34 protein-coding genes, 8 tRNA genes and 1 other RNA gene (1 of these 43 only partly in view) are annotated in these 57,671 nt (G+C 26.0%); 28 read left to right on the top strand and 15 right to left on the bottom strand.

All coding sequences use genetic code 11. The features are described from left to right. The 4 genes from H7S46_RS01095 to H7S46_RS01080 form a co-directional block, all read left to right on the top strand. Positions 1-237: the 3' portion of an RluA family pseudouridine synthase gene (locus H7S46_RS01095; RefSeq protein ID WP_183042994.1), read on the top strand. 714 nt of this gene lie to the left of the window's left edge; 237 of the gene's 951 nt are visible here — the last part of the coding sequence; its start codon lies off the left edge, out of view; it ends in the stop codon at positions 235-237. A 10-nt stretch (positions 238-247) separates the two neighbouring features. After that, positions 248-412 carry a 50S ribosomal protein L32 gene (gene rpmF / locus H7S46_RS01090; RefSeq protein WP_183042993.1) on the top strand — a complete coding sequence of 55 codons (165 nt, stop codon included), beginning with the start codon at positions 248-250 and terminating at the stop codon, positions 410-412. Between the two features lie 14 nt (positions 413-426). Further along, complete coding sequence (gene acpP, locus H7S46_RS01085) at positions 427-666, top strand: acyl carrier protein (protein WP_183042992.1); 240 nt, start codon at positions 427-429, stop codon at positions 664-666. Positions 667-2,602: 1,936 nt separating this feature from the next. Then, positions 2,603-4,330 (top strand): 2-isopropylmalate synthase, encoded by a 1,728-nt coding sequence (locus H7S46_RS01080; protein ID WP_416354235.1) that lies wholly within the window; start codon positions 2,603-2,605, stop codon positions 4,328-4,330. 6,045 nt (positions 4,331-10,375) lie between these two features. Here the strand turns inward: H7S46_RS01080 and H7S46_RS01075 are convergent. After that, a complete protein-coding gene (locus H7S46_RS01075) occupies positions 10,376-10,585 on the bottom strand; it encodes a cold-shock protein (RefSeq protein WP_183042991.1) in 210 nt (69 codons plus the stop codon). Positions 10,586-10,856: 271 nt separating this feature from the next. On the opposite strand from H7S46_RS01075, the gene aroC reads away from it, so the two are divergent. From aroC to rpsA, 8 genes are all read left to right on the top strand, one after another. Continuing rightward, positions 10,857-11,948 (top strand): chorismate synthase, encoded by a 1,092-nt coding sequence (gene aroC, locus H7S46_RS01070; protein WP_183042990.1) that lies wholly within the window; start codon positions 10,857-10,859, stop codon positions 11,946-11,948. Beyond that, a complete protein-coding gene (gene leuC / locus H7S46_RS01065; RefSeq protein ID WP_183042989.1) occupies positions 11,945-13,351 on the top strand; it encodes a 3-isopropylmalate dehydratase large subunit in 1,407 nt (468 codons plus the stop codon). Before aroC ends, leuC begins: the two co-directional genes overlap by 4 nt. Positions 13,352-16,170: 2,819 nt before the next feature. Then, a tRNA-Arg gene (locus H7S46_RS01060) sits at positions 16,171-16,245 on the top strand. A 19-nt stretch (positions 16,246-16,264) separates the two neighbouring features. Then, the gene (gene secA, locus H7S46_RS01055; RefSeq protein WP_183042988.1) at positions 16,265-18,685 is read left to right on the top strand and encodes a preprotein translocase subunit SecA; all 2,421 of its coding nucleotides are present in this window, start codon (positions 16,265-16,267) and stop codon (positions 18,683-18,685) included. Positions 18,686-18,934: 249 nt separating this feature from the next. Next, positions 18,935-21,463, top strand: a complete 2,529-nt coding sequence (gene gyrA / locus H7S46_RS01050; RefSeq protein WP_183042987.1) for a DNA gyrase subunit A — start codon at positions 18,935-18,937, stop codon at positions 21,461-21,463. A 2,970-nt stretch (positions 21,464-24,433) separates the two neighbouring features. Continuing rightward, positions 24,434-25,522, top strand: a complete 1,089-nt coding sequence (pheA, locus tag H7S46_RS01045; protein ID WP_183042986.1) for a prephenate dehydratase — start codon at positions 24,434-24,436, stop codon at positions 25,520-25,522. Between the two features lie 5 nt (positions 25,523-25,527). After that, on the top strand, positions 25,528-26,874 hold the full coding sequence (gene aroA, locus H7S46_RS01040; protein ID WP_183042985.1) for a 3-phosphoshikimate 1-carboxyvinyltransferase: 1,347 nt from the start codon (positions 25,528-25,530) through the stop codon (positions 26,872-26,874). A gap of 118 nt (positions 26,875-26,992) precedes the next feature. After that, positions 26,993-28,519 (top strand): 30S ribosomal protein S1, encoded by a 1,527-nt coding sequence (rpsA, locus tag H7S46_RS01035; RefSeq protein ID WP_183042984.1) that lies wholly within the window; start codon positions 26,993-26,995, stop codon positions 28,517-28,519. Positions 28,520-31,130: 2,611 nt separating this feature from the next. On the opposite strand, the gene groL is transcribed toward rpsA, so the two are convergent. The 5 genes from groL to H7S46_RS01010 form a co-directional block, all read right to left on the bottom strand. Next, on the bottom strand, positions 31,131-32,774 hold the full coding sequence (groL, locus tag H7S46_RS01030) for a chaperonin GroEL (protein ID WP_183042983.1): 1,644 nt from the start codon (positions 32,772-32,774) through the stop codon (positions 31,131-31,133). A gap of 44 nt (positions 32,775-32,818) precedes the next feature. Continuing rightward, positions 32,819-33,109: a co-chaperone GroES gene (locus H7S46_RS01025; RefSeq protein WP_183042982.1), complete on the bottom strand. Its 291-nt coding sequence runs from the start codon at positions 33,107-33,109 to the stop codon at positions 32,819-32,821. Between the two features lie 88 nt (positions 33,110-33,197). Further along, a complete protein-coding gene (locus tag H7S46_RS01020) occupies positions 33,198-34,415 on the bottom strand; it encodes an argininosuccinate synthase (protein WP_183042981.1) in 1,218 nt (405 codons plus the stop codon). 13 nt (positions 34,416-34,428) lie between these two features. Continuing rightward, a complete protein-coding gene (gene grxD, locus H7S46_RS01015; RefSeq protein ID WP_183042980.1) occupies positions 34,429-34,743 on the bottom strand; it encodes a Grx4 family monothiol glutaredoxin in 315 nt (104 codons plus the stop codon). A gap of 20 nt (positions 34,744-34,763) precedes the next feature. Then, positions 34,764-34,836: transfer RNA gene (locus tag H7S46_RS01010), tRNA-Ala, on the bottom strand. Positions 34,837-34,889: 53 nt separating this feature from the next. Here H7S46_RS01010 and H7S46_RS01005 point away from each other — a divergent pair. The 11 genes from H7S46_RS01005 (at position 34,890) to H7S46_RS00955 (ending at position 42,047) form a co-directional block, all read left to right on the top strand. Next, positions 34,890-34,960, top strand: a tRNA-Cys gene (locus H7S46_RS01005). Between the two features lie 15 nt (positions 34,961-34,975). After that, positions 34,976-35,058, top strand: a tRNA-Leu gene (locus H7S46_RS01000). Between the two features lie 1,437 nt (positions 35,059-36,495). Beyond that, on the top strand, positions 36,496-37,266 hold the full coding sequence (locus tag H7S46_RS00995) for an Mrp/NBP35 family ATP-binding protein (RefSeq protein WP_183042979.1): 771 nt from the start codon (positions 36,496-36,498) through the stop codon (positions 37,264-37,266). Further along, a tRNA-Val gene (locus tag H7S46_RS00990) sits at positions 37,231-37,304 on the top strand. Before H7S46_RS00995 ends, H7S46_RS00990 begins: the two co-directional genes overlap by 36 nt. 23 nt (positions 37,305-37,327) lie before the next feature. Next, positions 37,328-37,957, top strand: a complete 630-nt coding sequence (upp, locus tag H7S46_RS00985; RefSeq protein ID WP_183043028.1) for a uracil phosphoribosyltransferase — start codon at positions 37,328-37,330, stop codon at positions 37,955-37,957. 59 nt (positions 37,958-38,016) lie between these two features. After that, positions 38,017-38,089, top strand: a tRNA-Lys gene (locus tag H7S46_RS00980). Between the two features lie 20 nt (positions 38,090-38,109). Further along, positions 38,110-39,555 carry an anthranilate synthase component I family protein gene (locus H7S46_RS00975; RefSeq protein ID WP_183042978.1) on the top strand — a complete coding sequence of 482 codons (1,446 nt, stop codon included), beginning with the start codon at positions 38,110-38,112 and terminating at the stop codon, positions 39,553-39,555. Then, entirely contained in the window at positions 39,552-40,130 is a 579-nt protein-coding gene (locus tag H7S46_RS00970; protein WP_183042977.1) for an anthranilate synthase component II, read from the top strand. The genes H7S46_RS00975 and H7S46_RS00970 overlap by 4 nt, the downstream gene beginning before the upstream one ends. A gap of 1 nt (position 40,131) precedes the next feature. Continuing rightward, on the top strand, positions 40,132-41,154 hold the full coding sequence (gene trpD, locus H7S46_RS00965; RefSeq protein ID WP_183042976.1) for an anthranilate phosphoribosyltransferase: 1,023 nt from the start codon (positions 40,132-40,134) through the stop codon (positions 41,152-41,154). Continuing rightward, entirely contained in the window at positions 41,154-41,969 is an 816-nt protein-coding gene (gene trpC, locus H7S46_RS00960; RefSeq protein ID WP_183042975.1) for an indole-3-glycerol phosphate synthase TrpC, read from the top strand. Before trpD ends, trpC begins: the two co-directional genes overlap by 1 nt. Before the next feature lie 5 nt (positions 41,970-41,974). Then, a tRNA-Asn gene (locus H7S46_RS00955) sits at positions 41,975-42,047 on the top strand. Between the two features lie 20 nt (positions 42,048-42,067). Here the strand turns inward: H7S46_RS00955 and H7S46_RS00950 are convergent. From H7S46_RS00950 to H7S46_RS00940, 3 genes are all read right to left on the bottom strand, one after another. Beyond that, positions 42,068-42,142: transfer RNA gene (locus H7S46_RS00950), tRNA-Met, on the bottom strand. A gap of 1,639 nt (positions 42,143-43,781) precedes the next feature. Beyond that, positions 43,782-44,348: a 50S ribosomal protein L25 gene (locus H7S46_RS00945; RefSeq protein ID WP_183042974.1), complete on the bottom strand. Its 567-nt coding sequence runs from the start codon at positions 44,346-44,348 to the stop codon at positions 43,782-43,784. 22 nt (positions 44,349-44,370) lie between these two features. After that, on the bottom strand, positions 44,371-45,318 hold the full coding sequence (locus tag H7S46_RS00940) for a ribose-phosphate pyrophosphokinase (protein WP_183042973.1): 948 nt from the start codon (positions 45,316-45,318) through the stop codon (positions 44,371-44,373). 97 nt (positions 45,319-45,415) lie between these two features. Between H7S46_RS00940 and prfA the strand changes: the two genes are divergently transcribed. Then, complete coding sequence (prfA, locus tag H7S46_RS00935; protein WP_183042972.1) at positions 45,416-46,507, top strand: peptide chain release factor 1; 1,092 nt, start codon at positions 45,416-45,418, stop codon at positions 46,505-46,507. Here the strand turns inward: prfA and H7S46_RS00930 are convergent. From H7S46_RS00930 to H7S46_RS00905, 6 genes are read right to left on the bottom strand one after another with little or no spacing between them, the layout of a single operon-like run. Next, positions 46,500-47,639, bottom strand: coding sequence for a lycopene cyclase family protein (locus tag H7S46_RS00930; RefSeq protein ID WP_183042971.1), 1,140 nt, complete (start codon positions 47,637-47,639; stop codon positions 46,500-46,502). The two genes, prfA and H7S46_RS00930, sit on opposite strands and share 8 nt — an antisense overlap. Further along, the gene (locus tag H7S46_RS00925; protein WP_183042970.1) at positions 47,621-48,502 is read right to left on the bottom strand and encodes a phytoene/squalene synthase family protein; all 882 of its coding nucleotides are present in this window, start codon (positions 48,500-48,502) and stop codon (positions 47,621-47,623) included. The genes H7S46_RS00930 and H7S46_RS00925 overlap by 19 nt, the downstream gene beginning before the upstream one ends. Next, positions 48,499-49,953, bottom strand: a complete 1,455-nt coding sequence (locus H7S46_RS00920) for a phytoene desaturase family protein (protein ID WP_183042969.1) — start codon at positions 49,951-49,953, stop codon at positions 48,499-48,501. Before H7S46_RS00920 ends, H7S46_RS00925 begins: the two co-directional genes overlap by 4 nt. Then, positions 49,950-51,377, bottom strand: a complete 1,428-nt coding sequence (gatB, locus tag H7S46_RS00915) for an Asp-tRNA(Asn)/Glu-tRNA(Gln) amidotransferase subunit GatB (RefSeq protein WP_183042968.1) — start codon at positions 51,375-51,377, stop codon at positions 49,950-49,952. The genes H7S46_RS00920 and gatB overlap by 4 nt, the downstream gene beginning before the upstream one ends. 19 nt (positions 51,378-51,396) lie before the next feature. Then, complete coding sequence (gatA, locus tag H7S46_RS00910) at positions 51,397-52,824, bottom strand: Asp-tRNA(Asn)/Glu-tRNA(Gln) amidotransferase subunit GatA (protein WP_183042967.1); 1,428 nt, start codon at positions 52,822-52,824, stop codon at positions 51,397-51,399. Positions 52,825-52,831: 7 nt separating this feature from the next. Beyond that, positions 52,832-53,119 carry a hypothetical protein gene (locus H7S46_RS00905; protein ID WP_183042966.1) on the bottom strand — a complete coding sequence of 96 codons (288 nt, stop codon included), beginning with the start codon at positions 53,117-53,119 and terminating at the stop codon, positions 52,832-52,834. A gap of 72 nt (positions 53,120-53,191) precedes the next feature. Between H7S46_RS00905 and hisG the strand changes: the two genes are divergently transcribed. The 4 genes from hisG to rnpB all read left to right on the top strand — a co-directional run bounded on the left by hisG (position 53,192) and on the right by rnpB (position 55,015). After that, positions 53,192-53,818 (top strand): ATP phosphoribosyltransferase, encoded by a 627-nt coding sequence (gene hisG, locus H7S46_RS00900; RefSeq protein ID WP_183042965.1) that lies wholly within the window; start codon positions 53,192-53,194, stop codon positions 53,816-53,818. Positions 53,819-53,830: 12 nt separating this feature from the next. Further along, positions 53,831-54,259: a 50S ribosomal protein L13 gene (rplM, locus tag H7S46_RS00895; protein ID WP_183042964.1), complete on the top strand. Its 429-nt coding sequence runs from the start codon at positions 53,831-53,833 to the stop codon at positions 54,257-54,259. A gap of 27 nt (positions 54,260-54,286) precedes the next feature. Then, complete coding sequence (rpsI, locus tag H7S46_RS00890) at positions 54,287-54,670, top strand: 30S ribosomal protein S9 (RefSeq protein ID WP_183042963.1); 384 nt, start codon at positions 54,287-54,289, stop codon at positions 54,668-54,670. Between the two features lie 19 nt (positions 54,671-54,689). After that, an RNA gene (rnpB, locus tag H7S46_RS00885) (RNase P RNA component class A) lies at positions 54,690-55,015 on the top strand. Positions 55,016-57,671 lie beyond the last annotated feature (2,656 nt).

The raw sequence follows: 57,671 nt of genomic DNA, 5'->3' as shown, positions 1-57,671 counted from the left end.
CATCAAATACGGATTCACACTGCATATTTAGGACATCCAATATTAGGAGATGAAAAATATGGAAGTAAAATTGGTAAAAAGTTTTATTATTTTTTTAAATTAAAAAGAATGTTTTTACATTCTTATTATATAAGATTTCCAGACGTTAATAGTGGACATTTTATTCAAATTAAAACAAAACTTAATAAAGAACTTAAATTAGTATTAATTAGAGCAAATAAATATATAATGTGTTAAGGAAAAAATAATGGCAGTTCAAAAAAACAAAAAAACTCGTTCTAAAAGAGGCATGCGGCGCTCACATTCTGCATTATTATTACCTACTTTAAATAAAGAAAAAACAACTGGCACTATCCATCGTAGGCATTATATATCCTCAGATGGGTTTTATAGAGGTAAAAAAATATTGTAAGGTAATTTAATTTTATGTATGATTTTAAAAAAAAAATTAAATCAATAGTATCAAGAAAATTAAATATCAATCCTCAAATTATTAAAACCAATTCTTTATTTATTGAAGAATTAGGTGCAGATTCACTTGATATAATAGAAATCATAATGACTTTAGAAGAAGAATTTAAAATTGAAATTAAGGAGGAACAATCAAAAAATATAAAAACGGTACAAGATATTATTAATTATATTAAACTTCTTTTCATTAAATAAACACATAACTTTTATTTTTATAAACAAGCTTCTTATCTAATATTCGAAATTAATAATGCTTTGTTAAAATATTGAAATGCTTTACTTTTCGTTACTTTAATATGATTTTTTATTTCTTTTAAATTTATTATTCTTACTTACATCTATAAAAAACAGATATAAAATAACACAACTTATATTATATTAAACCACAACTAAACACATAACATAATAACTAACACCAATAACAAAACTAAACTTATATTACACAAAGTTAAGTTAAGTTAATCCAATAACACCACAACTTAATGTAAAAAACTAAACATTACACAACACCACAAGTTAAGCTAAGTTAAAACAACTTACATTAATTTAACACACTTCACTTCACTTCAACTTAACTTAACCTTAACCTTAAACTTAAACTTGTTTTACATTAACCTAACTTAATGTAATGTGGTGTAATGTAATGTAATGTAATGTAATTTAATTTATATTATATTAATTTAATCAAAAAACAAACACCTCAATCCAAAAAATCAAAAACAAACCAAAACATAACAACTAAACTTATCAAAACAAAACTTACAAAAAAAAACATTATATTAACTTAACTTGAAATAACTTAACCTTACAAAAAAAAACATTACAAAGCATTAACTCAACTTAACTTACACTAATAACACCACATTACAACTTAATGTAAACTTACAAAGCATTAAAACAAAATACATTAACTTAAACCAAACCATTACACTAAACACAAACTAACTTAACAACATCTCAACAACACAAAGCAAACTTAAACTTATATTAATTTAATACAAACCACAAAAACTTAACACCTCAAAACAAAAACAATCCAAAAGACTTCAAAACATAACATAACATAACATAACATAACATAACAACACAACTTATATTAATACATTACAAAAACATTACACCAAAAACAAAATACACATAACAAACTTAACACACTTCACAACAACATTAAATCACACCATTACATAACACTAATTTAAACCATTACAACACACTTCAAAGCAACTTAAAGCAAAGCAAAGCAACTTAAAACAAAAACAATTTAAAACCCAAACTCATATTAACTTAATGTAATGTAATGTAATTTATATTAATTTAAACCATTACAACTCAAACCAAACCAACATTACACATTTCATCTCAAAGCAACTCAACTCATAACACCACACCACAACTAAACCTAAACCTCAAATCAAAAACAACACAACTTAAAATAAATTTTATTAACTTAAAGCAACTCAAAACTTAATACAACTTACACTAACTTAAATCCAAAACAGACCAACTCAAACATACCACACTAACTTAAATTAAAACAAATTAGTGTAAATTAACTTAACTTAACTTAACCTAAACTAAACTAAAACACTTCATATCAAAACAATTTAAATTAAAACACTTCAAATCATATCAAGTCAAAACAAAAAAAGTCAAAACATAACATAACATAAAACAAATTAAAACAACATAACATAAAACACTTCAAAAACAAAAAAAGTCAAAACAATTTAATTTAAAACACTTCAAAACATATCAAGTCAAAAAAAGTCAAATCAAGTCAATTTAAATCAAAACAACTTAAAACATATCAAAACAATTTAATTTAATTTAAAACAACCTTAACCTTACAAAGCATAGCACAACACATATCATAACAACTTAAACAACACAACAAATAACAACACACTTCATCTCAACACAATACAACACATCTTCATCTCAACACAATTTAACACAACTTATATTAAACAACACAACCCCTTACAAACAAAAAACACTACACTAACTTTAAAAACTTACAACACACTTCAACACACTACAAAAACAAACCATTACAACTCAATCACAACTTATTTTTAAATTCAATTTAACAATAACCTTTCAATTCAAAAACTACAGTTACACACAAATAATGCTACGTCCTCTCATAAACAAGCAAATGCAACAGAGTATGCTTATCACAACAACAAATTTAATAGGAATTACTATGTTTTTTTATCATAAAAAATATTGTTCTTTAACGGTTTGTCCTAAACTTAAACAAAGAAATTGGATTAATAAAAAAATCAGTAAATCACCAATTTGGGTTAGTGAAGATTTAAGAGATGGTAATCAGTCTTTAATTGAACCAATGAATGTTGAACAAAAAAAAAACTTATGGACATTATTAATTAATGTTGGTTTAAAAGAAATTATGGTAGGATTTCCTTCTGCGAGCAAAGCTGATTTTGATTTTGTAAGATGGTTAATTACAAATAAACAAATTCCTGAAGATGTTACTATTGCTGTATTAACACAAGCCAGAAAACATTTAATTCAATGTACTTTCGAGTCTCTTTTTGGTATAAAGAACGCTATAATACATTACTATAATTCAACTTCTCCAATTCAAAGGGATCGTGTATTTAAAGTAAATAAAGAAGGGATATTAGAAATAGCAGCCAAAGGAGCAACTTATATTTTGCAACAAACTAAAACTTTTTCTAACGGAGTTTGGATAATCGAGTATACTCCAGAAAGTTTTTCTAACACAGAATTTGATTTTTCTTTAATTGTTTGTGACATAGTGATTGATATTTTGGGCCCCAAAAACATATATAAAGTTATATTAAATTTACCTACAACTGTTGATTCGGCAAGTCCTCACATTTATGCGGATCAAATAGAATATTTTAGTAAAACTATAAGCAAAAGAGATAAAGTTATAATATCAGTTCATACTCACAATGACAGAGGAGCAGCGGCTACATCAGCTGAATTAGCCATTTTAGCAGGAGCTAAACGAGTAGAATGCACGTTGTTAGGTAATGGTGAACGCACAGGTAATCTGGATTTGATTACCTTAGCTATGAATTTATATAGCCAGGGTATAGAACCAAAAATTGATTTAACATGTCCAGAAGAACTAATAGAAATTGTTACAAAATGCACTAAGATACCAATTCATCCGCGACATCCTTGGATAGGGAGCTTAGTATTTACTGCTTTTTCTGGCAGTCATCAAGATGCCATACGCAAATCATTAAAAAAACAAAAAAATAATGAAATATGGCAAGTAGCTTATTTGCCGATAGATCCCAAAGATATAGGACGTAATTATAAATCTGTTATTAGACTTAACAGTCAATCAGGTAAAGGAGGAATGGCTTTTTTACTTGAAAGAGATTTTAAAATTAAATTACCACGTTGGACGCTTAATCCTTTAGCACATTTAGTTCAAAAAGAAAGTGATAAAAAAATGTTAGAGTTATCTAGTTATGAAATTTATAATATATTGAAAAATAACTTTTTTTTAGAGAAACCATTAAATTTATTGAATTATATTTTTTTTAAAACTAAAAACACGTTAAACATATTTAGTAAAAATCAAGTTAATTATAAAATATATTCTTCAAAAATAATAATTGAGTATAAACCTAAACCTATAATGTTAAAATTTATTAGTTCTTGGAAGTTTCACAGAATTAAATTAATAAATTATTACATACAAAAAATCAATAATTATTATATAGCGTTTATTAAAATTAAAATTAAGGAAACAAACTTAATTGGAACAGCTATAGATTTAGAAAAGTTTTCAGTTTATTTTAAATCAATTTTATCAGCTTTAAATAAATATATTTATCTGCGAATTAAATAAATTAACTTTACTTAAAGCAACTTAAAGCAAAGCAAAGCAAAGCAAAGTAACCTAACTTAAATTCAACAAACAACACATAACACCTCCAAACTAAACTAAACTAAACCATTACAACTTAAAATAAAAACCAAACCCAACTTAACTTAACTTAACCCAACTTATATTAAAACCAACCCAACCCAACCCAAACTAAACTAAACTAACCCAACTTATATTAAAACCAACCCAACTTTAAAATAACTTAACTTAACTTAACCCAAACTAAACTAGTCTAAACTAAAAACTTAACTAACTTAATACAATACAAAATAACTTAAAATACACAAACAGACCAGACCAGACCATTACAAACCACAAAAGACCTCAAACAAACTCCATTACATTACATAACACCACACTTCAACTTATATTACATTAAGTTAATGTAATCCATTACAAATCCAAAATCAATCCAAAACAAACTACACATTACACTTCATTAACTAATCCATTAACTTACATTACACACCACAAACAAATTAAACAAACAAACTAAACTATTACAAACCACACATAACTAACTTAAAATAACACAATACAACATTTAACACAACTTAAATTAAAACAAAAAACTTATATTAAAAAAAACAACATTACAAACCAAAACAATTTAATGTAAAAAAAACCACAAAAACAAAAACAACACTTCAATTCAAACCACATTAATTTAAATTACAAAAAAACAATTACATTAATATAAATTAAATTACATTACATTACATTACATTACAATCCATTACATTACAAAGCATTAACTTAACTTAACCTAACCTAAACTAAAACACTTCATATCAAAACAATTTAAATTAAAACACTTCAAATCATATCAAGTCAAAACAAAAAAAGTCAAAACATAACATAACATAAAACAAATTAAAACAACATAACATAAAACAATTTAAAACAACTTAAAACAATTTAAAACAACCTTACACAACCCCTAACCTTACATTAAATTAAATTGAAATAACTTAACACAAATTAAAACAAAGCATAACATAACATAACATAACAACACATAACATAACATAACATAACAACATTACTTAAAACAACATAACATTACAACACAACCCACTACACATAACTAACTTAATCCAATAAACAATACACCACAACATTTAAAAACTAAACTTATATTAAACAAACCAAAACCACATTACAAAGCACTACACCAAACCACAAAGCATTACAAACCACATTAACCTAACCTACACTAACTTACACAACACTACACAACACTAATACAAACAAACTTATATTACACCACATTAACTTAACATAACACCACTAAACTATTACAAATTAAACCATTACACAACAACACACCACCCCACAAAACAAACATACCACACCACATAACAACACTTACAACAAATTAAACTAACTAAACTAAACTATTACAAACCACACCATTAAATGTAAAACCAATTTAATTTAAAAACAATCAAATAAAAGAACAAATCAAAAACATTACATTACATTACAAAACTTACAAAAGAAAAGACTTCAAACTAAACCATTAAACTACACCACTAAACTAAACAAAACTAAACATACCACAACACAACAACTAAATTCAACTTATATTACACTAACAAAATACCAATACCCAAACAATTAAAACTTAAACACAAAAACAAACTACACTAATACAACTCAACAACAACTCAACTCAACTCAACTTAACTTAACTTAAATTAAATTAACTTAAATTAGTGTAAATTAACACATAACAAAATAACACATAACAAACTTAACACACTTCAAAAACAATTCAAAACAACTTAAAACAAAACAAAACAAAACAAAACAATTTAAAACAAATCATTTCAAAACAATTTAATTTAAAACATTTCAAATACAAATAAAAAACAAATAAAATAACAGAACATAACACTTCAAAACACTTCAGAACAGAACATAACATAACATAACAACTTAAAACAACAACACAAACCAAAGCATAAACCATTACAACAAATAACAACACATAACATAACATTACATTACATAACATAACACTTCATCACACTCAAACTCAAAGCCAAAGCAACACAATACAATACAACATATAACAACTTAAAAAAACCACAACAAATAACAACACATAAAAAAACATAACATAACATATCATATCATAACATAACACTTCATCTCATCACACTTCAACACATTACAACTCAAATACAACTTAAATTATATTAAACAACACATAACATAAAATAACATATCATAACATAACACTTCATCTCATCACACTTCAACACAATTTAAATAAAATCAAATAACAGAACACTTCAAAACACTTCAGAACAGAACAGAACAGAACAGAACACAACACAACACAACAACTTACAACACTAATACACTTCACTTCAACACATAAAAGAAAATAACATAACATAACACTTCATCTCATCACACTTCAACACAACATTACACAACTTAAACAACAGAACAGAACACTTCAAAACATATCATTACACAACACCACAACTTATATCAACTTAAAAAAATTTAAAACACTTCAAAAACATATCAAATCAAAACAAAACAATTTAAATCATTTCAAAACACTTCAAAACATATCAAAACAATTCAACTTAAAAAAAAACAATTTAAATCAAAACATAACAACATAACATAACATAACATAACATAACTTAAAACAAAACAAAACAAAACAAAACAAAACAATCAAAACAAATACAAATAAAATAAAAGAACACAACAGAACACAACACTTCAAAACACTTCAGAACATAACAGAACAGAACAAATCATTACAAATAAAAACAATTCGTTTCAAAACATATCAAATCATATCATTACATTACAACTTAACTTAAAACAACTTAAAACACTTCAAAACATAAAAGAAAATAACAGAACACAACAGAACAGAACACTTCAAAACACTTCAGAACACTTCAGAACAGAACAGAACAGAACAAATAAAATAAAAACACTTCAAAACATAACATAACATAACATAACATATCAATTTAATTTAAAACAATTTAAAACACTTCAAAACAAATACAAATAAAAAACAAAGAAAAGAACAGAACATATCATATCATTACATAACAACTTAATTTAAATCAACTTACATTAAATCGTATCGTATCGTATCGTTTCAAAACACATCAATTCAAATCAAACATTAAACAACTTAATCAAAACCACATAACATAACATTAAACCATAACACCACATTAAAATACACCACAAATGACTTCAAAGCATTACAAAACATCACAACTTATTACAAAAACACTTCAAAACAATCAAATCAATTCAAAAGACTTCAATTCAATTCAACAACAATTCAAACTTAATACAAACTTACAAAACATTACAACACACTAATAACAACTTACCTTACACTAACTTAAAACAAAACCACACCACACTACACTACACTACACTAACTTAACCTAACTTGAATTGTTTTACAAAACAAAATACACAAACAAACACACTACACAACACATAACTAATACAACACAACTTAATACAAACCATAACACATTAAACCAATCAACACATAACAACACAAAGCAAATAATAGCAACTTAAAACATCTCATCTCAACTCAAAAGAAAAGAAAAGAAAACTCAAACTCAATACAAACTCAAAGAAAAAAAACTCCCCAACAAAGCATAACACACCTCAAAACAAAAGACCTCAATGAGTAAAAACATAACCCTTAACAACTAAACCTCAATTAAAACACATAACATAACATTACATTACATCACATAACAATTTTATATTATATTAAAGCATAACTAAACCTCAACAACACAAAACATAACACAAAAACATAACTTAAACAACACCTCAAACCAAAAATCCAAAGCAATTCAAAAAGCAAATCATAACACCTCAAGCAAATCCATTTAAAACACACAATCCATAACAACACAACATTAATTTAATACATTACAAATCCAAAAAACAAACCAATCAATTCAAATTCAAACCACAAAGCATTAACTAAACCTAACTTACAAAACAACACACTAAACTATACATTAACTTAATACAACTTAACCTTATATTACACTACACATAACTAATCCTAAACAACTAAACTTAATTTAATGTAAACAAAAAAAACATTACAAAAAAAATCCAACATTAACTTAAAACAAAATACATTACAACTCTTACACAAAATACACTAACTTAAACAACATTACATTACACCACATTACATACATAACCCAACCCCTCACTAACTCTTCTCTTACCTCTACTCAAAGTTTCTACCTCTCTGTACTGTGCCTCACTTACCTTAGCTGTTCCACATCACACAGCTGAAAGAAAAATTAAAAAAAATAATAAATAAATTAGTTATTTAAACTGTCATTGCTTTACTATTAATGCTGTAAGTTTTCGTTGCTTTATGCTTTAAATTTCGTTTATTTTACCTATGATATTTTAGTTATCTTTGTTGTGCTGCTGTTGCTTTTGAATGACTTTACTTTTAGTTGCAGTCTGTGCTTTTTTTTTTGCTGTTGTTTTTCGTTACTATGTTGTTTTGATTTTAATTTCATGTAAGGTTGAACACATAATTGAGTAGCTTTGATTGTGTTGAGATGTTGTTGAGTTTAGTTGAATTGGTTTGTATTGTATTAAGTTGGTATGCTTTGGATTTTTGGTTTGAGGTGTTGTTTAAGTTATGTTATGTTGTGTAATGTTTTGGATTTGTAATGTGCTAGGTGTTGTTTTGGTGTGTTTTATTTTTTGAGGTTTAGTTATGTAATGTTTGTAATTTGGATTAATATAATTTAGTGTGTTGCTTTGGATAAGTTTGATTTTGAGGTGCTTTAATTTATTTTAATATATGTTGTTGTGTTCTGTTCTTTGATTTGAAGTGTTATGTAATGCTTTGTGTTGCTTTGGATTTTTGGTTTGAGGTTCTGTGCTTTGTTTGTTGGATTTGATATGCGTTTAGTTTAAGTTGTGTTGGATTTTATTTTTTGAGTTGATGCTTTGTATTGTTTTTTGGTGAGGTGTTATGTTTGGTTTTGGAGTTGTGTTAATGAGGTGTGGTGTTATGTTTTGGATTTTAGTTTTGTAATGGTGTGTTTTGATTGTTTTAAATTATTTTGTAATGGTTTGGATTAAGTTGTTTTAATGTGTTTTAAATGGTTTACATTAACTTAATGTTGTGTTGTTATGTTATGTTATGTGTTAATTAAAGTTAGTGTAATGTAAGTTGTTATGTGGTGTATTGTTTATTGGATTGAGTTGTGTTAAGTTTTGATAAGTGTAGTGTTTTTTTTGGTGCTGTGCTTTTGTGTTTTATTGCTTTAAGTTTAGTTGTATTAAGTTTGAGTAATGTTTTGAAGTGTTTTGTAAGTTGAAGTGTGTGGTGTTGTGTAATGGTTTGCTTTAAGTTTTTTAAAGTTATTTGAGGTACTATATTGATATTGACTGTGCTTTGATGATACTACTGAGTTACAAAGTAATGTTATGTATTTGATTGTTTTAAGTTAAGTTATTTTATTTTATTTGTTTTTGTTTTTGTTTTGTGCTTAAATTTTCTTTTGACTTGTTGCTCTTGAGTTCCTTTCCTAAGCTGTGACTTTTTGTTCTGCGCTTTGATGTGATGTTTTGTAATGTGTTGTTGAATTTGAATGCTATGCTGTTTGTTTGATTTGTGTTGTGTTGATATGATTTGAAACGTTCTGTTATGTTATTTGTTGTTGATATGTTCTGAAGTGAAGTGTTGATATGATTTGAATTGAGGTGTTCTTTTTGTTCTAAATAAAATGTTTGCTATTTAATATTATACGTTGTTGCATTGTGTTTATTCTTGTTTGTGGGTACTTTATTTCTGTTTTGCTGTGTTGTGTTATGTTATTATGACTTTTGTTTTTTTTCATATGTTAGTCTATAATAGGCTCTTAGTGTGATGTACATGTTTAAAAGAGGGAGTGTGGGGGTTTTGTTTGTTTAGGTTGTACGTTTCTTAATTTAATTTAATTTTTAATTATCAAGGATTTTTATAGACGCAGCTTGAAGGCCCTTTTTACCTTGAGTTACTTCAAAGGAAACTTTTTGACCATCTTGAAGTGACTTAAAACCATCAGCTTGTATTTCCGAAAAATGAGCAAATAAATCTCCTCCACCATCATCTGGTGAAATAAAACCATAACCTTTAGTGTCATTAAACCATTTAACAGTACCAGTTGCCATTTATATTTCCTTACATACCTAAAAAATTAAGATAAGATTATCAGTTTACAACACAACAAAGCTGTTAAATTGCATTAATAAATTAACAAAAAATAAATACTAAAACACATACAATAACATAACATCTAAATCTAATAATTAAAAGAAGATGTTAATTATTAATTATAAGAATTATGTTGTATATAAGTCAATAGTTTTATTTGATAATGTTTATTATGTTATTTGTGATAAAATATATTTTTATTAAAAATTATTCAAAAGGTAAATATTTATGTCGGGTAATACCTTTGGTAAGTTATTTACAATTACTACATTTGGTGAAAGTCATGGTTCTGCATTAGGTGCTATTATAGATGGGTGTCCTCCGGGGTTAGAAATAAGTGAAAAATATATTCAAAACCATTTGAACGTTAGAAAACCAGGTGGTTCTAAATATACTACTCAACGCAGAGAACCAGACAAAGTTAAAATATTATCAGGTATGTTTAAAGGAATTACTACAGGCACCCCAATTGGTTTGTTAATAAAAAATACAGATCAACGTTCAAAAGACTATAATACAATAAAACACCATTTTCGACCTTCTCATGCAGATTATACTTACTATAAAAAATATGGCATTAGAGATTATAGAGGTGGGGGCAGATCAAGTGCTAGAGAGACTGTAATGCGCGTAGCTGCAGGTGCAATAGCAAAAAAATATCTTAGCAAATTTAATATTTTTATACGTGGTTATATTAGTCAAATAGGATCAATTAAATTGCCTTTTATAAATTGGAATTTAGTATATAAAAATCCTTTTTTTTGTGCAGATCCAAAAAAAATAACTTATTTAGAAAAATATCTGCAAAGATTACAACGTGATAAAGATTCCATTGGTGCTAAACTTACAATAATTGCAGATGGATTACCTGTTGGATTAGGTGAACCAGTTTTTGATAAATTAGACGCAGAATTATCTCATGCTTTAATGGGCATTAACGCAGTTAAAGGTATAGAAATAGGTTCGGGTTTTTTATCTATCAATCAAAGAGGTAGTGAACATAGAGACGAAATAAAAAATAAAAAATTTATCTCTAACAATTCAGGAGGAGTATTAGGAGGTATTTCTAATGGCCAATCCTTGCTTATAAATTTATGCCTTAAACCAACTTCTAGCATTACTATACCTGGAAATACTCTTGATATTCATGGTAATTCAATTGAAGTAATAACAAAAGGACGCCATGATCCTTGTGTTGGTCTTAGAGCTATACCTATTGCAGAAGCCATGGTAGCATTAACTTTAATGGATCATTTATTAAGAAATCGGGCTCAAAATTTTGCTGTAAAAGTTAAAAATATAATAGGAGCAAACAAATGATAGGACAAACGCTTTATGATAAACTTTGGTCTTCTCATCTAATAAAATGTCGGAAAGATGGAACATCATTAATTTATATAGATCGTCATTTATTACATGAAGTCACTTCACCTCAAGCCTTTGAAAATTTACGTTTAACTAATCGAAAACTTTGGCGAGTTGATACAAACATCGCGACTGTTGATCACAATGTACCAACTAAATTAGAAGAACGGATAAATGGTCTTAATGATGAACTTGCTCGTATTCAAGTGAAAATGTTAAAAAAAAATTGTAAAGACTTTTCAATTAAGAAATTTTTTAATATACAAGATGTAAGACAAGGTATTGTTCATGTAATAGGGCCGGAAAATGGTGCAACTTTGCCTGGAATGACAATTGTATGTGGAGATTCTCATACTTCAACACATGGGGCTTTTGCTGCTTTAGCTTATGGAATTGGTACATCGGAAGTGGAGCATGTTTTAGCCACACAATGTTTATTACAACGCAAATTAAAAACTCTGAATGTTTGTATTGAAGGTAATTTATCAGACAACGTTTCAGCTAAAGATTTAATCTTGTCTATAATAAAAATTATAGGTATAGATGGAGGTACAGGATATGCACTGGAATTTACAGGAAGTACTATTAAAACATTATCTATGGAAGGAAGGATGACAGTGTGTAATATGGCAATTGAAGCAGGAGCAAAAGTTGGGTTAATTGCAGCAGATCAAACTACAATTAATTATTTACATGGACGTGCTTTAGTTCCTAACATTTACTGGACAAATGCAATAACAAAATGGAATAACTTATTTTCCGATTGTGATGCTACCTTTGATAAATCTATAAAAATAAATGCAAAAAATATTGAACCTCAGGTTAGCTGGGGAACACAACCTGATATGGTTGTTGGAATAAATGGTAAAATACCTAATCCTAAAGATTTTAATAAATATAATCGTAATAATATAGAACTAGCTTTAAAATATATGGGCTTAAAATCAGAACAAAAAATAGTAGATATTAAAATTGATCGTATTTTTATAGGATCATGTACTAACTCCAGAATTGAAGATTTACGTGCTGCCGCTAAAATTGTTAGAAACAAGCATATTTCTGCAAATATTAAGCATGCGATGGTAGTACCTGGTTCAGGGCTAGTAAAAATTCAAGCTGAATTAGAAGGATTGGATGAAATTTTTATTTCTGCTGGTTTTGAATGGCGAGAATCAGGTTGTTCAATGTGTTTAGCTATGAATGCTGATAAACTTCAATTTGGTGAAAGATGTGCGTCCACATCGAACAGAAATTTTGAAAGCCGTCAAGGCTATGGTGGAAGAACTCATTTAGTAAGTCCTGCTATGGCAGCTGCTGCTGCAATAGCCGGTCATTTTATTGATGTCCGTTATCTTTAAGTTTAATATAACTAACCAGTACAAACAAACCAAAACATAACAACTTATAACATAATATTACATTACACAACTAAATTTAATACAAAATAAATTAAATTAACACATAACATAACATAACAACACCTCATAACTCAACAACAACAAAGTAACTCAACTTACAAAACATTAACTAACTTAAACCAACTTAAAAAAACTAAACAACACAAACAATTTAAAACCATTACAACTTAAAGCAACTTAACTAACACAACTTAACATTACATAACAACTTAACTTAATCCAAAACAACCACAACAAAAACAAACCAACTTACACTACACAAACTACAACACACTAATTTACACAACATTAATGTAATGTAATTTAAATTAATTTAATTGTTTTTTTGTAATTTAAACCAATCAAAAACAAACCATTACAAAAACAATCCAAAACAACTTATTACATTACACAAATCCAAAAAATAAAAAAAACAAAAACCTCAATACATACAAACCATTACACCTCAAACCAAAAACCCAAAGCATAACAACTTAATACAAAGCAACATAACAACTTACATTACATTAATGTAAACCAACTTATATTTTATTAACTTAAACCAATACAAACCACACTAAACCATTACACCTCAATTAAAACAATTTAAACCAATCAACTTAAAGAAAAATACCTCAACACATTACAAAACACACTAAAAAAACTCATATCAACGTAACTCAACAACAATCAAAAACAACACATAATACAACACCTCAACACAAACTAACACAAGTCAACTCAACAACAACTTAATACAAAGCACTGCACCTCAAAACAAAAACAATCCAAAACAACAACACAAAGCATAACACCTACACTTATATTAATCCATTACAACTCAAAACATTACATAACACATTACACTTAAAAAACTAAACTTAACACACTAACTCAACTCATTACAAAACTATAAACCACAACTTAACCTTACACAACATTAACTTAAAGCAAATTACAAAACATTACAACAACAACACAAAGCATAACACAAACTTATATTTTATTAATCCATTACAAACCAATCCAAAACATATCATTACAACACCTCAATCCAAAGCAACTCATCTCAACAACACAAATGACATATTTATATTAAAACATTACAACTAAAACACTTTAAAACAAAATATAATAACTAAATCCAACACAAACCATTACACCACAACTCAAAAGAAAAGAACAACACCTTAAAGTAACTCAATTTAAATTACACTAACTTAAAATAACACAACATTAATCCAAAAAACACCAAACACTTCAAAACACTTCAACTTATTACACAACATTAACTTAAATTAACTTACAACACACTTCAAAGCAACACAAATTAACACACTAATCCTAAACAAAAAACTAAAACAACTTACAAAGCATTAACTTATATTATATTAACTTAACCTAACCTTACAAAGCATTACACTAACAAAATAAAATACCCAAACTTAAAAACAAAAACAAACTACACTAAACAAACTTAAAACAAAACAAAACAAAACAAAACAAAACAAATTAAATTAACACAACACATAACATAACATAACATAACAACATTACATTTTACACTAACTTAAAATAACACAACATTACAAAACATTACATTAACTTATTACAAACCATAATGTAAACCATTATCCTAAACATTAAACCACTACAATTACATTACACTACACTTATATTAAACCATTACAAAGCAACTTAAGTTAATCCAAAACATAACAACTTATATTAATCAAATACAAACCATTAATGTAAACCACAAAACAATTCAAAAAATAAAACCCAACACATTACAACTTACACACCATTACATCTCATTACAAACCACCACATTAACTTAACTTAATACACCTCTAACAACTTATTACACTAACTTACAACAACTTACATTAACACATAACATAACAACACAACACAACACAACATTAATCCAAAACATAACACATTACATTACACAAAATACACATAACTAACTTAAAACAAAATAACACACTTCAATACAACTTAAAATAACACAAAGCACCTCAATCAAACCAAAAAACAAACCCAAACACAATCCAAAAAAAAAACAAAACAAAAAATCACATCTTACTTATATTACATTAACTTACACCACTAAACTATTACAAACCACCCCACATTACATTACCTTCTATTACAGTACAGCATAGCATTTTCAAAACATAAATTAAGAAACGTACAACCTAAACAAACAAAACCCCCACACTCCCTCTTTTAAACATGTACATCACACTAAGAGCCTATTATAGACTAACATATGAAAAAAAACAAAAGTCATAATAACATAACACAACACAGCAAAACAGAAATAAAGTACCCACAAACAAGAATAAACACAATGCAACAACGTATAATATTAAATAGCAAACATTTTATTTAGAACAAAAAGAACACCTCAATTCAAATCATATCAACACTTCACTTCAGAACATATCAACAACAAATAACATAACAGAACGTTTCAAATCATATCAACACAACACAAATCAAACAAACAGCATAGCATTCAAATTCAACAACACATTACAAAACATCACATCAAAGCGCAGAACAAAAAGTCACAGCTTAGGAAAGGAACTCAAGAGCAACAAGTCAAAAGAAAATTTAAGCACAAAAAGCAAAACATAACAAACTCAACCCAAACAACATTTACTTTAGCAATACCCTAAAATAAACCAACAAGAACACATAGTTAATTAAATTCTGTTAAATAAAAAAACAAAAAAATATCCAGTTATTGTTTTCTTATATAACGCACCGCGTCTGTAGCTCAAAATGGATAGAGCTTTACTTTCCGAAAGTAAAGGTTATGGGTTCAACTCCCTTCAGACGCAATATATTTTATAATACAATATGTTAATAAGAAAATTTTATAATAAAAATAATCGTGAAATTAAACGAATAAGTAATATTGTTTATATAATAAATGATTTAGAAAATTATTTTGCTTCACTTGATAATAATACATTAAGAGTTAAAACAATAGAATTTCGTAAAAGAATAATAAAAGGTGATTTACTTGATATGTTATTACCCGAAGCATTTTGTACTATTAGAGAAGCTAGTAAACGTATCATTGGTATGCGTCATTTTGATGTTCAACTAATAGGAGGAATAGTTTTACATAAGGGTATTATTTCTGAAATGAAAACTGGAGAAGGTAAAACTATTGTAGGAACTTTACCTACATATTTAAATGCATTAACAGGTCTTGGTGTACATGTAATAACAATAAATGAATTTTTAGCAAAAAGAGATTCAACTAATATGCGCCCCTTATTTGAATTTCTTGGTTTAAGCATTAAAAATATTTATGCTGAACAAAGACTAAAAGAAAAAATAGCCGCGTATAAAGCGGATATTACATATGGACATAATAATGAATATGGTTTTGATTATTTACGCAATCATATGGTTTATGACATTAAAGAAAAATTTCAAAGAAAACTTAATTTTGCTTTGATTGATGAAATAGATTCTATTTTGATAGACGAGACTCGTACCCCATTAATTATTTCAGGACACACATATGAATGCACTACAATATATTATATAATAAAAAATATAGCAAAAAAATTAATTCGAAACAAAAATACGAAATATAAACATGAAAAATGCGATTTTATTTTAGATGAAAAACATAAACAAGTTGAATTAACAGAACAAGGACACAAATTTATAGAATGTATTTTAAAAGCAAAAAAAATAATAAAAAAAAATGATTCTCTTTATTCAGTAAAAAATATAGATTTAATAAAAAAAATAAAAGCAGCTTTATTAGCACTTTATTTATTTAAAATAAATGTTGATTATATTATTATAAATAATGAAGTAATTATAGTAGATGAAAATACAGGACGTATTATGCAAGGAAAAAGATGGTCGTATGGATTACATCAAGCTATCGAAGCTAAAGAAGGAGTAAATATAAAAAATGAAAGTAATACTTTAGCATATATTACTTTACAAAATTATTTTAGACTGTATACTACAGTGACAGGTATGACAGGTACAGCATTTACTTCAGTAAATGAATTTAATAAAATTTATAATTTAGATGTTATAGTTATTCCAACAAACAAGCCAATAATACGTAAAGATATGAATGATTTAATGTTTTATTCAAAAAAAGAAAAAATTGAAGCTATTATTAAAGATATAAAAAACAAATTTTATAAAGGTCGTCCAGTCTTATTGGGTACGACTTCGATTAAAAATTCCGAATATATTTCTGAATTATTAAAACAACAAAAAATTTCACACAATATACTTAATGCAAAAAATCATTATAATGAAGCTAATATAATTGCTCAAGCTGGTCATTTTAGCACAATTACGATAGCGACTAATATGGCAGGGAGAGGTACAGACATAAAATTAGGGGGAAAACAAAAACACAACACAACATTGAGTAAAAACTTGGTAATAATTTCTGGGGGTTTACATGTTATTGGAGCAGAGCGCAATGACTCTAGAAGAATAGATAATCAATTAAGAGGACGTTCTGGCCGTCAAGGAGATCCAGGATCAACTAGGTTTTTTATTTGTTTAGAAGACAAGTTAATGAGGTTATTTGGTTTAAAAAAAATAAAAAAAATGAGTCAGATTTTAGGATTATCTTATGATGAAGCTATCTCACATAAATTAGTTAAAAAAGTAATAGAACAAGCTCAAAAAAAAGTTGAAATTCATGATTATAACATTCGTAACCAAATCTTAAAATATGAGAAAATTTCAAATTATCATAGAAAAATTATATACTCTAAAAGAGATACAATATTATTTAATTATAATATTTCTGAATATATAAAATTTATTAGGAATGAAGTAATTTTTAAAATTGTATATGATTATAAAAAAACTTATAATATTAATAAGTTATTAAAAAATATAAAAACAATATTAAATATAAATTTATATGATTGGATAAAAATAAAAACAAATCAATATATGCTATCTTCAAAAAGGGGATATATTTTTCTCTTTAAAAAAATAAAAGATAAATATAAAACTAATTATGTTTATAATTGTAAAAAATTCGGTAAACAAAGAATAAAAGAATTTGAAAAAAATACTTTATTACAAGTGTTTGATATAAGATGGAAAGAACATTTGCAAAATATGGATTATATTATGAAAAGTATTCAACTTAGGGGTTATATATTTAAAGATCCTTTTGAAGAATATAAAAGAGAAGCATATAGATTATTTAAAGCTTTAATTATTAATCTTAAAGTTGATGTAGTCAGTGTGCTTAGTCAGTATAAATTTTAATTTAGTAATAGTTTTATTTTGGTTTATCCTATCCTATCCTTTCCTTAGCATTATCATTATCATTAGTGTTAGTAAAAGTTTAGTGTTAGGTTCAAGTTTTAGTGTTAGTTTCAGTGTTCGTTGTATTTTTTATAGGTATTGTAGTGGATAGGTTTTTACGTTTAATTAATACTTTTAATAAGTATGTATTTTTTGTTAAATGTAAATGTTTAATATTTAATGTGGAAATAAAAATAAATAAATAATTCTATGATAGAACAAAATAAAGAAATTTTATCAATTGAAGATGAAATAAAAAAATCATATTTAGACTATGCAATGAGTGTAATTATTTGCCGTGCAATTCCAGATATTCGTGATGGTTTAAAACCTGTGCATCGGCGTGTAATTTTTGCTATGCATGAATTGAATAATATATGGAATAAAAATTATTTAAAATCCGCTCGGATTGTGGGTGATGTGATTGGTAAGTATCATCCACATGGTGACAGTACTGTGTATGATGCAATTGTAAGAATGGCCCAAGAATTTTCTATGAGATATGTACTAATTGACGGTCAAGGAAATTTTGGATCAATAGATGGTGATAATGCAGCGGCAATGAGATATACAGAAGTAAGATTATCTCGAATAACGAGTGAAGTTTTATATGATCTTGAAAAAGCTACAGTGAATTGGGTTGATAATTATGATGGCACTGAAAAAATACCAGAAGTATTACCAAGTCGTATACCTAATTTATTGATTAATGGAACAAGTGGGATTGCTGTGGGTATTGCCACGAATATCCCTCCTCATAATATAAAAGAAGTTATAAATGCTTGTATAGCTTTTGTTGAAAATAATAATCTAACTTTAGAAGATTTAATGAAATATATAAATGGTCCAGATTTTCCAACTTCAGGCATAATTCAGGGAAAGTCTGGAATTTTAGAAGCTTATAAAACAGGAAAAGGTAGTTTTTCTCTACGTGCAAAACATATAATTGAACAAAATAAGATTAAAGAAAATGATAAAATCATTATCACAGAATTACCATATCAAGTTAATAAAGCTAGGCTAATGAAAAAAATAGTGGAGTTAGTAAAACAAAAAAAGTTATATGGTATTAAAGAGCTTAGAGATGAATCAGATAAAGATGGGTTAAGGATTGTTATAGAAATAAAACGCTATGAATCAAGTGAAATGATCTTAAATAATCTTTTTTCACATACGCAACTGGAAGTGATTTATACTATAAATATGGTGGCTGTTGAAAAAGGTAAACCTAAAACATTTAACCTTAAACAAATTATTGAAGCTTTTATTAATCAACGAATAGAAGTAATTAAACGACGTACATTATATGATTTAAAAAAAATAAAAAAACGTAAACATTTGATTGAAGGATTAATAATTGCAATATCAAATTTAAATAGTGTTATAGAAATAATAAAATCAGCTTCTTCTTTTAAGGACGCTAAAAATAAATTAATAAATATAAAATGGAAAAAAAATAATTTATTTAAAGAAATTTTTATAGACTCATATCTATTAACGGAAAATCAAATTAAAGCAATTATGGATTTAAGATTACATCGTTTAACTAGTTTAGAAAGTAAAAATTTTATTGCGGAACATAAAAATATTTTAAAAAAAATAACTACATTAAAACAAATATTGTCTTCATTTGATCATTTAATGGGACTAATTCGTAAGGAATTAATTGAAATAAGTGAAAAGTATGGTGATAATAGAAAAACTACAATCAATTCTCTTGGTACGGAAATAAATACTGTTGATTTGATTAATGAAGAAAAAATGGTAGTTACAGTTTCTAGATTAGGATATGCTAAAATACAACCCATTTCAGTTTATCAATCACAAAAAAGAGGTGGTCGAGGCAAATTAAAATTAGTTACATTTAAAAATGAAGATGAAAATGATAACGATGTAATTGAGTATTTATTAGTTGCTTCTACAAATGATACAATTTTATTGTTTTCTGACAAAGGTAAAATGTATTGGTTGAAAGTTTATGAAATTCCTCAGTTTAGTAGAAATAGAAATGTTAGAGGTAAACTTTTATGTAGTCTACTTTCTTTAGATGCAAATGAAAAAATCACTGCGATTATTGCAATAAATGATGAAAAAAGAAAAAAAAACAATTATATATTTTTTGCAACTGCTTTAGGTAAGGTTAAAAGAACTAATATGAATCAATTTGATAGACACCGTAATTGTGGTATTATAGCGCTTAATTTAGAAGAAAGAGATAGTTTAATAGGTGCTGCTATTACTTATGATAAAGATAATTTAATTATGTTACTTGCTTCAAATGGGAAATCTATTTATTTTAAAGAAAATGAAGTGCGCGCAATGGGACGTAGTGCTATGGGGGTGCAGGGAATGCGTTTATTTTCTAATAATAAAGTTATTAGTTTAATAATCATAAAAAATAACAAAACATCACAACAAAAACATTATATTTTAACAGCTTCAGAAAAAGGATACGGAAAACGTACTATTTTAGAAGAATTTACTTTAAGGAAACGTGGTGGACAAGGAGTAATAGCAATGCGAGTTACAAAACGTAATGGTAACTTAGTATCTGCGATAAAAGTTAAAGAAAGTGATGAAATTATTTTAATAACAAATAGAGGGAAATTAATACGTACTCACGTTAAAGAAATATCTTGTAGAACACGCAATGCTAATGTTCAAGGAGTAAAATTGATACGTCTTAAGAAAGAAGAAAAATTAGTATCTGTTGTTAGATTATGTAAAAATATAAAGTAAAGCTCCGATAGCCAAATAAAAAGCAATAACACAACTATTACATTACAACACCTCTAAACAAAAAGTAAAGCTCAGTAAAATAAAACAAAATCACAACAAATAAAGCATCGAAACTCAATCAACATAACATGTCCTCTCATTTCCATAACACAACTACCCCAAAAAACAAAGTTCTGAACAATTCATACCATAGCAACCCAACAACAATCCAAAAATATCGTAGCAAGACACTAAGCACTTCATATAAAAACAAAGGCTATACAAGCATCAAAAGGGCCATAACAGATAGTAGTCATAAACACAAAACAACCTCAACACAACAGTAAGGCAAAGTAGAGAAAGACAGCACAACAGACCATAAGATAAGTCATAAAAATATGCAAAAGAGAAAGTCATATCAACGAAATTTTCAAGTCAAAAACAGTTAACAGCTACACAACAAAGCATAGCAGATCAATTTAATTTAAAGCTAAGTTCACAACATCGGGGCCGGGGCGGTTATTTACTTTACTTAGTATCATCACATCAAAGTTCAAAACAAAATACAACAACACAAAGCATAACTAAACCTCAACTTAATACAAACCATAACACATTAAACCAATTTAATTTAAACCATTACATTACACAACTTAAATTATATTAAACCAACTTAATCAAAAAACTAAACATACCACAACTTTAAAAACTTACTACACAAAACATTACAAAACAACTTATTACACCAAACTATTACATACCACATAACATAACAAGTTAAGTTAAGTTAAGTTAAAACCAACATTACACAACCACAAAGCATTAATCCAAAAAACACCACAATAAACTAAAACATATACAACTTAAAAAAACTAAACAACATTAACCTAACACAACTTAATACACCAAAACAAACAAACTAAACCACAACTTAAATCAACCTAACCTTACACTAACTCAAATCCAATAACACCAAAAACAATCAAACACATAACAAAGTAACTCAACTCAAAGAAAAAAAACTCAAGTCATCTCATCTCAACAACAATCCAAAGCAACACACTTCAACACAACACAAAGTAACTCACACTAAATTAATTTAATTTACACTAACTTAAAATAACACAACATTACAAAACACCAACACCAAACCATTACATTACACAACATACCACATAACATAACACAACAACTTGAAATGAAATGAAATAACTTAAAATAACTTAAACCAAACCAACTTAAACCAAACCATTACAAACCATTTAAAACATAACTAAACCATTACAAACAAAACAACTTACAACACAAACCACACCACTAAACTATTACAACTTATATTAAACCACATTAAATTACATTACATTAATAACTTACAAAAACTTACTTAACCTAAAACACATTAAAACAATTTAATTTAATTTAAAACAACCTTACAAAGCATAGCACAACACATATCATAACAACACTAATACACTTCATCTCATCTCACTTCAACACAACCCCTTACAACACAACAACTTACACTACACTAAAACAGACCAAATTACATTACAAAACATTAACTCAAAGCAACACACTTCAAAACAAAACAACACAACAACTTACAACACATAACATAACAACTAAACTAACTTAAAAAAAACAATGTAATGTAAACCAACTAAACAAAAACAACATTACATTAAAATACATTAATGTAAACCATTACATAACAAATAAACCATAACTAACTTAAACTTAAACAACATTACAAAACATTACACAACATTACATTACATTACACCACATAACAAGTTAAGTTAAGTTAAAACAACATAACATAAAACAAAACAAACCAAACCATTACACCAAACAAACCACAAACCAACTTAAAATAACTTAAACCAAACCAAACCAAACCAAAACATTACAAACCAACACAAACCATTACAAACCATACCATACCATTACACAAACCAACTTAACTTAATGTAAACCACATAACAAAAACCACAAGTTAAGTTAAAACAAAGCATTAAAAAAACCTAACTCAATCCAACTTACTTATATTACACATAAAATAACATAACAACTTACAAAACATTACACCACATAACATAACACCACTAAACAATCAAATCAAAAACAAGTCAAAAGACTTTAAACCACTAAACTAAACAAAACAAACATACCACACAACACACTTCATCTCAACACAACAACTTAAGTTAAAACAACTTAATGTAAACCACACAAGTTAAGTTAGTGTAAGTTAAGTAAAAACAAATTAATCCAAAACATAACAACTTATATTAAATTAATGTAATGTAAAAAACTAAACACAACCTTACACAAACTATACTTAACTTACATTAATCAAAAAAAACAATTCAAAACACTTCAATCCATTACAAAAGACCTCAACACAAACCAAAACATTAAACCAACTCAACTTACACCACATTACAAAACATTACATTAACACAATACAACTTACAAAACACTAACTTAACTTACACACCATTACATTACACAACATTACATTAACACATAACATAACAACTTAAACAAACTTGTTTTAACTTACACTAACTCAATGTAATGTAATGTAATTTAATCAAAAACAATTCAAAACACTTCAAACCAATACATTACAATACAACTTAATACAATACAAACCAAACAACATTAAACTAAACCACCCCACAAAACACTTCCACACCACACCACATTACAAAGCATTACATTACATTAACTTAATGTAAACCATTACACCACATATCATAACAACTTACACTACACTATAAAATAACACATAACAACTAAACTAAACTTTGTAAACTTATATTAATTTAAACCACAAAACACAACAACAACTTAATAAAACACAAAGCACAGCACATCATTACAAAAATAACATACCTAAAAGCAACTCAACAACAACATCAAAAACTAAACTAAAAGCATCTCATCGATAAAGTAAAGCTAAGGCTAATGTATTAAATAAAAAAAATGAAAAAAGATTTAAAAAAACTTAGAAAATATATAGAAAATATAGAAAAGCAAATAGTAAATTTAATTAGTAAACGTGCTATTTGTGCTCAAAAAGTAGCAAAAATAAAATTATCAAAAGAGCCAAAATTAAAACCTTCTAGCCCTGACCGTGAAAATCAGATTTTAAGAACTATTAAAAAATATAATAAAGGACCATTAGATAATAAAGAAATAACTAGAATATTTAAAAAAATTTTGTCTGCTTGTTTATCTTTAGAATTACCTAATCAAGTAGCATATTTAGGTCCAGAAGGTACATTTACTCAAAAAGCAGTCATTAAACATTTTGGTAAATCAGTAAGAAGTATCCCTGTCAAAAATGTGTTTAAAACAATAGAAAATAAAAAATATAATTATGGTGTTGTTCCTGTTGAAAATTCAACAGAAGGGATCGTTAATAAAACGTTGGATTCTTTTATTACTTCAAAAATAAAAATATGTGGAGAAGTAATACTTTCTATACATCATCATTTGTTAATTGGAAAAAAAAATCTAAATAAAAAAATAGAAAAAATTTATTCACACCAACAATCATTTTCTCAATGTAAAAATTGGTTAAATAATAATTATCCTGGGGTAAAAAAAATTGCAGTAGCGTCAAATGCAGAAGCTTCAAAAATAATTAAATATGAAAATAATAGTGCCGCGATTGCTGGAGATGTTGCTGCTAGTTATTATTCTTTAAAAATAATTGCTCAAAATATAGAAGATCGTATAAATAATTATACAAGATTTTTTATTTTGGCAGATAAAGATGTAACGCCAACAGGGTATGATAAAACATTTTTAATGATAACTATTAAAAATCAAATAGGTTCTTTTTTTTTAATAATAGAACCATTTTATCGTTACAACGTAGATATATTACGATTAACAAACAGACCAGCCCCAGAAAATAAAGGAGTTTGGAATTACATATTTTTTATAGAAATCAAAGGCCATCGTAAATCTAAGCTTATAGCAAGAATATTAGAAGAAATTTCTATGAGAGGTGCAGAAATAAAAATTTTAGGTTCTTATCCTGAACAATTAAAAAAGAGAATATAAGTGATATGAAAAATAAACACAACATAAACAAAAACTTAAACAATGTTAAATATATAGTAACAAGAGCAAGTAAACCAATAAAAGGAAACATCATCGTTCCAGGTGATAAATCTATATCACATAGGGCAATAATGTTTGGATCGTTATCTAATGGTGTGACTAATATAAAAGGATTTTTAGAAGGTTATGATAGCTTAGCTACATTACAAGCATTTAGAGAAATGGGAGTATCAATTTATGGCCCTAAAAATAACAAATTATGTATTTCAGGTGTGGGGATATATGGGTTAAAAAATCCAAACAAACAATTATATTTAGGTAACTCAGGAACAAGTATGAGATTATTGACTGGATTATTAGCAGGACAAAAATTTGACACAACACTGACTGGCGATAAGTCTCTAAATAACAGACCTATGAAAAGAATTGCAAACCCATTAAAATTAATGGGTGCTAAAATAAAAACAGATAAAAAAGGTCTTCCTCCGTTGCAAATAATTGGTAAGAGGCTTAAGGGAATAAAATATATTATGCCAATAGCAAGTGCTCAAGTTAAATCTTGTTTGCTATTATCGGGAATTTATGCGAAAGGTGAAACAAAAATAATTGAAAAGGGTTTAACAAGAGACCACACAGAACGTATGTTAAAAAATTTTGGATATAAACTAAGAAAAAAAGATAAAACGATAACGTTAGTAGGAGGTTCCAATTTACAAGCTAGTAAAATTAAGATACCATCTGATATTTCTTCAGCTGCTTTTTTTTTAGTAGCAGCATCAATCGTACCTAAGTCAGAATTATTATTAGAGAAAGTTGGGATAAATCCTACAAGAATTGGAGTGATTAATATTTTACGTAGAATGGGAGCTGATATTAAATTATTAAATAAAAAAAATTGGAGCAATGAGCCAGTTGCGGATATTAAAATAAAATTTGCGAACCTTAAAGGCATAGATATTCCAATTGATCAAGTACCTTTAGCTATTGATGAATTACCTATATTATTAGTAGCTGCTGCAAATGCAGAAGGCATAACCAGATTACGAGGTGCAGAAGAATTAAGAGTTAAAGAATCAGATAGAATTAGTGTAATGGCAAGAGGGTTTAAAACTATTGGAGTACAAAATAAGGTATATGAGGATGGAATAGATATAATTGGCGCAAAAAAATATAAAGGGGGATATATTAAGAGTTATGGAGATCATCGTGTTTCTATGTCTTTTGCTATAGCTGCTTTGAGATCTACGGATGATATAATTATTGATGATTGTATAAATGTTTCTACCTCTTTTCCTAATTTTAAAACCTTATTAAATAATTTAGGTATAAAAATAAAAGAAGTAAAATATTAGGTAAAGATAAGTAGCTTAAATAAATAAAATAAATTAAAATAAAATATTATTATGGGTCGTGCTTATTGTTTTTTAGTACGGAATTATTAAAAAGTTAATTATGTAGGATTAGATTATTATGAGCGAAAGCTTTGCTGTTTTATTTGAACAATCACTTAATTATATAAATCTTAAACCAGGATCTATAATTAAAGCAACAATAGTTTATATAGAAAAAGATTGGATAAAAGTTAATGCAGGTTTAAAATCAGAAGTAAAAATAAATATTGATCAATTTAAAAATGATAAAGATGAAGTGTGCGTTAAAATTGGCGATAAAATAAATGTAGTGATTGAAACAATAGAAGATGGTTTTGGAGAAACGAGATTATCTCGTTCTAAAGCTAAACGATTAGAAAACTGGAAAAATTTAGAAAAAGCTTTTAATAATAATGAAATCGTTAAAGGAATAATTATTGGTAAAGTAAAAGGTGGATTTACTGTAGATATTAATTCAATACGTGCTTTTTTACCAGGATCCTTAGTTGATATTAGAACAATTAGAGAAACATTGCATTTAGAAAAAAAATATATTGATTTTAAATTAATAAAATTAGATAAAAAAAGAAATAATGTTGTTGTTTCAAGAAGAGCTGTATTAGAAATAGGTAATGAAAGTTTAAAGAAAAAAATAAATAAAGCTAAAGCTATTAAAGGTATAGTAAAAAATTTAACAGATTATGGTGCTTTTATAGATTTAGGTGGTATGGATGGATTACTTCATATTACAGATATGGCATGGAAACGTGTTAAACATCCTTCGGAAATAGTTTCTTTAGGTGAAGAGATTAAAGTAAAGATATTAAGGGTAGATCTTGCCCGTAATCGTGTTTCTTTAGGTCTTAAACAATTAAGTGCTGATCCTTGGAGGAATGTAAAAGTCCGTTATCCTGTGGGAAAAAAAGTAAAAGCATGTATAACTAATATTACGGATTATGGATGTTTTGCAGAGATAGAAGATGGAATAGAAGGTTTAGTTCACATTTCTGAATTAGATTGGACTAATAAAAATATTAATCCGTCTAAATTAGTCAATATTGGTGAAAGAGTAGAAGTAATGATATTAGAAATAGATGAATTAAGAAGAAGAATTTCATTAGGTATCAAACAATGTAAATTAAATCCATGGGAAACTTTTGGTTTAAAATATAAAAGAAATGATCGTGTTAATGGAGTTGTTAAATCAATAACAGATTTTGGCATTTTTGTAGGTTTAAATGGAGGTATTGACGGTTTGGTACATATTTCAGATATATCATGGAATGAATTAGATGATAAAACCATCCGTAACAATTTTCGTAAAGGTAAAATAATAGAAACCTTAATCTTGTCTATTGATCCAGAACGTGAACGTATTTCTTTAAGTGTTAAGCATTTAAAACAAGATCCAATAAATTTTTATTATTATTACAAAGGATCTTTAGTAAATGGAGAACTTCTAGAGATATCTGCTACCGATGTATCTGCCTTAGTAAAATTAAAACCTAATATCCTTGCAAATCTAAATTACAATCCTAAATTTACCCTATGTGATCAACTCGAAGCATATATTCTAAGTGTTGATCTAAAAAATAGAAAGATAACCTTATCTGAAACTGATACCTAACTTACATTACACATTCAAACTTAAAAAACAAACCTCACCAACTTATATTAACTTCCTTATACTTTATTACATTACGACATCACATCACATCACATCAATTCAATTCAATTCAATTCAATTCACACTTAAAACATTATTAAGTTAACTTAAGTTTGTGTAGTTTAATTTGTGTAATTTTTTCCATTAAGTTGTATTAAGTTATTCAAAATAAGTACATCAAATCATAACACTTCATATCAACTTAAAACAATTTAAAACAATTCAAATGACTTCAAACCATTAACTTACAAACCAAAACAAAACATATCATATCATATCATTACATTACATTACAACTTACTCTAAAACACTTCAAAACATCACAACTTAATCCAAAACAATTTAAATCAAATCAAATCATTTCAAAACATAACAACACAATTCATAACAAATAAACTCAAATAAAATAAAAGAACAACTTACATTAAATCAACAAAACAAAAAACACATAACAACTTAATCAAAACCATACCATAACATAACATAAAAAAACATATCATAACATAACACTTCATCTCATCTCACTTCAACACAACAAATAACAACACAATTTAACACACTTCAAAACATCACAATTTAAAACAATTTAATTTAATTTAAAACACTTCATATCAATTTAATCCAAAACAGACCAATTCAAATGACTTCAAAAAATATCAAGTCAAAACAAAAGACTTCATAACATAACAACATAACATAACATAACTTAAAACAAAACAATTCAAAACAATTTAAATCATTTCAAAACACTTCAAAACAAAACAATCAAAACATATCAATTTAAAACAATTTAAAACAAATCAACTCAATTCGTTTCAATTCATTACAAAACATACCACTTCATATCAACTTAAAACAACATAACATAACATAAAACAATTTAAAACACTTCAAAAACAATTCAAAACAACTTAAAACAACATAACATAACATAAAACAATTTAAAACATTTCAAAACAAATGATATCAATTCATTTCATTTCATTTCAAAACATACCATTACAAAAGAATTCAAATCAAATCATTACAAATCGTATCGTATCGTTTCAAAAACAAATCAAAACATACCACTTCATATCAACTTAAAACAACATAACATAACATAAAACAATTTAAATCAAAACACTTCAAAACATAACAACATAACTTAAAACAAAACAACTTAAAACAAAACAAAACAAAACAAAATCGTTTCAATTCATTACAAAACATACCATTACATAACAAATGACATCAATTCAAAACAAATAAAATAAAAGAACAAAACATATCAAAACAAAGCATAACATAACATAACAACTTAAAATAATGTAAAATAAAATAAATTAGTGTAAATTAAATTAACTTAACTTAAACAATTCCAAACCATTCCAAACCAAACCATTACAAACCAACACATAACATAACATAACACCACAACTTAAAACAACATAAACCACACTACATTAACTTACACCACAACAACTTAATCAAAACCACACTACATTAACTAACCTTACACAACAACACTAAACTAAACTACACCTACACTAACTTGACTTAAATTAATAAACCAAACTAAACAAACAATTTAAAACCAATACAAATTAAACCATTACATAACACCACTAAACTAAACTAAACAAACATACCAACTTACATACTTACACTAACTTAATGTAATTTAAACTAATTAAACCATTACATCTCAAAGCAACTTAAAGCAAAGCAAAGCAAAGCAACTTAAAGCAATTTAAATTAAATTAATGTAATTGTTTTTTTGTAAACCAAACTAAACAAACAATTTAAAACTATTACAAAATAAACATACCACTAAACTAAACAAACAAACATTAAACCACACCACTAAACACTTCCACACCATACCATACCATACCATTACAAAACTTACAAAAAAACAAAACAATTAAATTAAATTACATTACATTACATTACATTACATTACATTACAACACACTACACCTCAAAAACAATTCAACTTACACAAACTACACTAAAACACCCAACTTAATCAAAAACAAAACAAAACAAAACAAAACAACTTAACTTACACACCATTACATTACACAACATTACATTAACTTAACCTTACACAAACAATTTAAAACCACACCACTAAACATACCACTAAACCATTACAAAAAAATTAATATAAATTAAATTACAAAGCATTACATTACCCCACATTACATTACAAAATAAATACAACACATTACATTACACCACATAAAAGAACATAACATAACATAACATAACAACTTTAATTATATTAAAGCATAACACAACTCAATAAAAAAAACAATACAAAGCACTACACTACATCGAACAACCCTTAAAAAAAAACTAAAGCATTGCATCTCTTATACTCAATCTCCGTTTTAAAGCAACGTAACTACAATACATAACAACATACATTACTACATAGATAAGACTGTGAGTAAAGTTTTGCATACTGTACACAGAACATAGTTAAGCAACCTCGCATCTAATTTCATAACACAACAGCATTACAAAAAAAACCGAACTGACTGCAAAACAAACAATACAGTACAATAAATGAGAAGAGATTAGATCATAACGTACCGTTCATACCACTCATACCATCATTGGAATGAGGAAGTTTATTATTGTTGTTATCGTCAGGATAATCTGCTATCATAGCTTCAGTTGTAATAATCATACCGCCTATAGAGCCTGCAGACTGTAAAACGGCTCTAGTAACTTTAGCAGGGTCTAAAACTCCCATATTTATTAAATCACCAAACTCTCCTGTAGCAACATTATATCCAAAATTTCCATCACCTTCTTTTACTTTATTAATTATAACAGATGATTCTTCACCTGCATTATTAACAATTTGTCTTAAAGGTGATTCAAAAGCTTTTAGCGCAATTTTTATGCCATGAGTTTGATCTTCATTATTACCTTTTAAGTTTTGTAATTTATTTAATATTCTAATTAAGGCTGTTCCTCCTCCTGCTACAACACCTTCTTCAACAGCAGCACGTGTAGAATGTAAAGCATCTTCTACTCTAGCTTTTTTTTCTTTCATTTCTATTTCAGTAGCGGCACCTACTCTAATAACAGCTACTCCACCAGCTAATTTAGCTACTCTTTCTTGAAGTTTTTCTTTATCATAATCAGAAGTTGTTTCTTCTATTTGTTTTCTAATTTGTTTAACCCTAGATTCTATATCTTTTTCTGAACCAGCCCCATCAATAATTGTAGTATTTTCTTTAGACATAGTAACTCTGCGAGCATTACCTAAATTATTTAATGTTACTTTTTCCAGATTAAGCCCTATTTCGTCAGAAATTACTGTACTGCCTGTAAGTATAGCAATATCTTGAAGCATAGATTTACGACGATCCCCAAATCCTGGAGCCTTTGCAGCGGCTACTTTAACTATACCTCTCATGTTATTAACAACCAATGTCGCTAAAGCTTCACCTTCTATGTCTTCAGCAATAATCATTAAGGGTTTTCCAGATTTAGCTACGCTTTCTAATAAAGGTAATAATTCACGAATATTTGAAATCTTCTTTTCTATAATAAGAATATAAGGTGATTCTAATTCTACCGTCATGTTTTCTTGATTGGTTACAAAATAAGGAGAGATATAACCTCTATCAAATTGCATACCTTCTACAACCTCTAATTCATCTTCAAAACCTCTACTTTCATCTACTGTTATTACCCCTTTTTTACCAACTTTTTCCATTGATTTAGCTATTAATTGACCAATATTATTGTCGCCGTTTGCAGAAATAGTACCCACTTGAGCGATTGACCTTGAATCGGCACACTTTACAGAAATTTTTTTTATTTCTTCAACAGAAGCTACTATAGCTTTATCTATGCCTCTTTTTAAATCCATAGGGTTTCTTCCTGAATTAATTTGTTTAATCCCTTCATTAACTATAGCTTGTGCTAACACTGTGGCAGTTGTTGTACCATCTCCAGCTACATCAGCTGTTTTAGATGCTACTTCTTTTACCATTTGTGCTCCCATATTTTCAAATTTATCTTTTAATTCTATTTCTTTTGCTACAGACACACCATCTTTTGTTATTGTAGGTGCCCCAAATGATTTTTCTAAAACTACATTACGACCTTTCGGACCTAAGGTTGTTTTAACAGCATCAGCAAGTGCATTAACCCCTCTTACCATGCGTGTACGTGCATCTTCAGAAAATCTAATCTGTTTGGCTGCCATAGTGAATGTACCTTTACTTTAATAAAATTTATTTATGTTTTAAATTACTCTATTACACCAAGAATATCAGATTCACTCATAATTAAGAATTCTTCGTTTTCGATTTTTTGTTTTTCTATTCCAAATCCTTCTTTAAATATTACTGTGTCGCCTATTTTAACATCTAAAGGACGGATAGCACCATTATCAAGTATTTTTCCTTTTCCAATAGCTATAACTTCCCCTCTGGTTGGTTTTTCTTGTGCATTACTTGGTAACACAATACCACCAGAAGTTTTTTGTTCTGCTTCTACACAACGAACGATAACACGTTCATGCAAAGGACGTATTTTCATTTTTACGTTCTCCTGTCTCCTGTCTCCTGAATTATCCTTTTTTTTTAGTATTTGTGGATAAATGAGTTTTTTTTCAAGTATAAAAAAATTAAAGACATTTTATATGTTTTTGAATTGCTGAAAGTTTTAAGCATATTGATTTTAATTTTATAAAACTTTCTGCATCTTTTTGTTTATATATACCTTTATCTTCTTCAAATGTAGCATAAGATGAATTAAATAAAGATTGATCTGATTTTCTACCTATTATTATTACATTCCCTTTATATAATTTTATTCTAACAACTCCATTAACATGTTTTTGTGACGTATCAATTAAAGCTTGTAACATCTTTCTTTCAGTAGTCCACCAAAGTCCCTTGTAAATAACTTCAGAATATAAAGGCATTAAAATATCTTTTAATTGTAAGACTTCATGGTCTAAAGTTATAGCTTCTATTGCTTTGTGTGCATGATATAAAATAGTTCCACCTGGACTTTCGTAACATCCTCTAAAATTAATTCCTATATTTCTTTTTTTAACAATATCAATTCTACCTACACCATGTTTGCTACCTAAATTATTTAATTTAATTATTAATTGATGAGGTTGTAAAAATTCATTATTTATTGCAATTGGATCACCTTGCTGAAAAGATAAATCAATATATGTTTCTTTATCTGAAGTATTATTTAAACTATTACTCCATCTCAACATACTATGTTCTGGTTCATTCCATTTATTTTCTAATAATCCACCTTCATAAGAAATATGTAATAAATTATTATCCATTAAATCTGGAAATTTATTTTTTTTAAAAAATTCAATACTTATTTTATTTTGTTTATAAAAATTTATTATTTTTTTGCGGGAAGTTAAATTACATCTCCGAAAAGGTGCTATTATTTTTATAGATGGATTTAATGAAAAAGCACCTACTTCAAATTTTAATTGATTATTACCTTTAAAAGTAGATCCATGTGAAATAATATTTGAATTATTCAATTTAGCGATGTCTATTAATTTTTTAATAATTAAAGGACGTGTTATTACCGTTCCTAAAAGATTTCCATTTTCATAAATTGTATTAGCTCTAAAAATAGGAAAAATATAGTGTTTAATAAAATGTTCTCGTAAATCTTCTATATAAATTTTTTTTACTCCTAATATTTTTGCTTTTTTGTAAATTGATTCAATATCTTTTTTTTTGTGTCCTAAATCAGCAGTAAATGTTATTACTTCATAACCATGATCGACTTGTAACCATTTTACAATAGCCGAAGTATCTACTCCACCAGAATAAGCAATAATAACTTTTTTTGACATAAGTGCACTTACCTTAGCTTTTTTTTATTAATTTTTTTAATTCGCCATTTTTATACATTTCAACGATAATATCACTACCTCCTATTAAATTAGAATTAACCCAAAGTTGAGGAAATGTAGGCCATTTAGAAAATTTAGGTAATTCATATCTAATGTGAATATTTTCTAACACATTTATATATTTAAAATTTTTTAAATATTGTCTTAAAAAGTTAACAGCTTGAGCTGAAAAACGACATTGTGGAAAATTTGGTGTTCCTTTCATATATAAAATTATTTTATTTGTTTTGATTTGTTCTTTTATTATTTCTATAGTTTTATATTTCATAATGAATGATTTTTATATTATGGAGCTTATCGGATTTGAACCGATAACATCAACACTGCCAGCGTTGCGCTCTACCACTTGAGCTAAAGCCCCTTTAAATATATTTTCTTATATAATTTATTATTATATAATATACTTATTAGTTTGGCTGGATGGCAGAATGGTTATGCAGCGGATTGCAAATCCGTTTAAATTGGTTCAATTCCGATTCCAGCCTATATAATGATTTATAGCCCGAATGGCGAAATCGGTAGACGCAGGGGACTTAAAATCCCCCGCCAAATTGGCATGCTGGTTCAACTCCAGCTTCGGGTATGTATGAGGCAATATAAGAGTGTAGTATAAGTAAGGGAAAGATTAAAAGATTTTAGAAAGTTTATCCTTTGTTTTGTTCAATACGAATTAATTAAATTATGTTGACCTTGTTTAGGTTTAGAATTTATCAAAATTATTTAAAGATTTTGTAAATATAAAGTTTTTATTTAAGAAAAATTTTTACTTTTTATTTAAAGCAATTTTTAACAGCACAAAAACTCAACATCAAAGTATTGAAACTTGTCTCGTTTAGGTTATTTCAAATCAACTCAACAACATCTCAACACAACACAAAGCAACTCATTACAAAACTTGCTACATCTAAACGAAACAAAACACCACAAAACAAATAATCCATTACAAAAACACACCATTACAACTAAACTCAAAACAATCCAGACCAGAACGAAATAGTAAAGCATCTCATCTCAATACATAACACAGAACTGCACATCAATTCTAAACACTACACAGCAGCTCAAGTTCAAAGCTTTACTCAAAAGTTGAAAACGTAACTACAATTTATAACATATATTACAATATGCAACAAAGAGTATACAAAAAAAGAAAAACTAATAAGTAAAGCTTAACATCTAAAGACAGAACATAGTCAAACATCAAAGCAGCTCATATCAATGTAACAAAAAGTAAAGGCTAATCACAGCACCGTTATTACAACATCAGTTTATAGTGTGTTACTGAATAAAATAGCATTATAAGTAAAATACATAGCCACGAAAGTATAACAGCATAGAAATAAAAAGCAAAAAAAAAAGCACAGACGGCAACTCAAAGCATTTCAAAAGCAACAGCAAAGACATCAAAAACGCATCGGTTCAGTTCAATTTAATTAAAATAAACGAAATTTAAAGCATAAAGCAACGAATACTCACAGCATATCACTAAAAGAAAAGCAGTAAAGCACAGACTGCAAAATAGAAAGGAAACAATTCAAAACAAAAGTCAAGCATTGCAACTACAAACATAACCATCCTCTCATTTCTTCTCCTCTCGGTTAGGTTCGTTTCAAGATCAACGCAAAGCCTCTAAAAGAAACTAAAAGTTACTTTAAAAAATTTAAAATATTGTAGTTGATTAGTTTTTATATGATAAAGTTTTATATTTGTTTTTTGTTTTTAGAATGTAACATAAGATTTCAGTACTATATATCACATCATCACAAATAAAATAACATTTATTTCCTTAAAAACAAACAAACAAAACAACTTAAAACAGCTTTAATAATAAAAACGCACCCAAAGAAAAATAATATTTATGTTTTTTATAAAATTAACATTGACCTAAAAATATAAATAAAGATCACCATTAGCATTAGGCTACATTTAGTTATATATGCCCTATCTCTACTAAAAAAAATAATTTAAATGGAAGTAACATAATTAAATTGAAAATATTATTTATTTAAGGATTTAATTAATGAACAATATAAATTATATTATTGCTATAGCTTCTGGAAAAGGCGGAGTAGGGAAATCAACAATAACTGCTAATTTGGCCTTAGCTATGAACAAAAAAGGATATAAAGTAGGTTTATTAGATGCAGATATTTATGGTTATAGTCAATCAAAAATATTAAGTGTAAAACAAAATATATTTTTTAATAATAATAAATTAATACAGCCAATTCCATATTATGGAATTAAAGTAATGTCAATGGGTTTTATAGTAAAAAAACAAACAAAAGCTATTATTTGGCGTGGACCAATAATATCTAAATTTTTATTACATTTATTTAATAATACTAATTGGGGATATTTAGATTATTTATTTATAGATATGCCTCCAGGAACTGGAGATATATTATTATCAATATCAAAAAATATTAGTTTATCTGGGGTAATAATTATAACAACACCTCAAGAAATATCAATATTAGGTGCATTTAAAGGAATAAATATGTTTAAGAAAATAAAAATTCCTATAATAGGTTTAATAGAAAATATGAGTTTTTATACATGTAATTGTTGTGGATATTCTAATTCAATATTTAATAATAAATATATTAAAATATTAAAAAAATATAAAATAAAAAAAATTGGATGTTTTCCTTTACATAAATATATTTGTGATAAAAATCCTATTTTAATATCAAAACCAAAATCTAAAATTAGTAGTTTATTTAAATTTATAGCAGATATTATTGATAAAAAAAGGACTATAGCTCAATTGGTTAGAGCACCACGTTGACATCGTGGAGGCAAGCGGTTCGAATCCGCTTAGTCCTATTAATATTAAAAGAGAAATTTCAATGAGTGTTCATGTGATTGAGCATCCTTTAATTAAACATAAACTAGGTTTAATGAGATCTTCAAAAATTAGTACTAAACATTTTCGTGAGTTAGCAAGCGAAATAACAGAACTATTGGCTTATGAAGCTACAAGAGGATTATCAATAGAATTACATAAAATAATAGGATGGGATGGTAAACCTTTAAGTGTTGAAAGAATTAATGGTAAAAATGTTACTATCGTTCCTATATTACGTGCAGGAATAAGTATGATGAATGGTATTACTAAATTAATACCTAGTGCACATATCAGCGTAGTGGGGGTATATCGAAATAAAAAAACTTTTGAAGCTATACCTTATTTTGAAAAATTTGTTAATGCTTTAGATGAACGTTTAGCATTAATAATAGATCCTATGTTAGCAACTGGCGGCTCGATTATTTCTGTAATAAATATGCTTAAAGAAAAAAAATGTAATAAAATAAAAGTTATTGTATTAGTAGCAGCACCAGAAGGTATTAAACGAGTTAAAGAAGCACATTTTGATGTTCAAATTTATACCGCTTCAATAGAAGATAAATTAAATAAATATGGATATATTGAACCGGGTTTAGGTGATGCTGGAGATAAAATCTTTGGAACTAAATAATAAAAGTAGTGTAGTATGGTAATGGTAATAAATCAATAAATAATATAATATGGTAATATGGGTCGTTAGCTCAGTTGGTAGAGCAGTTGGCTTTTAACTAAAAGGTCGTAGGTTCGAACCCTACACGACCCATTTATTTTTATAAAACTTAAATGAAAAGAATTATTATTTTAAAAGAAATTATTTCAGATTTAGACACGCCTCTTTCTCTTTATATGAAAATAGCAAATTATCATTGGACTTTTTTACTCGAATCGATAGAAGGAAAGAAGCAATGGTGTAGATATTCTATAATTGGTTTACGTTGTAATCAAAGAATAGAAATATATAAAAACAAAATTACATTCTTTAAAAATAAAATAAAGATTGAAAAATTAAAAAAAATAGATCCTTTATTTTGGCTATCCACATATATAAAAAAAATAAAACAAACGTTTCTTAATATGAAGAAAAGTAAAACAATTTTGGATGGAGGTTTGGTAGGCTATTTTGGATACGATATAATAAATTTAATTGAACCAACAATAAAATCCTATACACAATATGATCCCATTAATACACCTGATATATTTTTGTTAAGAGCTAATGAAATTTTAATAGTAGATAAATATTCAGGCAGATTAACTATATTAGTGAATGTTAATATATATGATTTTAAAAAGGGTTTAGAGCGTATAAAAATAATATTAAAGAAGCTAAGTCTATGTGCGAACTTTTATAAATCAGAGTTATATACACATTCACATAAAACAAAAACACAAAACTATACACTAAAACCTATATTTTCTAGTTTTAATAAGTTTACTTTTCAAAATTATATTATAAAACTACAAAAATTTATTTATTCCGGAGATGTCATGCAATGTGTACCTTCACAACGCATTATTATACCGTTTTATTCTCAACCATTCAATCTTTTTCGTGCATTAAGAGTTTTAAATCCTTCGCCTTATATGTTGTTTTTTAATTTAAAAGATCATTATGTTGTTGGTTCTTCTCCTGAAATTTTGGTTAAAGTAGATAATAAAACAATTACTTTAAGACCTATAGCTGGTACTATACCTAAACTAAGCTGTCTACATAATGAAATATTAAAGGATTATAAAGAAGTTTCAGAGCATATTATGTTGATTGATTTAGGACGTAATGATATTGGTAAGGTTAGTAGTGCTATAAGAGTTCAAAACCAATTTTTAATAGAAAGCTATTCGCATGTAAGGCACATAGTTTCAACTATATTAGGAATTTTAAAACCTAAAGTCGATCTAGTTGATGTAATTCGCGCTACATTTCCAGCAGGTACTATTTCAGGAGCACCAAAAATAAGAGCTTTAGAAATTATAAATGAAATTGAACCCATAAGGCGTGGTATATATTCAGGAGCAATAGGTTATTTGTCTTGGAATGGTAATATGAATGTAGCTATCACAATTAGAACAGCAATAGTAAAAAATAATAAACTGCATATTCAAGCTGGTGTAGGAATTCTAGAAGAATCTCAATTTAAGAAAGAATGGAATGAAATATTAAATAAAAGTAGCGTTATATTGAAAGCCGCAGTTATAGCCATAGTTGAGGAAAAAGGAGAAAAGGTTTGAGAATTTTAATCGTAGATAACTATGATAGTTTCACTTTTAATCTTGTACATTATTTTATGGAGTTAGGTGTTAAAGTTAATATAATTCGCAATAATCTAAATATAAAAAATATAAAAACCTGTTATTTTACTCATTTAGTTATTTCTCCAGGACCATGTACTCCCAAAAAAGCTGGTTTTTCCATTGAAATAATTAAACATTTTGCAAATAAAATTCCAATATTAGGCATTTGTCTTGGCCATCAAATAATAGGACAAGTTTTTGGTTGTAAAATGATTAAATCAACACAACTTTTTCATGGAAAAACGTCAAGAATTAAACACCATAATAAAGGTTTATTTAAAGGATTACTAAATCCCATAATAGTAAATAGATATCATTCTTTAGTAATTGATAAAAAATATTTACCTGATTGTGTAGAAATTACAGCTCAAACGGATTTTTATGATGTAACTCCAAATGTAATTATGGGGATAAAACATAAACAATATAATATTGAAGGTTTACAGTTTCATCCAGAATCTATTTTATCTTTTCAAAGTCATAAAATAGTTAAAAACTTTATAAAAAAATAATATGATTTATACAATATTAAAACATTTAATAAATAAACAAAATATAAAGTTCAATAATTGTTATAAAATAATTAAAGCTATCATTTTTGGTAAAATAAAATCAACACAAATATCATCTATATTAACAGCGTTAGCTATAAAAAAAGAAACAAGTGAGGAAATCGCAGCAACAGCTAAGGTAATAAATGATTATTATAATTACAATATGACAAATGATAATGTTATGGATTTAGTAGGAACAGGTAGTGACAGTGTCAATTACTTTAATATTTCAACAACAGCAAGTTTGGTTGTTGCTGCTGCAGGTTCAATAAACGTTGCTAAATATGGTAGTAAAAGTATATCATCACATTCAGGAAGTTTAGATTTGCTTAATGCCTTAGGAGTAAACTTAAAATTGAAAAAAAAAGATATTATAAAATGCATCACAAAATTACGTTTAGTTTTTTTAAAATCTGAGTTTAAATATAAAAAAAAAATAAGAAAATTAAGAATGGATTTAAAAATACCTACAATCTTTAATATTATTGGTCCGTTAACAAATCCAATACACCCGTTAAAACAATTAGTTGGTGTATATGATAAAAGGTTATTAAATGTATTATCTAAAGTTTTTATGAAATTAGGTAGTAACACAACCTTAATAATACATTCAAAAGAAGGTTCTGATGAAATATCTTTAAAAAATTCCACTTATATTTCTGAATTAAATAATGGTAAAATAAAAAATTATTTAATAAATCCTAACAATTTTGGAATAAAAAACAAAACATTAGATTTAATAAAAATCAAAAATGTTTTACAAAGTTTAGATATAATAATTAATTCTATACAAGGTAATTTAGGTATAGCTTTTGAAATAATTATTTTAAATTCAGGAACAGCTTTATATGTTTCTGGAGTAGTCAATAATATAAAAAATGGAATTGAATTAGCTAAATATATTTTAATCTCTGGAAAAGCATATGAAAAATTAAAAACCATTGTATATTTTACTAAATGTTTAAATAAAGGTATATTTTAATGAAAATTTTAAAAAATATTATAAAATATAAACGTAATATAATTAATAATTGTATAAAAACTTTATCATTAAAAAAAATACGTAAAGTTTATTTTTTGTATAAAAACCAATTTACAAATAATAATTTTATTAAATCTATAAAAAAAAAACAAAACGAAAATAAAATTTCAATTATCGCAGAAATCAAACGATGTTCACCATCTAAAGGAATTATTGTAGTTAACCAAAATATTGAAAAAATAGCTTTAAATTATTATTTAAATGGAGCTGTGTGTATTTCTATATTAACAGAAAAAAATTTTTTTAAAGGTAGTAAAAAATATATATTAACAGTAAAACAAATTTTTGATTTACCTATTTTATTTAAAGATTTTATTATTGATGAGTATCAAGTGTTTGAAGCACGGTTACTAGGGACAGATTGTATTTTATTAATCGTTTCAATCTTAAAAAATGATTTATTAAAAAAATTGTATAATATAGCTTTATCAATTGGCTTGGATGTATTAGTTGAAATACATAATATTTTAGAATTAGAAGTCGCGTTATTTTCTTTAAATGCAAAATTCATAGGTATAAATAATCGTAATTTATATACTTTTAATACTTCTATTAACATATCCATTTCATTACTTAAATATATACCTTCCAATGTTGTGTTTGTTACAGAATCAGGAATTTTAAATGTTAATGACTTAATAAAATTACAAACTTTTGGTGTTAATGTTTTTTTAATTGGCGAATTTTTATTAAGCAATAATGATTTATTTTTAAAAAAAATACTTGATAAATCTAATAATTATATATTACCATGATAATATCCCCGATAGCTCAGTTGGTAGAGCAAATGACTGTTAATCATTGGGTCACAGGTTCGAACCCTGTTTGGGGAGTTGTTTTAAGCTCAATACAATAGTCACGCCCTGAATTGAACAGGGGACCTCATCATTATGAGTGATGCGCTCTAACCTTACTGAGCTACGTAACTCAATACATGAAAATAACATAACGGATTACAAAAAAGAAGCAGTTAAGTAAAAAAGAAAAGTGAGACAGAAGCAGTTTAAGTTAAGTTTTTTTTTAAGTTTTGAAGTGTTTTAAATTGTTTTGAATTGAGGTTAGGGGTTGTAAGTTGTTGTGTTGTGTTGTGTTGAAGTGTGTTGTTATGAGATGAGATGAAGTGAAGTGTATTAGTGTTGTAAGTTGTTGTGTTGTTATTTGTTGTGTTGTTTTAAATTGTTTTGTTTTGTTTTGTTTTGAGTTGTTTTGTTTTAAGTTATGTTGTTATGTTTTGAATTGTTTTTGAAGTGTGTTGCTTTTCTTTGAGTTGCTTTGAAGTGTGTTAGTTTGTGCTTTGTAAGGTTAAGGTTAAGGTTAAGGTTAAGTTAAGTTAAGGTTGTTTTAAATTAAATTAAATTGTTTTAAGTTGTTTTAAATTGTTTTATGTTATGTTGTTTTGAATTGTTTTGTTTTGTTTTAAGTTATGTTGTTATGTTTTGACTTGTTTTGTTTTTGAAGTGTTTTATGTTATGTTATGTTGTTTTAATTTGTTTTATGTTATGTTATGTTGTTATGTTTTGACTTTTTTTGTTTTGACTTGATATGATTTGAAGTGTTTTAAATTGTTTTAAATTGTTTTGAAGTGTTTTAGTTTAGTTTAGTTTAGGTTAGGTTATGTTATGTTATGTTATGTTAATTTAATTTATTTTAATGTTTTTTTTTGTAAGTGTAGGTGTTATGCTTTGTGGTATGTGTAGAGGTGTGTTAAGTTGTAATGGTTTAGTTTGGATTGTTTTTGTTTTGACTTGTTTTTTTTTTGTAATGTAATGTAATGGTATGGTATGGTATGGTATGGTATGGTATGGTTTGTAATGAATTGTTTTTTTTGATTAATATAATATAAGTTGTATTGAGTTACGTTGAGTTGGTTTAAGTTAAGTTATTTCATTTCAAGTTGTGGTATGTTTGTAATGGTTTGTGTTGTGTTGTGTTGTGTTGAGATGCTTTGAAGTGTATTAGTGTTGTAAGGTGTTGAAGTGTTTTTGCTTTAAGTTTGTAATAGTTTGAATTGAATTGAATTGGTTTACATTAAGTGTGAAGTGAAGTGATGTTGTTTTTTTTCTTTGAGTGTGAGTTGTGTTAAGGTGTTGTTCTTTTCTTTTGAGTTGAAGTTACGTTTTTTGTGGGGTGAGTTTTTTTGAGTTACGTTTTTTTTCTTTGAGTGTGAGTTACTTTGATGTTGAGATGAATTGCTTTGAGGTTTAGTTGAGTTGAGTTGAGATGATATGATATGAATTGTTGTTGTTGTTGTTGTTGAATTGAATTGAATTGAATTGATGTTGATGTTGTTGTTGAAGTGTTTTTATTTTATTTAAGTTGTTTTAAATTAAATTAAATTGTTTTGAAGTGTTTTTATTTGATTTGTTCTTTTATTTGAGGTTTAAATTAATATAAGTTGTAATAGTTTAGTTGTGTTGTTTTATTTTATTTTTTGAGATGAAGTGTGTTGTGTTATGTTTTGTAATGGATTGGATTGTATTGAGTTTTTTGTTTTTTAAGTTCATTTATGCTATGGGTTGTTTTGTTTTTTGTAATGTTTAAAGTGTTTTGGTATGTTTTACTTTAAGTTACATTTTTGTGATACGTTTTACGGTAAGAATTTTTTGGTTATTGTTTTTTTCTAAAAATAAAAGGTTTTTTGTATTATAAATATGTTTTAAAGCTATAGTCTGCCCTATAGATAAATTACTTACATTTATTTCAATAAACTTAGGAATATATTTAGGTAAACTTTTTATTCGAACATAATTTCTATGTAAAAATAGTAATCCTCCTTCTTGTTTTACACCTTTACAATTTTCTTTTCCTATAAGTTTTATTTTAACTAGTACATTAATTCTTTTATTTTCATTAATACGTACAAATTCTATATGATTTATTAAAGCCTTAAAAGGATGACGTTGTATTTCATGTATCATAACTTTTTCTTTTTTATTATTTATTATTATATAAAAGATAGAAGAAAAAAAGTTGTCTTGTTTTATAAAATTCCAAACAAATTTTTTATCTAAAGCAATAAGTAAGTTTTTTTTATTCCCTCCAAATAATATCGCAGGTATAATTGTGTTATTACGTAATCTTTTATTTGCTTTTTTTCCTATTTTATACCTAATAAAAGCCTTAATTTGTTGCATTATGAACATTCCAAATAAATTATTAATTAAACATTGCACTTATTGATTCTTCATTGTTCACTCTACGAATAGCTTCTGCTATTATACTAGATACAGATAATTGTCTAATTTTTTTACTAGCTATAGCTTTTTTGGATAAAGGAATCGTGTCTGTAATTATTAATTTGTCGATAAAGGATTTATTTATATTTTCAATAGCATTACCTGATAATATAGCATGAGTATTATAGGCAAATACATATTTAGCTCCTTTTTTTTTTAATGATTCAGCTGCTTGACACAACGTACTGGCCGTATCTGTAATATCATCGATTAAAATGCAGGTACGTTCTTTAATATCTCCAATAATATGCATTACTTTTGTTTGATTTTTTTTATGACGCCGTTTGTCAATAATAGATAAATCTACATTTAATTCTTTAGCTATGGAACGTGCTCGCACAACTCCACCAATATCTGGTGATACTATCACCATATTCTTATATTTTTGAATTTCTATATCTTTTATAAAAATAGGAGATCCATAAATATTATCTACTGGCACATCAAAAAAACCTTGTATTTGATCAGAATGTAAATCCATAGTCATAACACGATTTACACCCGCTTTAACAATCATATCCGCTATAACTTTTGCAGATATAGGAACACGGTTAGATCTTATTCTTCTATCTTGACGTGAATACCCTAAGTAAGGGATTACCGCAGTAATCCTTGTAGCAGATGCCCTGCGTAAAGCATCTATAATTAAAATTAACTCTATTAAATTATTATTAGTAGGTACACAAGTTGATTGTAAAATAAAAATATCTTTACCTCTTACATTTTCTTTTATTTCAACAGAAATCTCCCCATCACTAAACTTATTAACTATAGAATTACCTAATTTAGTCTTTAAGCAACTAGCAACTTTTTTGGCTAGTTCAATATTCGAATTGCCAGTAAATAGCATTAATTTAGAAAAAATCATATTTAGTCTTACCTATCGTTAAAAAGTAATATAGAATAATAATCATAGTATTATATAAGAAAATTTTTGTAATTAATATAATTGTAGGTCAATTAATTTGATAAAAAATAATTTAAGACATTATTTACTTAAACTTGAAAAAAAATTTTGTTGTTTATCTATTTTACTTTCTAAACTTGAAATTCTTTATATGAAAGAAAAATTTATAAAATACTCCCGCGAATATTCAAAATTAGCAAAATTAGTAACTTGTTGGAGAACATATAAAACTTTAGAAATAGAACTTCTTTACAATAAAAAACTATATAATGAAAATGATAATGATTTAGAATTACGTTTTTTAATAATTGAAGAACTAAACAACATAAAAAGTAAATTAGTTAATTTAAAAAAAAATATAAAAAAAACTTTAATAAAAACTTATAATAAGGAAGATAAACATGGTATTTTTTTAGAGTTACGTTATGGAGCTGGGGGTTCAGAAGCAGCACTTTTTGTTGGGGATTTATTTAGAATGTATTCTAAATATGCAGAAAAAAATAACTGGAAAATTGAAGTGATTAGTTTTAGTTCAGGAGAATATGGTGGGTTTAAAGAAATTATATTAAGAATAAAAGGATATGGTATTTATGGTAAATTAAAATTTGAATCTGGGACTCATAGAGTGCAAAGAATTCCAAATACAGAAGCTTTAGGTAGGGTTCATACTTCAACATGTACTGTAGTTGTTATGGCTGAACTTAAAAAAGCTTTAAATCTTAAAATAAATATAGAAGATTTAAGAATAGATACTTATAGATCGAGTGGTGCAGGGGGTCAGCACGTAAATACAACTGATTCTGCTGTTAGAATAACGCATTTACCTACAAATATAGTAGTGGAATGTCAAACTGAACGGTCTCAACACAGTAACAAAGAACGTGCAATTTTATTATTAAAAGCAAAGTTACAACAAAAAATTAAAGAGGAATTTCAAAAAAAACAAACAAAAATAAGAAAAACATTGATTGGTTCTGGAGATAGATCAGAGCGGATACGCACTTATAATTATTCACAAGGCAGAGTTACAGATCATAGAATAAATTTAACAATTTATGATTTAAATAATATTATAGATGGTAATTTAGATGAAATAATAAATCCATTAATTAATGAAGTTAAATCAGAACAACTAATGAGTATTAGTTAAATAAGTTCAAAAAAATAGTATATAATAAAAAGAATTTGGGTTTTATAAAAAATAAAATATTTAATAAATCTAAGAATTTATAATAATTGGTAAAAAAATAAATTAAAGAATCAGAATTAGTTTTATAAAATATATTCGTGAGTAATAATAAAGATATTTTAGGATATAGTTCAATTGTTTTCATAAAAATATAATCTAAAAATATAAAAAAATAAGAAATCTTTGGTAGGATAAGTTTTTTGTTAATTGATATATTATAAGCACATTTTATAGCCCATTTTTGAATTTCATGAAAAGAAAAACCATTTGATGTGCGTATATAACACCCATATATTTGAGCTAAATTTTTGAGTGTTGTTTTATTAGTTATATAAGCCATAGGAATATGTCCTGTTTCTTCTCTTAAAATTTGATAATTAGATTTTCCTATTTGAAGATTTAAATAAAATTTAAATAAAGTCTTTATAAAAAAAACATCTTTAGAAAAAAAAATAGTCCATTCAAATAAAAAATTATTGGTTTTTAAAGGTAGTATATAAATAAAATTAACTTGGTTATATTGTAAATATTTGTTTATATAAAAATTCATTAAATATGGTGTTGAAAAAAATTTAAAATTTTTAGTAGAGTATAACTCTATACCAAAAAAAGTTTGGTATTTCCAAGGGGAATAAGAAGAAAAATTTATTGGTTTAGGTGTAGTATCTAAGACCCAACGTGCGTTTTTATATTTTCCATTCGTTAATTTTACAGCTACATAACCGTTATATTCTTTAATATTAATTATTTTATTATTATACGATTTTATATTATAAATATTTTGTATTCTATTAAGAACTTTTTTATAAAAAAATATTGATCTAATATTTTCATATGGAATAGAAGAAGTTATTATTGAATAATATGGGTTTGCTTTTTTAAAATAAAAAGAATACCAAAAAGTTTTGCAGCAGCTTAAAAATGCATGATTGTTAATTCTCCAACCACACCATGTTTTGTCATTATTATATAATAATTTATTTTCAATGATTAAAATGTTAAAGTTATTTGGTAAAAAACTTAAATAATATGCTAAAGATAAACCAGAACATCCACCTCCTAAAATTAAAAAATCTATGTCATTTTGTAACATATTAAAACAATTTTAAGAATTAAAAAAATTTTATAATATAAAGTTATAAAAATACGTTTATATATCCAATTGTGGATATTGTGGCGGTTTGTTTTACGTATTTGATTATGGATTTTATAATATATTGAACTAATTATCTTTATAAAAATACGATTAGTATAATTTAATTGATAAATATTATTTATCCCTTTATAATAAAAATAATGAGATAAATTAAGTGTATTTAGAATAGCATTATTAATTATTTTATGTTTTTTATTTATGGGACTATTAGATAAATAAATAATTTCTTTTGCACTTATATTATTAACCCAACGCGCAGGTAAATAACGCCTTCCTTTCAAAGCGTCCTCTAACACATCTCTAGCTATATTAATTAGTTGCATAAAAATGCCTAAGTGTATCGCATTACGAATATTATGTCTAGAACTTTTTATAATAGGAAAAATTAATAAACCTATAGTGCCTGCTACGCCATAACAATAATATATTAATTCTTTTTCAGTTTTTATATTAGCTGGATAATGTATATCTTTTATTAACATTTTGATTAAAGCAATAAAAAATTTTATATTTATTGCTGTATTTTTTTTTAAAATTTGTATTAAAAACGAAAGTTTATCTAAGTTTTTATTGTACTTATTTTTTAGTTGGTTTAATATTAAATTAAGTCTTTTAAATGATTTTGTTTTTTTAGACGCTAAATTATTTTTATCAGCAATTTCATCAAGAGTTCTACAAATAAAATACAAAAGTTTTATATATTTAGAATATTGTTTTTTTATAAAAAAACTTGTAAAGTAAAGATTTTTACTATAAATATTTACTATTTTATTTGATTTTTTATAAAAGTTTTGTTTCATATAATTAATTTATCTATTATTTTAGCACTTAATAAAACCCCTGGTATTCCTGCGCCTGGATGTGTTCCAGCACCTACTAAATAAAGATTTTTTATGTTTTCGGATTTATTATGAAATCTAAACCATGCTATTTGATTTAAATTAGGAGAAATGGAAAAACCAGAACCATAAATACTATGATATTTTTCTTTAAAAAAGGTGGGTGTAATATAAAAACATGTTATTATATTTTTTTTTAATTTGGGTAATAAGTTTGAATCTAATATTGTTATTATAGATTGAACAAACGTTTCACTTTCATATCTTGACCAATTATTATAAAGGTTTAAATTAGGGACTGGGATTAATGCATAAAAAGTAGAATGTTTGCAAAAATGATCAGTTTGATTTGGGTGATGTAAATAAATACAAATGTTTGTTTTACTAAAACATGTGTTATTAAAAATATTTTTGATTGATTTAGTGTAATATTTATTAAAAAATATTGTATGATGAGAAATTTTTGAATAAAAATAATTAGTGCCAAAATATAAGATAAATAAACCAATTGAATATTCTAAATTTGATAAATTTTTTTTTATATTTAAATCTTTTTTAAGAATATTTTTATATAAATGTATAGGTTCAATGTTTGATATAATATATTTAGAATTAATATAATGATTATTATTCAATAAAATTGATATTGCTTTTTTTTTATGTGTTATAATTTTTTTAACACAAACACCAGTATATATTTTAATCCCTTCTTCAAGCATTAAAAGTTCTAAGTTTTGTATTAATTTTCCTATACCTCCTTTTGGAAAATGTATACCCCCTTTACGTTCTAAATATAATATTAACGAATACAAACACGAAATTTTATAAGGATTTCCTCCGATTAATAAAGGATAAATAGAAAAAATTTGTTTTAATTTATTATTTTTAAGATAATGATTAATTAAATAAAAATATGACTTATAACATTTTAAGTTAATGAAAATAGGTATGCATTTAATCATTTGATAAAAATTATTAAAGGGTTTGTTGGAAAATATTTTAAAACAAATGTCAAAAAAGCTTTGAGAAATGAATAATAAGTGCTTATAATTTTTGAGATCGTTTTGTGAAAAGTTTTTTATATTATTTTTAGTTTTTGTTATATTAGCGCAATACTTAAATGAAGTATTATCAAAGAAATAAAACTTATACCAATTTTTTAATTCTAAAATTTTTACATAAGTCTTAAGTTTTTTTCCAAAGATATTAAACAATTCTTCAAATAAATAAGGTGCTGTAATAATTGTAGGACCTGTATCAAAAAAGAAATTATTATCTTTAAATATTTGTGCTTTACCACCTATATTTTTATTACGTTCTATTATTATGACCTCAAATCCTTTTTTTTTTGCTCTTAACGCAGCTGCAATACCTCCAAAACCAGAACCAATAATTACTATTATATTTTTCATATTATTTTTTTTATTAAAAACTTAATTTGTTTTGGATTTGTTGCTTTATTTTTTGAATTTTTTATCACCCGACCTATTAAAAAATTTAATATTTTTTTCTTTTTTTTATAATTGCATTTTTTATATAATATGATTTGGATTATATTTTCTTTAAATGTTATTTTTAGAATTGTTAATAAGTTATTATTATTTATTTGTTCTTTTTTTAAATTATTAATTTCTGTTTCTATATTATTTAAATGTGTTGACCACAATTTATTAAAAATAAATTTAGCATCATTATGATTGATATTATTGTTTTTTATATAAAATAATAATTTACCTAAAACTTTGGGTTTAATTGGGTTTTGTGTTATATTTAAATAATATACTTTTAATTTTTCAAAAAGATAACATCTTACCCACACAGATATTAAGTGAATATCTTTACAAATTTCAAAGGTTTTTTCAACAAACCTTGCTATATCTAAAGTGTTCGTAAATATTTTGGCTTCTTTAAACGATAATCCTAATTGTTTTATAAGAGTTTTTATTTTTATATGAGGTAATTCAGGTATAGAATTTTTTTGTTTTTTTATAAAAGTTTTGTTTAATTTTAACTCTAATAAATCAGGACAATTAAAAAATAAATAATCATTTTGATTTTCTTTTTTTCGCAAAGTATAAGTTTTATTTTTTTTATTATTATATAAACGAGTTTCTTTAATTATTTTACCACCTTTATTTAAAATATTTATTTGTCTTTTAGTTTCATATAAAATGGCACCTTTAATATTTTTATAAGAGTTTAAATTTTTGATTTCTATATAATTATTAAGTTTTTTATTTCCTTTGTTTCTTATAGAAATGTTTATATCACAACGCAATGAACCTTTTGATAATTCTGCATTAGAAATTTTTATATATTTTACTATTTGATTTATATATTTTACATAACTTATAACTTCAGCATAATTTAATATACAAGGTTTAGTTATTATTTCTAACAAAGGGATACCTGATCGATTAAAATCAATTATACTATGATTCTTATGATGTAATAATTTACCGGCATCTTCTTCTAAGTTTATGTGATCTATATAGAAAGTTTTATTTTTGATTGTAATTTTGCCTGATCCTAATATTGTTTTTTTTCTTTGACTAATTTGATATCCTTTAGGTAAATCTGGATAAAAATAATTTTTTCTTTCAAATATAGCTTGATTATAAATTTGAGTGTTTATAATTAAACCAAAACGAATTGCCATATCTAAAGCTGTTTGATTTAAGATTGGTAAGATCCCAGGCATTCCTATATCATAATTACAAATTTGTTGGTTAGGGTACAAACAATTTCTTGTAGATATTTTAGAAAATAATTTAGAATTTGTGGATAATTGTATATGAGTTTCTATGCCAATAATAGTTTCCCATTTACTTAACATTATTTAATTTATATAACCTTTATAAAACGTTAGGATAATTTAAATGCCAATGTGTGTGTTGTTGAAAATAATGAGCTATATTTAATAATAAGTGTTCCGTAAAATGAGGTGTTATTACTTGCAAACCAATGGGACATTTATTAACAAAACCAATAGGTATATTTATCGATGGTAAACCTGCTAAATTGACTGAAATTGTGTATATGTCTTCTTGTATATTTAAAGTCTTATTTTTTTTTGTATGAATTTGTTTAGCGACATAATTTGTTGTTGGAATAAAAATGCAATCAACTTTTTTAAAACTTTTTATAAAATTATTGTAAATGATTTTTCTTATTTTTTTGGCTTTTATTAAATAATTATATTTATTTAATAAATATGCTCCTATTAAAATCCGATTTTTTACCTCTTTACCAAATCCTTTTGTCCGAGTTTTAAAATATAATTCTTCTAAAGATTTAGGATTTCTTTTATAATACCCAAATTTTATTCCATCATACTTTGCTAAATTAGAAGCTGCTTCTGCTGAAGCTATAATATAATAAGCGGAAATAGCAGTGTCAATATAAGGTAAGCTAATATCAAAAAATTCTATCCCTAATTTTGTATAAACGTTTATTGTTTCTTGTATTATATAAGAAACTTTTGCCGCTATATTTTTAAAGTATTCTATTGGCAAACCTATTTTTTTCCCTTTTAAAGAGTTATTTAAAAATTTTAAATAATTATTCTTTTGTAAGTTTAGATTTGTTGAATCAAAAGTATCATAACCAGAAATGATATTTAATAATATGGCACAATCTTTTACAGTATGTGCCATTGGACCTGCTTGGTCCAAGCTAGATGAATAAGAGATAATTCCATATCTCGAAAGAAAACCATAACTCGTCTTTAAACCAGTAATACCACAAAAAGAAGAAGGCAATCTTATAGAACCTCCCGTGTCTGTGCCTAAAGAAACCGGTATTAACCCAGCCGATATAGCTGAAGCAGAACCTCCAGAAGATCCACCTGATACTAATTTTAAATTCCAAGGGTTTTTAACTAATCCAAAAAAACTATTTTCATTAAAAGAGCCCATTGCAAATTCATCCATATTAGTTTTACCTAAATTTATAAGACCAGCATGTTTTATTCTTTCAATAAGTGTGGAATTATACGTTGGAATAAAATTTGTTAACATTTTAGAACCACAAGTTGTTTTAATGCCTTTAGTACAAAATAGATCTTTAAAAGCTATAGGCACTCCATGCAATTCATTATTTTGATTGAATTTACGTAAAAAATCACTTTTGTTTGCGTCTTTTAGAGCATTTTTATATTCAATAGTTATAAAATTATTTAAAGATTTATTATTTTTTTTTATTGTTTTTAACAAAAAGTTTATTAATTCATAACAAGAAAAATGATTATTTTTTAATCCTTTTATAATATCAATGATTGTCATATAAAATTTATAAAATATTAGGAAGTATTATATAATAATTAGTTTTTTTAGGTGCAGATCCAATATAAGTTTTTATTTTTTTATTTGTTTGTATTTTATCTTTTCGTATATTTAATAAATAAATATTATTTAATGGATTTGTAATAGGTTTAATATTTTTTAGATAATAAAAAGACAAAACAAAAACAAATATATTGTTTAATAGTAAGTTTATATTTATTTTTAACGTGTTTAAATTAATATCATGTTTATTTATTTTAGATAATTTAGATAAAATTTGTTTGTTAAAATTCATTAACCTTTTCCTTAAACTGTTCTTATTATATAATATAATTTTATAATATTTAAGATAAAAATGGTTACATATATGATAGAACCTTTAGTAATTGCTTTATCAAAAGGACGTATACTACTAAAAAGTTTATCGCTTTTAAAAAAAGCTGGTATAATTCCTATTGATTCTATAAAAAATAATAGAAAATTATTGTTTAACACAAAAAAAAAATATTTAAATTTAATATTTTTAAGAGCTATTGATGTACCTACTTATGTAAAGTTAGGTGCCGCAGATATGGGAATTGTAGGTAAAGATGTTTTGTTAGAGAATGGGTCTAAAGGATTATATGAACCGATAGATTTTAAAATTTCTAAATGCAGACTAATGACAGCCGGACTAATTGGTTTTACTGTAAAAAATAAAACTCGTAAAGTCGCAACGAAATTTGTAAATATAGCAAAAAAATATTATGCAAGCAAAGGTATTAAAGCAGATATCATAAAATTATATGGCGCGATGGAATTGGCCCCACTTATGAATTTAGCAGAGGAAATAATAGATATTGTTGACACAGGGAATACATTAAAAGAAAATGGAATGGAACCAAAAGCATTAATAAAAAAGATAAGTACCAGATTAATTGTAAATAAAACATCTATGATTATAAAATATAAATCTATAACTCCATTAATCGAATTATTAATTTCTATTATATAATAAGGGAATGATATGAAAACTTTTAATGTGAAGGTAAAGGATGTAAAAAGAGAATGGTATATAATAAATGCATATAAAAAAACTTTAGGCAGATTATCTGCTGAAATAGTTCATTATTTATTAGGTAAAAATAAAGTGATTTATAATAATTATTTAAATATAGGAGATAATATTATCATTATAAATGCAGCTCAAATAAAATTCACGGGAAATAAATTGATAAAAAAAATTTATTATTACCACACAGGTTTTCCTGGGGGTTTACGAAAAATAAAATTATTAGATATGTTAAAAAATAATCCAGAAAAAATAATAAAGATAGCAGTTAAAGGTATGTTACCAAAAAATTCATTAGGTAGATTAATTAGTAAAAATATTAAAATATATAAAGGAAAAAAACATCCACACACCGCACAACAACCTTTAGAATTATTAATTTAAAGGATTAATAAAGGAAAGGATAAACTTATGTTTTATTATGGGACAGGACGGAGAAAAACAGCTAGTGCAAGAGTATTTATAAAATTAGGTAATGGTAAAATTTTAATAAATAAAAATGAATTAAAAAAAAATATTAAAAATATAAATCTCTATTGTCTAATAATTCAACCATTAGAATTAACAAATAATGTAAATACATTTAATATAAAAATTACTGTAACAGGGGGTGGTTTTCAATCACAAGCTGAAGCAATAAGACATGGAATTTCTCGTGCTTTATTAGCTTATAATAATAATTTACGGTATAAATTAAGAATGAATGGTTATTTAAAGAGAGATTCAAGAGAAGTTGAAAGAAAAAAAATTGGTTTAAAAAAAGCAAGAAAATCACCACAATTCTCTAAACGTTAAAATTATTTAATATAATTAATGCAGTCACTTATAATAAAATTTTTTATAAGAGGAAAGTCCGGACTCTTTGAGCAAAGTGCCAGTTAAGTACTGGGCAAACATTTTTGACGGAAAGTGCACAAGAAAAAATACAATCTTTTTAATAGATAATGGTGAAAAGGTTTGGTAAAAGCATACCACGTATTTGGTAACAAATTCGTTATGTAAACCCCACTTTGAGTAAAACTAAATAAGAATTTAAAGCGCTCTATAAATTATAAATTACAATTCTTGGTAGGTTGCATAAATATATATAGCGATGTATATGTTAGATAAATGACTGTAATTTGTACAGAATCCGGCTTAGTATATGTTAATAATAAATGTATTAGATAATTTATTTTTTATTAATCAATTTATTTGTTAATAACTAATAAAGATGGTTTTTAAATAGATTGTATTGTACGTTCTGTTTAGTTTAAGTTAAGTTTTGGATTGATTGGTTTTGGTTTGTTATGTGTTGGTTTGTAATGGTTTATTAATTTAAGTTTTGTTTGTTTTGTAATGGTTTGTTTTTGATTTGAGGTTTAGTTGTGTAATGCTTTAAGATTAAGATAAGTTTGCTTTGTGTTGTGTAATGTTGTGTTAATTTAATATAAGTTGTGGTATGTAATGGAGTTTGTTTGGAGTTGTGGTGTTGTGTAATGGTTTGTGTTGGTTTTTGTTTTGATTGGTCTGTTTTGTAATGGTGTGTTATTAAGAAGTGTGTTTTAAGTTGTTTTAGTTATGTGTAGTGTAGTGTTTTGTAAGTTAAGTTTAGTTTGGGTTAAGTTATTTCAAGTTGGGTTGGGTTGGGTTAAGTTTTTTATTTTAAGTTGTAATGGTTTTAAATTGTTTGTGTTGAAGTGAGATGAGATGAAGTGTTATGTTATGTTATGTTATGTGTTGTAAGTTGTTGTTATTTGTTGTTATGTGTTGAAGTGTGTTGGTTTGTAATGGTTTGGTATGGTATGGTATGGTTTGTAATGGTTTAGTTTTAAATGGTTTGTTATGTGTTGTTTAAGTTGTGTTGAGATGAGATGAAGTGTATTAGTGTTGTAAGGTGTTGTTATTTTATGTGTTGTGTTGTTATGGTTTGTGTAATGGAGTTTGTTTGTTTGTTTGTTTGTTTGGGTTTGAGTTTTGAATTGATTGTTTTGTTTTGTTTTGTTTTAAGTTGTTTTGTTTTAAGTTATGTTGTTATGTTTTGAAGTGTTTTTGTATTAAATTGTTATGTGTTTTTTTAAGTGTGTTAAGTTAATGTAAGTTATTTTGTTTTAGTGTAGGGTTGGGTTTGTTTTGTTAGTGTGGTTTTTGGTTTTGGTTTTGATTAAGTTGTGTTATTATGTGTTGTTATTTGTTGTGTTGAGATGAAGTGTGTTGTAAGTTGTTGTTATGTGTTGGTTTGTGTAATGGTGTTTTGTGGTATGTTTGTTTTGTGGATTGTTTTAAGTTAATGTATTATTAAGTTTGTGTTGTAAGTTTTAATTTTTTTTACATTAAGTTAGGTTAATGTTTTGTAAGTTGTGGTTTTTTAAGTTGTGTAATGGTTTGAAGTCTTTTTGATTGTGTTAAGTTTATGTAATGGTGTGTTAACTTAAGTTGTGGTGTGTTTTGTTTGTGTATTAAGTTAATGTAATGTTGTGTAATGTGTATTGAGTTGTGGTGTTATGTGTTGGTTTGTGTTTAGTTGTGTAATGGTGTGTTTTTGTAATGGTTTGGTCTGTTTTAGTGTATTTTAAGTTATTTTATTTTGTATTAAGTTTGGGGTTGAGTTTGTATTGTTTTTGTAATGGTTTATGCTTTGTTATGTTATGTGTTGAGATGAAGTGTGTTGTTTAATATAAGTTTTTTGCTTTGAGTTTTGTTTTCTTTGAGTGTGAGATGAGATGAAGTGTATTAGTGTTGTAAAGGTGTTGCTTTGTTATGATATGTTATTTGTTGGTTTGTGGTGTTATGTGTTGTAATGGTTTGTTTTGTTTTGTGTTTTATTTTTTGAGGTTTAGTTATGTAATGTTTGTAATTTGGATTAATTTAAATTAATTTGGTATGTGTTGGTTTGGTTTTGTTTGTAATGGAGTTTGTTTGGGGTTGAGTTTTGAATTGTTTTTGTAATGGTTTATGCTTTGTTTTGGTTTGATTATTTTGTTTAAAATTAATTTGTATTAAGTTAAGTTAAGTTTTTTTTTAGTTAGGTTTGTGTAATGTAATGTGTTGTGTAATGGATTTTAGTTGTTTTTTATTTTTGTGTTGTGTTAAGTTGTGATGTTTTAAATTGTTTTGTTTTGTTTTGTTTTATGTTATGTTGTTTTAGTTTAGTGTAATGTTGTTTAATTTATTTTATTTTAAGTTGTTGTAATGTATTTTGTTTTAAGTTAATGTGGTGTGGTTTATGTTGTTTTTGATTAATGTGTTTTAAATTGTTTTAACTTAACTTGTTATGTTATGTGGTTTGTATTGTATTGTTTTGTAAGTTAGTTATGTGTAGTGTGTTGAGGTGTAAGTTGTTATATGTAATGCTTGGTGGTGTTATGTGGTTTAAGTTGTTTTGTTTTGTGGTGTTATGTTATGTGGTTTTGATTAAGTTGTTTGGATTAATTAATTTAAGTTGTATATGTTTAGGATTAGTTATGTGTAGTTTGTTTTGAAGTTATTTGTTTGTGTAATGCTTTGTAAGGTTAAGTTAATTTGGTATGTGTTGTAGTTTGTTTGTGTAGTGTAAGTTAGGTTGAGTTTTTGGTTTTGATTGTTTAATGTGGTGTTTTGGATTAACTTACACTAACTTAACTTAAGTTGTTGTGTTGAGATGAGATGAAGTGTATTAGTGTTGTGTGGTATGTTTGTTTTGTTTAGTGGTTAGGTTTTGATTGTTTTGTGGTATGTAATGTTTGGATTTGAATTGTTTTTGATTGGTCTGTTTTGTGGTGTAATGTTGTTTACATTAAGTTAGTGTAGTGTATGTAAGTTTAGTTAATTTGGTTTA

The organism is Candidatus Portiera aleyrodidarum, assembly GCF_902713745.1.
Taxonomy (GTDB): Bacteria; Pseudomonadota; Gammaproteobacteria; order Johnevansiales; family Johnevansiaceae; genus Portiera; species Portiera aleyrodidarum_D.
This window is presented reverse-complemented; position numbering and strand designations above follow the sequence as displayed.

Excerpts from the sequence above, each read along its gene's own strand:
- rpmF (WP_183042993.1), top strand. The coding sequence starts at position 248 with ATGGCAGTTCAAAAAAACAAAAAAACTCGTTCTAAAAGAGGCATGCGG.
- acpP (WP_183042992.1), top strand. The coding sequence starts at position 427 with ATGTATGATTTTAAAAAAAAAATTAAATCAATAGTATCAAGAAAATTA.
- H7S46_RS01080 (WP_416354235.1), top strand. The coding sequence starts at position 2,603 with ATGCTACGTCCTCTCATAAACAAGCAAATGCAACAGAGTATGCTTATC.
- H7S46_RS01075 (WP_183042991.1), bottom strand. The coding sequence starts at position 10,585 with ATGGCAACTGGTACTGTTAAATGGTTTAATGACACTAAAGGTTATGGT.
- aroC (WP_183042990.1), top strand. The coding sequence starts at position 10,857 with ATGTCGGGTAATACCTTTGGTAAGTTATTTACAATTACTACATTTGGT.
- leuC (WP_183042989.1), top strand. The coding sequence starts at position 11,945 with ATGATAGGACAAACGCTTTATGATAAACTTTGGTCTTCTCATCTAATA.
- secA (WP_183042988.1), top strand. The coding sequence starts at position 16,265 with ATGTTAATAAGAAAATTTTATAATAAAAATAATCGTGAAATTAAACGA.
- gyrA (WP_183042987.1), top strand. The coding sequence starts at position 18,935 with ATGATAGAACAAAATAAAGAAATTTTATCAATTGAAGATGAAATAAAA.
- pheA (WP_183042986.1), top strand. The coding sequence starts at position 24,434 with ATGAAAAAAGATTTAAAAAAACTTAGAAAATATATAGAAAATATAGAA.
- aroA (WP_183042985.1), top strand. The coding sequence starts at position 25,528 with ATGAAAAATAAACACAACATAAACAAAAACTTAAACAATGTTAAATAT.
- rpsA (WP_183042984.1), top strand. The coding sequence starts at position 26,993 with ATGAGCGAAAGCTTTGCTGTTTTATTTGAACAATCACTTAATTATATA.
- groL (WP_183042983.1), bottom strand. The coding sequence starts at position 32,774 with ATGGCAGCCAAACAGATTAGATTTTCTGAAGATGCACGTACACGCATG.
- H7S46_RS01025 (WP_183042982.1), bottom strand. The coding sequence starts at position 33,109 with ATGAAAATACGTCCTTTGCATGAACGTGTTATCGTTCGTTGTGTAGAA.
- H7S46_RS01020 (WP_183042981.1), bottom strand. The coding sequence starts at position 34,415 with ATGTCAAAAAAAGTTATTATTGCTTATTCTGGTGGAGTAGATACTTCG.
- grxD (WP_183042980.1), bottom strand. The coding sequence starts at position 34,743 with ATGAAATATAAAACTATAGAAATAATAAAAGAACAAATCAAAACAAAT.
- H7S46_RS00995 (WP_183042979.1), top strand. The coding sequence starts at position 36,496 with ATGAACAATATAAATTATATTATTGCTATAGCTTCTGGAAAAGGCGGA.
- upp (WP_183043028.1), top strand. The coding sequence starts at position 37,328 with ATGAGTGTTCATGTGATTGAGCATCCTTTAATTAAACATAAACTAGGT.
- H7S46_RS00975 (WP_183042978.1), top strand. The coding sequence starts at position 38,110 with ATGAAAAGAATTATTATTTTAAAAGAAATTATTTCAGATTTAGACACG.
- trpD (WP_183042976.1), top strand. The coding sequence starts at position 40,132 with ATGATTTATACAATATTAAAACATTTAATAAATAAACAAAATATAAAG.
- trpC (WP_183042975.1), top strand. The coding sequence starts at position 41,154 with ATGAAAATTTTAAAAAATATTATAAAATATAAACGTAATATAATTAAT.
- H7S46_RS00945 (WP_183042974.1), bottom strand. The coding sequence starts at position 44,348 with ATGCAACAAATTAAGGCTTTTATTAGGTATAAAATAGGAAAAAAAGCA.
- H7S46_RS00940 (WP_183042973.1), bottom strand. The coding sequence starts at position 45,318 with ATGATTTTTTCTAAATTAATGCTATTTACTGGCAATTCGAATATTGAA.
- H7S46_RS00930 (WP_183042971.1), bottom strand. The coding sequence starts at position 47,639 with ATGTTACAAAATGACATAGATTTTTTAATTTTAGGAGGTGGATGTTCT.
- H7S46_RS00925 (WP_183042970.1), bottom strand. The coding sequence starts at position 48,502 with ATGAAACAAAACTTTTATAAAAAATCAAATAAAATAGTAAATATTTAT.
- H7S46_RS00920 (WP_183042969.1), bottom strand. The coding sequence starts at position 49,953 with ATGAAAAATATAATAGTAATTATTGGTTCTGGTTTTGGAGGTATTGCA.
- gatB (WP_183042968.1), bottom strand. The coding sequence starts at position 51,377 with ATGTTAAGTAAATGGGAAACTATTATTGGCATAGAAACTCATATACAA.
- gatA (WP_183042967.1), bottom strand. The coding sequence starts at position 52,824 with ATGACAATCATTGATATTATAAAAGGATTAAAAAATAATCATTTTTCT.
- H7S46_RS00905 (WP_183042966.1), bottom strand. The coding sequence starts at position 53,119 with ATGAATTTTAACAAACAAATTTTATCTAAATTATCTAAAATAAATAAA.
- hisG (WP_183042965.1), top strand. The coding sequence starts at position 53,192 with ATGATAGAACCTTTAGTAATTGCTTTATCAAAAGGACGTATACTACTA.
- rplM (WP_183042964.1), top strand. The coding sequence starts at position 53,831 with ATGAAAACTTTTAATGTGAAGGTAAAGGATGTAAAAAGAGAATGGTAT.
- rpsI (WP_183042963.1), top strand. The coding sequence starts at position 54,287 with ATGTTTTATTATGGGACAGGACGGAGAAAAACAGCTAGTGCAAGAGTA.